Annotated in this window: 59 protein-coding genes, 4 tRNA genes and 2 pseudogenes (1 of these 65 running past the window's edge); 29 read left to right on the top strand and 36 right to left on the bottom strand. The window is 68.2% G+C overall.

Annotated features, from left to right (window positions below; all coding sequences use genetic code 11):
* On the top strand, window positions 1–250 hold the final stretch of the coding sequence (locus HMPREF0591_RS00325) for a DUF2334 domain-containing protein (protein ID WP_007166374.1). Its footprint begins 455 nt before the window's first position; only the last 250 of its 705 coding nucleotides appear in the window; its start codon lies off the left edge, out of view; it ends in the stop codon at window positions 248–250.
* A gap of 48 nt (window positions 251–298) precedes the next feature.
* Window positions 299–1,966, top strand: a complete 1,668-nt coding sequence (locus HMPREF0591_RS00320) for an FAD-binding dehydrogenase (RefSeq protein WP_007166373.1) — start codon at window positions 299–301, stop codon at window positions 1,964–1,966.
* A 138-nt stretch (window positions 1,967–2,104) separates the two neighbouring features.
* Here the strand turns inward: HMPREF0591_RS00320 and HMPREF0591_RS00315 are convergent, their stop codons facing one another.
* A complete protein-coding gene (locus HMPREF0591_RS00315) occupies window positions 2,105–2,743 on the bottom strand; it encodes an MBL fold metallo-hydrolase (RefSeq protein WP_007166372.1) in 639 nt (212 codons plus the stop codon).
* On the opposite strand from HMPREF0591_RS00315, the gene HMPREF0591_RS00310 reads away from it, so the two are divergent.
* From HMPREF0591_RS00310 to purQ, 3 genes are all read left to right on the top strand, one after another.
* Window positions 2,720–3,454 carry a hypothetical protein gene (locus HMPREF0591_RS00310; protein ID WP_007166371.1) on the top strand — a complete coding sequence of 245 codons (735 nt, stop codon included), beginning with the start codon at window positions 2,720–2,722 and terminating at the stop codon, window positions 3,452–3,454. The two genes, HMPREF0591_RS00315 and HMPREF0591_RS00310, sit on opposite strands and share 24 nt — an antisense overlap.
* Before the next feature lie 61 nt (window positions 3,455–3,515).
* The gene (gene purS / locus HMPREF0591_RS00305) at window positions 3,516–3,755 is read left to right on the top strand and encodes a phosphoribosylformylglycinamidine synthase subunit PurS (RefSeq protein WP_007166370.1); all 240 of its coding nucleotides are present in this window, start codon (window positions 3,516–3,518) and stop codon (window positions 3,753–3,755) included.
* A complete protein-coding gene (purQ, locus tag HMPREF0591_RS00300) occupies window positions 3,752–4,426 on the top strand; it encodes a phosphoribosylformylglycinamidine synthase subunit PurQ (protein ID WP_007166369.1) in 675 nt (224 codons plus the stop codon). Before purS ends, purQ begins: the two co-directional genes overlap by 4 nt.
* On the opposite strand, the gene HMPREF0591_RS00295 is transcribed toward purQ, so the two are convergent.
* From HMPREF0591_RS00295 to HMPREF0591_RS00280, 4 genes are all read right to left on the bottom strand, one after another.
* Complete coding sequence (locus HMPREF0591_RS00295) at window positions 4,423–5,802, bottom strand: WS/DGAT/MGAT family O-acyltransferase (RefSeq protein ID WP_208857730.1); 1,380 nt, start codon at window positions 5,800–5,802, stop codon at window positions 4,423–4,425. The two genes, purQ and HMPREF0591_RS00295, sit on opposite strands and share 4 nt — an antisense overlap.
* Window positions 5,803–5,853: 51 nt before the next feature.
* Window positions 5,854–6,669, bottom strand: a complete 816-nt coding sequence (locus HMPREF0591_RS00290) for a lysophospholipid acyltransferase family protein (protein WP_007166367.1) — start codon at window positions 6,667–6,669, stop codon at window positions 5,854–5,856.
* 247 nt (window positions 6,670–6,916) lie between these two features.
* On the bottom strand, window positions 6,917–7,384 hold the full coding sequence (locus HMPREF0591_RS00285; protein WP_040620799.1) for a YbjN domain-containing protein: 468 nt from the start codon (window positions 7,382–7,384) through the stop codon (window positions 6,917–6,919).
* 116 nt (window positions 7,385–7,500) lie between these two features.
* Window positions 7,501–8,319 (bottom strand): Rv0792c family HTH-type transcriptional regulator, encoded by an 819-nt coding sequence (locus HMPREF0591_RS00280; protein ID WP_007166365.1) that lies wholly within the window; start codon window positions 8,317–8,319, stop codon window positions 7,501–7,503.
* Window positions 8,320–8,463: 144 nt separating this feature from the next.
* Between HMPREF0591_RS00280 and HMPREF0591_RS00275 the strand changes: the two genes are divergently transcribed.
* On the top strand, window positions 8,464–8,715 hold the full coding sequence (locus HMPREF0591_RS00275; RefSeq protein ID WP_007166364.1) for a VOC family protein: 252 nt from the start codon (window positions 8,464–8,466) through the stop codon (window positions 8,713–8,715).
* Here HMPREF0591_RS00275 and HMPREF0591_RS00270 read toward each other — a convergent pair.
* The 7 genes from HMPREF0591_RS00270 to HMPREF0591_RS00240 all read right to left on the bottom strand — a co-directional run bounded on the left by HMPREF0591_RS00270 (window position 8,712) and on the right by HMPREF0591_RS00240 (window position 15,001).
* Window positions 8,712–9,167 (bottom strand): cupin domain-containing protein, encoded by a 456-nt coding sequence (locus tag HMPREF0591_RS00270; RefSeq protein WP_007166363.1) that lies wholly within the window; start codon window positions 9,165–9,167, stop codon window positions 8,712–8,714. The two genes, HMPREF0591_RS00275 and HMPREF0591_RS00270, sit on opposite strands and share 4 nt — an antisense overlap.
* Window positions 9,168–9,170: 3 nt before the next feature.
* Window positions 9,171–10,625, bottom strand: coding sequence for a dihydrolipoyl dehydrogenase family protein (locus HMPREF0591_RS00265; protein ID WP_007166362.1), 1,455 nt, complete (start codon window positions 10,623–10,625; stop codon window positions 9,171–9,173).
* Between the two features lie 27 nt (window positions 10,626–10,652).
* A complete protein-coding gene (locus HMPREF0591_RS00260; RefSeq protein ID WP_007166361.1) occupies window positions 10,653–11,333 on the bottom strand; it encodes a haloacid dehalogenase type II in 681 nt (226 codons plus the stop codon).
* 171 nt (window positions 11,334–11,504) lie between these two features.
* Complete coding sequence (locus tag HMPREF0591_RS00255; RefSeq protein WP_007166360.1) at window positions 11,505–12,551, bottom strand: zinc-binding alcohol dehydrogenase family protein; 1,047 nt, start codon at window positions 12,549–12,551, stop codon at window positions 11,505–11,507.
* A gap of 139 nt (window positions 12,552–12,690) precedes the next feature.
* Window positions 12,691–13,365, bottom strand: coding sequence for a TetR/AcrR family transcriptional regulator (locus HMPREF0591_RS00250; protein ID WP_007166359.1), 675 nt, complete (start codon window positions 13,363–13,365; stop codon window positions 12,691–12,693).
* Window positions 13,362–14,051 (bottom strand): TetR/AcrR family transcriptional regulator, encoded by a 690-nt coding sequence (locus HMPREF0591_RS00245; protein ID WP_007166358.1) that lies wholly within the window; start codon window positions 14,049–14,051, stop codon window positions 13,362–13,364. Before HMPREF0591_RS00245 ends, HMPREF0591_RS00250 begins: the two co-directional genes overlap by 4 nt.
* Before the next feature lie 77 nt (window positions 14,052–14,128).
* The gene (locus tag HMPREF0591_RS00240) at window positions 14,129–15,001 is read right to left on the bottom strand and encodes an alpha/beta fold hydrolase (RefSeq protein WP_007166357.1); all 873 of its coding nucleotides are present in this window, start codon (window positions 14,999–15,001) and stop codon (window positions 14,129–14,131) included.
* Between the two features lie 189 nt (window positions 15,002–15,190).
* On the opposite strand from HMPREF0591_RS00240, the gene HMPREF0591_RS00235 reads away from it, so the two are divergent.
* Complete coding sequence (locus HMPREF0591_RS00235; RefSeq protein WP_040621555.1) at window positions 15,191–16,888, top strand: MOSC and FAD-binding oxidoreductase domain-containing protein; 1,698 nt, start codon at window positions 15,191–15,193, stop codon at window positions 16,886–16,888.
* A gap of 14 nt (window positions 16,889–16,902) precedes the next feature.
* Here HMPREF0591_RS00235 and HMPREF0591_RS00230 read toward each other — a convergent pair whose 3' ends face one another.
* From HMPREF0591_RS00230 to HMPREF0591_RS00220, 3 genes are all read right to left on the bottom strand, one after another.
* Window positions 16,903–17,643 carry an SDR family NAD(P)-dependent oxidoreductase gene (locus HMPREF0591_RS00230; protein WP_007166355.1) on the bottom strand — a complete coding sequence of 247 codons (741 nt, stop codon included), beginning with the start codon at window positions 17,641–17,643 and terminating at the stop codon, window positions 16,903–16,905.
* Window positions 17,644–17,710: 67 nt separating this feature from the next.
* A complete protein-coding gene (locus tag HMPREF0591_RS00225) occupies window positions 17,711–18,508 on the bottom strand; it encodes a family 1 encapsulin nanocompartment shell protein (RefSeq protein ID WP_007166354.1) in 798 nt (265 codons plus the stop codon).
* Window positions 18,505–19,515, bottom strand: coding sequence for a Dyp-type peroxidase (locus tag HMPREF0591_RS00220; protein WP_007166353.1), 1,011 nt, complete (start codon window positions 19,513–19,515; stop codon window positions 18,505–18,507). Before HMPREF0591_RS00220 ends, HMPREF0591_RS00225 begins: the two co-directional genes overlap by 4 nt.
* 167 nt (window positions 19,516–19,682) lie before the next feature.
* Between HMPREF0591_RS00220 and HMPREF0591_RS00215 the strand changes: the two genes are divergently transcribed.
* A complete protein-coding gene (locus HMPREF0591_RS00215) occupies window positions 19,683–20,939 on the top strand; it encodes a M18 family aminopeptidase (protein WP_040621553.1) in 1,257 nt (418 codons plus the stop codon).
* A gap of 17 nt (window positions 20,940–20,956) precedes the next feature.
* Here HMPREF0591_RS00215 and HMPREF0591_RS33615 read toward each other — a convergent pair whose 3' ends face one another.
* From HMPREF0591_RS33615 to HMPREF0591_RS00205, 3 genes and pseudogenes are all read right to left on the bottom strand, one after another.
* The gene (locus HMPREF0591_RS33615; protein ID WP_007166351.1) at window positions 20,957–21,136 is read right to left on the bottom strand and encodes a hypothetical protein; all 180 of its coding nucleotides are present in this window, start codon (window positions 21,134–21,136) and stop codon (window positions 20,957–20,959) included.
* A gap of 20 nt (window positions 21,137–21,156) precedes the next feature.
* A pseudogene (locus HMPREF0591_RS33610) lies at window positions 21,157–21,324 on the bottom strand (DoxX family protein); the annotation flags it as partial.
* A 48-nt stretch (window positions 21,325–21,372) separates the two neighbouring features.
* Entirely contained in the window at window positions 21,373–21,822 is a 450-nt protein-coding gene (locus HMPREF0591_RS00205) for a nitroreductase family deazaflavin-dependent oxidoreductase (RefSeq protein WP_007166350.1), read from the bottom strand.
* Between the two features lie 361 nt (window positions 21,823–22,183).
* On the opposite strand from HMPREF0591_RS00205, the gene HMPREF0591_RS32050 reads away from it, so the two are divergent.
* The 5 genes from HMPREF0591_RS32050 to HMPREF0591_RS00180 are packed head-to-tail and all read left to right on the top strand — an operon-like array spanning window position 22,184 to window position 27,539.
* On the top strand, window positions 22,184–22,606 hold the full coding sequence (locus HMPREF0591_RS32050) for a hypothetical protein (protein WP_007166348.1): 423 nt from the start codon (window positions 22,184–22,186) through the stop codon (window positions 22,604–22,606).
* Complete coding sequence (locus HMPREF0591_RS00195) at window positions 22,603–24,132, top strand: multicopper oxidase family protein (RefSeq protein ID WP_007166347.1); 1,530 nt, start codon at window positions 22,603–22,605, stop codon at window positions 24,130–24,132. Before HMPREF0591_RS32050 ends, HMPREF0591_RS00195 begins: the two co-directional genes overlap by 4 nt.
* Before the next feature lie 45 nt (window positions 24,133–24,177).
* Entirely contained in the window at window positions 24,178–24,525 is a 348-nt protein-coding gene (locus HMPREF0591_RS00190; protein ID WP_007166346.1) for a VOC family protein, read from the top strand.
* Window positions 24,526–24,574: 49 nt separating this feature from the next.
* Window positions 24,575–26,884: a phosphoribosylformylglycinamidine synthase subunit PurL gene (gene purL, locus HMPREF0591_RS00185; protein WP_007166345.1), complete on the top strand. Its 2,310-nt coding sequence runs from the start codon at window positions 24,575–24,577 to the stop codon at window positions 26,882–26,884.
* Window positions 26,885–26,903: 19 nt separating this feature from the next.
* Entirely contained in the window at window positions 26,904–27,539 is a 636-nt protein-coding gene (locus HMPREF0591_RS00180) for an Rv0804 family intramembrane glutamic endopeptidase (protein WP_007166344.1), read from the top strand.
* Here the strand turns inward: HMPREF0591_RS00180 and HMPREF0591_RS00175 are convergent.
* A complete protein-coding gene (locus tag HMPREF0591_RS00175) occupies window positions 27,521–28,735 on the bottom strand; it encodes an MCE family protein (RefSeq protein ID WP_007166343.1) in 1,215 nt (404 codons plus the stop codon). The two genes, HMPREF0591_RS00180 and HMPREF0591_RS00175, sit on opposite strands and share 19 nt — an antisense overlap.
* Window positions 28,736–28,754: 19 nt before the next feature.
* Between HMPREF0591_RS00175 and HMPREF0591_RS00170 the strand changes: the two genes are divergently transcribed.
* From HMPREF0591_RS00170 to purM, 3 genes are all read left to right on the top strand, one after another.
* Window positions 28,755–29,144: a sterol carrier family protein gene (locus HMPREF0591_RS00170; protein WP_007166342.1), complete on the top strand. Its 390-nt coding sequence runs from the start codon at window positions 28,755–28,757 to the stop codon at window positions 29,142–29,144.
* 139 nt (window positions 29,145–29,283) lie between these two features.
* A complete protein-coding gene (purF, locus tag HMPREF0591_RS00165; RefSeq protein ID WP_007166341.1) occupies window positions 29,284–30,810 on the top strand; it encodes an amidophosphoribosyltransferase in 1,527 nt (508 codons plus the stop codon).
* A gap of 71 nt (window positions 30,811–30,881) precedes the next feature.
* Window positions 30,882–31,976, top strand: coding sequence for a phosphoribosylformylglycinamidine cyclo-ligase (gene purM / locus HMPREF0591_RS00160; protein ID WP_040620793.1), 1,095 nt, complete (start codon window positions 30,882–30,884; stop codon window positions 31,974–31,976).
* Between the two features lie 61 nt (window positions 31,977–32,037).
* Here the strand turns inward: purM and HMPREF0591_RS00155 are convergent, their stop codons facing one another.
* Window positions 32,038–32,223 (bottom strand): DUF3073 domain-containing protein, encoded by a 186-nt coding sequence (locus tag HMPREF0591_RS00155; protein ID WP_007166339.1) that lies wholly within the window; start codon window positions 32,221–32,223, stop codon window positions 32,038–32,040.
* A gap of 144 nt (window positions 32,224–32,367) precedes the next feature.
* A complete protein-coding gene (ygfZ, locus tag HMPREF0591_RS00150) occupies window positions 32,368–33,450 on the bottom strand; it encodes a CAF17-like 4Fe-4S cluster assembly/insertion protein YgfZ (protein ID WP_007166338.1) in 1,083 nt (360 codons plus the stop codon).
* A 95-nt stretch (window positions 33,451–33,545) separates the two neighbouring features.
* On the opposite strand from ygfZ, the gene HMPREF0591_RS00145 reads away from it, so the two are divergent.
* Complete coding sequence (locus tag HMPREF0591_RS00145) at window positions 33,546–34,418, top strand: aminodeoxychorismate lyase (RefSeq protein ID WP_085981502.1); 873 nt, start codon at window positions 33,546–33,548, stop codon at window positions 34,416–34,418.
* Window positions 34,419–34,837: 419 nt separating this feature from the next.
* Here the strand turns inward: HMPREF0591_RS00145 and HMPREF0591_RS00140 are convergent, their stop codons facing one another.
* The 6 genes from HMPREF0591_RS00140 to lmeA form a co-directional block, all read right to left on the bottom strand.
* Window positions 34,838–35,545, bottom strand: coding sequence for a heme-binding beta-barrel domain-containing protein (locus tag HMPREF0591_RS00140; protein WP_425270145.1), 708 nt, complete (start codon window positions 35,543–35,545; stop codon window positions 34,838–34,840).
* Between the two features lie 142 nt (window positions 35,546–35,687).
* Window positions 35,688–35,990 (bottom strand): DUF1416 domain-containing protein, encoded by a 303-nt coding sequence (locus HMPREF0591_RS00130; protein WP_040620782.1) that lies wholly within the window; start codon window positions 35,988–35,990, stop codon window positions 35,688–35,690.
* Window position 35,991: 1 nt separating this feature from the next.
* Entirely contained in the window at window positions 35,992–36,834 is an 843-nt protein-coding gene (locus tag HMPREF0591_RS00125) for a sulfurtransferase (protein ID WP_007166334.1), read from the bottom strand.
* A gap of 35 nt (window positions 36,835–36,869) precedes the next feature.
* Window positions 36,870–37,340 (bottom strand): DUF4395 domain-containing protein, encoded by a 471-nt coding sequence (locus HMPREF0591_RS00120; protein ID WP_007166333.1) that lies wholly within the window; start codon window positions 37,338–37,340, stop codon window positions 36,870–36,872.
* A gap of 106 nt (window positions 37,341–37,446) precedes the next feature.
* A complete protein-coding gene (locus HMPREF0591_RS34615; RefSeq protein ID WP_368072707.1) occupies window positions 37,447–37,536 on the bottom strand; it encodes an Ms5788A family Cys-rich leader peptide in 90 nt (29 codons plus the stop codon).
* 84 nt (window positions 37,537–37,620) lie between these two features.
* The gene (gene lmeA, locus HMPREF0591_RS00115; protein ID WP_007166331.1) at window positions 37,621–38,433 is read right to left on the bottom strand and encodes a mannan chain length control protein LmeA; all 813 of its coding nucleotides are present in this window, start codon (window positions 38,431–38,433) and stop codon (window positions 37,621–37,623) included.
* Window positions 38,434–38,609: 176 nt separating this feature from the next.
* On the opposite strand from lmeA, the gene HMPREF0591_RS00110 reads away from it, so the two are divergent.
* From HMPREF0591_RS00110 to pstB, 6 genes and pseudogenes are all read left to right on the top strand, one after another.
* Window positions 38,610–39,377, top strand: a complete 768-nt coding sequence (locus HMPREF0591_RS00110; protein ID WP_007166330.1) for a winged helix-turn-helix transcriptional regulator — start codon at window positions 38,610–38,612, stop codon at window positions 39,375–39,377.
* Window positions 39,374–40,285: a mycothiol synthase gene (gene mshD / locus HMPREF0591_RS00105; protein ID WP_007166329.1), complete on the top strand. Its 912-nt coding sequence runs from the start codon at window positions 39,374–39,376 to the stop codon at window positions 40,283–40,285. The genes HMPREF0591_RS00110 and mshD overlap by 4 nt, the downstream gene beginning before the upstream one ends.
* A gap of 165 nt (window positions 40,286–40,450) precedes the next feature.
* Window positions 40,451–41,578, top strand: a complete 1,128-nt coding sequence (gene pstS, locus HMPREF0591_RS00100; protein WP_040620780.1) for a phosphate ABC transporter substrate-binding protein PstS — start codon at window positions 40,451–40,453, stop codon at window positions 41,576–41,578.
* A 47-nt stretch (window positions 41,579–41,625) separates the two neighbouring features.
* Window positions 41,626–42,656: pseudogene (pstC, locus tag HMPREF0591_RS00095) on the top strand (phosphate ABC transporter permease subunit PstC).
* Window positions 42,653–43,567, top strand: a complete 915-nt coding sequence (pstA, locus tag HMPREF0591_RS00090; protein WP_007166325.1) for a phosphate ABC transporter permease PstA — start codon at window positions 42,653–42,655, stop codon at window positions 43,565–43,567. Before pstC ends, pstA begins: the two are co-directional and overlap by 4 nt.
* A gap of 13 nt (window positions 43,568–43,580) precedes the next feature.
* Complete coding sequence (pstB, locus tag HMPREF0591_RS00085) at window positions 43,581–44,357, top strand: phosphate ABC transporter ATP-binding protein PstB (protein ID WP_007166324.1); 777 nt, start codon at window positions 43,581–43,583, stop codon at window positions 44,355–44,357.
* A 16-nt stretch (window positions 44,358–44,373) separates the two neighbouring features.
* On the opposite strand, the gene phoU is transcribed toward pstB, so the two are convergent.
* From phoU to HMPREF0591_RS00060, 5 genes are all read right to left on the bottom strand, one after another.
* Window positions 44,374–45,042 carry a phosphate signaling complex protein PhoU gene (gene phoU / locus HMPREF0591_RS00080; RefSeq protein WP_007166323.1) on the bottom strand — a complete coding sequence of 223 codons (669 nt, stop codon included), beginning with the start codon at window positions 45,040–45,042 and terminating at the stop codon, window positions 44,374–44,376.
* A gap of 58 nt (window positions 45,043–45,100) precedes the next feature.
* Window positions 45,101–47,101: an LCP family protein gene (locus HMPREF0591_RS00075; protein WP_007166322.1), complete on the bottom strand. Its 2,001-nt coding sequence runs from the start codon at window positions 47,099–47,101 to the stop codon at window positions 45,101–45,103.
* A gap of 227 nt (window positions 47,102–47,328) precedes the next feature.
* The gene (gene dusB / locus HMPREF0591_RS00070; protein WP_007166321.1) at window positions 47,329–48,462 is read right to left on the bottom strand and encodes a tRNA dihydrouridine synthase DusB; all 1,134 of its coding nucleotides are present in this window, start codon (window positions 48,460–48,462) and stop codon (window positions 47,329–47,331) included.
* 5 nt (window positions 48,463–48,467) lie between these two features.
* Window positions 48,468–49,490, bottom strand: a complete 1,023-nt coding sequence (locus tag HMPREF0591_RS00065; protein ID WP_040620774.1) for an acyl-ACP desaturase — start codon at window positions 49,488–49,490, stop codon at window positions 48,468–48,470.
* Between the two features lie 176 nt (window positions 49,491–49,666).
* Window positions 49,667–50,272 carry a TetR/AcrR family transcriptional regulator gene (locus HMPREF0591_RS00060; RefSeq protein ID WP_050789958.1) on the bottom strand — a complete coding sequence of 202 codons (606 nt, stop codon included), beginning with the start codon at window positions 50,270–50,272 and terminating at the stop codon, window positions 49,667–49,669.
* A 67-nt stretch (window positions 50,273–50,339) separates the two neighbouring features.
* Between HMPREF0591_RS00060 and HMPREF0591_RS00055 the strand changes: the two genes are divergently transcribed.
* Entirely contained in the window at window positions 50,340–51,389 is a 1,050-nt protein-coding gene (locus tag HMPREF0591_RS00055) for an oxygenase MpaB family protein (RefSeq protein ID WP_007166318.1), read from the top strand.
* 6 nt (window positions 51,390–51,395) lie between these two features.
* Here the strand turns inward: HMPREF0591_RS00055 and HMPREF0591_RS00050 are convergent, their stop codons facing one another.
* From HMPREF0591_RS00050 to HMPREF0591_RS00040, 3 genes are read right to left on the bottom strand one after another with little or no spacing between them, the layout of a single operon-like run.
* Window positions 51,396–51,596, bottom strand: coding sequence for a hypothetical protein (locus tag HMPREF0591_RS00050; RefSeq protein WP_007166317.1), 201 nt, complete (start codon window positions 51,594–51,596; stop codon window positions 51,396–51,398).
* A gap of 13 nt (window positions 51,597–51,609) precedes the next feature.
* Complete coding sequence (locus HMPREF0591_RS00045; protein ID WP_040620771.1) at window positions 51,610–51,996, bottom strand: ArsR/SmtB family transcription factor; 387 nt, start codon at window positions 51,994–51,996, stop codon at window positions 51,610–51,612.
* Window positions 51,997–52,041: 45 nt separating this feature from the next.
* Entirely contained in the window at window positions 52,042–52,542 is a 501-nt protein-coding gene (locus tag HMPREF0591_RS00040) for a nucleoside deaminase (protein WP_007166315.1), read from the bottom strand.
* Window positions 52,543–52,634: 92 nt separating this feature from the next.
* On the opposite strand from HMPREF0591_RS00040, the gene HMPREF0591_RS00035 reads away from it, so the two are divergent.
* Complete coding sequence (locus HMPREF0591_RS00035) at window positions 52,635–53,534, top strand: class I SAM-dependent methyltransferase (RefSeq protein WP_040620769.1); 900 nt, start codon at window positions 52,635–52,637, stop codon at window positions 53,532–53,534.
* Window positions 53,535–53,563: 29 nt separating this feature from the next.
* Here HMPREF0591_RS00035 and HMPREF0591_RS00030 read toward each other — a convergent pair.
* Window positions 53,564–53,639: transfer RNA gene (locus HMPREF0591_RS00030), tRNA-Lys, on the bottom strand.
* A 124-nt stretch (window positions 53,640–53,763) separates the two neighbouring features.
* Between HMPREF0591_RS00030 and HMPREF0591_RS00025 the strand changes: the two genes are divergently transcribed.
* From HMPREF0591_RS00025 to HMPREF0591_RS30195, 4 genes are all read left to right on the top strand, one after another.
* Window positions 53,764–53,836: transfer RNA gene (locus HMPREF0591_RS00025), tRNA-Glu, on the top strand.
* A 29-nt stretch (window positions 53,837–53,865) separates the two neighbouring features.
* Window positions 53,866–53,939, top strand: a tRNA-Asp gene (locus HMPREF0591_RS00020).
* A 29-nt stretch (window positions 53,940–53,968) separates the two neighbouring features.
* Window positions 53,969–54,045, top strand: a tRNA-Phe gene (locus tag HMPREF0591_RS00015).
* A gap of 247 nt (window positions 54,046–54,292) precedes the next feature.
* A complete protein-coding gene (locus HMPREF0591_RS30195; RefSeq protein WP_224113137.1) occupies window positions 54,293–55,165 on the top strand; it encodes a HipA domain-containing protein in 873 nt (290 codons plus the stop codon).
* The last annotated feature ends 130 nt before the right edge of the window (window positions 55,166–55,295 follow it).

Raw genomic sequence — 55,295 nt, 5'->3', positions numbered from 1 at the left:
GCGTTCCCGCGTGCTGGGCATCGGGGAAGGCTTCCTCACCGAACCGTGGTGGTGCCGGATGGTGGTGTTGTCCGCCGAGCGGATCGCCCGGCGCGGCGGCGTGGTGCGGGTGGCCGTCGCCGCTCGTCACCTGCGCAAACCGGGTCCGTTGCAGGCGATGCTGGACGCCGTCGATCTGTCCCTGATGCACGGCTGCGCACCGACGGTGTACCGCTGGCGGCGCGACAAGGCGATTCTCGACGCGGCCTGACCAAGCGTCTCCTCGACCCTGCCTGCGCGGGCACTACCCTGGTCCGACATGAGCGAATCTTCGGCCGCGGGTTTCGGCGCGGACGCCATCGTCGTCGGGGCGGGACTCGCGGGTCTGGTGGCGGCCTGTGAATTGGTGGACCGGGACCTGCGTGTGCTGATCGTCGACCAGGAGAGCAGCGCGAACCTGGGCGGGCAGGCGTTCTGGTCCTTCGGCGGGCTGTTCTTCGTCGACAGCCCCGAGCAGCGCCGGCTCGGGATTCGCGACAGCCACGAACTCGCCCTGCAGGACTGGCTCGGCACCGCGGCGTTCGATCGGCCCGAGGACTACTGGCCCCGCCAATGGGCGCACGCTTACGTCGATTTCGCGGCGGGGGAGAAACGTCGTTGGCTGCGTGACCGGGGGCTGAAGATCTTCCCGTTGGTGGGTTGGGCGGAACGTGGCGGCTATGGCGCGCAGGGGCACGGCAATTCGGTCCCCCGCTTCCACATCACCTGGGGCACCGGTCCCGCCCTGGTCGAGATATTCGCCCGCCGGCTGCGGGACCGCTCGACGGTGCGTTTCGCGCACCGCCACCAGGTCGACGAACTGATCGTCGAGGGCGGCGCGGTGACCGGCGTTCGGGGCACGGTGCTGGAACCGTCTTCCGCACCGAGGGGCGTGGCGTCGTCACGAACATCCGTGGGACAGTTCGATTTTCGCGCGCCCGCCGTGATCGTTACCAGCGGCGGCATCGGCGGCAACCACGAGCTGGTGCGCAAGAATTGGCCGAAGCGGATGGGTCGCATACCCGAGCAGTTACTCAGCGGGGTGCCTGCGCACGTCGACGGCAGGATGATCGGCATCTCGCAGCGGGCCGGTGCGCGCGTGATCAACCCCGACCGCATGTGGCATTACACCGAGGGCATCACCGACTACGACCCGATCTGGCCGCTGCACGGGATCCGCATCATCCCGGGGCCGTCGTCGCTGTGGCTCGACGCGACCGGCAAGCGGTTGCCGGTGCCGCTTTACCCCGGGTTCGACACTCTCGGCACGCTGGAATACATCACCAAGTCCGGGTACGACTACACCTGGTTTGTGTTGAACGCCAAGATCATTGAGAAGGAATTCGCGCTGTCGGGCCAGGAGCAGAATCCCGACTTGACCGGGCAGAGCGTGCGCGAGCTGCTGCGTAATCGCGTGCGCTCCGGACCGCCGGGGCCGGTGCAGGCGTTCGTCGACCGCGGAGTGGACTTCGTCAGCGCACGATCGCTGCGGGAATTGGTGACCGCGATGAACGAGGTGCCCGGTGTGGCGCCGCTGGACTACGCCACGGTGGAGGCCGAGGTGACCGCCCGGGACCGCGAGGTCGCCAACAAGTTCAGCAAGGACGGCCAGATCACCGCGATCCGCGCCGCCCGCGGTTATCTCGGCGACCGGCTGGGCCGGGTGGTGGCACCGCACCGGCTGACCGACCCGAAGGCGGGGCCAATGATCGCGGTCAAGCTGCACATTCTGACCCGAAAGACGTTGGGTGGCATAGAAACTGACCTGGCGGGCCGGGTGCTGAAGGCCGACGGCACACCGCTCAACGGGTTATACGCGGCCGGTGAGGTGGCCGGATTCGGTGGGGGTGGTGTACACGGCTACCGTGCCCTGGAAGGGACGTTCCTGGGCGGCTGCATCTTCTCCGGGCGGGCGGCCGGTCGCGGCGTCGCCGACGACATCGCCTAACGCGGTCGCGCACCGCCGAGCGTCACGCGGTCGCGCACCGCCGAGCGTCACGCCAGCGTGACCCCGGCGGGCGCTAGTCGCGCTGGCGTGACGCTCGAGGGGTGGCGTGACGCTCGAGGGGTGGTCGGCGGGGAGTGGTCAGAAGCGGACCGCGTCCTCTTCGGGAAGCACTTGAAAGTCGGTGGTGGTCATCTCGGTCAGCCGCCCGTAGTAGATGCCCCGCGCGTCCGGGGCGATGATTCCTTGATGGATGGGCACCGCGCGCGCCGGTGCCACCGCACGCAGATAGTCGACCGCTTCGGAAATCTTCATCCACGGGGCGGCCGCCGGCGTCGCCAATACGTCCACCGGCTCGTCGGGCACGAACAGCGCATCGCCGGGATGCATCAGCCTCGCGCGGTGGTCGCCGTCGCCGACCAGGAACGAAATGTTCTCGATCACAGGGATTTCCGGGTGGATGACGGCGTGCTTGCCACCGACGGCGCGGACCGTCAGCTCACCGATGCGCAGCTCCTCGCCGACGTGCACCGCCTGGCACGGCGCACCCAGCTGGGCGGTGGTCTGCGGATCGGCATACAGCGGGGCGTCCGGGTTGGCCTCGAGGAGCGCCGGCAGGCGGCCGCCGTCGACGTGGTCGGGATGCTGATGGGTGATCAGGATGGCCGATAACCCCGTGATGCCCTCGAAACCGTGCGAGAAGGTTCCGGGATCGAAGAGCACGCGGGTGTGGTCGAATTCTGCGAGTAGACAGGAATGGCCGAAATGCGTCAGCTGCATGATTACGATTGTGCCCTGACGGGGGTGATGCCGATGCGGGTGATCCTGGCGACCATGATGGTGGTCGGCGGCCTCGCGGTGGCGTTGATCGTCGTGGTGCCCGGCCATGCAGAGCCACAAGCCTGCCCGCCCGTGTGCGACCAGATCCCCGACTCCGCGTGGATCCAGCGACGCGCCGTGCCGCTCGACTCGGTGTACAACTGGTCACCGCTGGCGGGTCTGGCGACGCAACTGACCGGGGCTGCCCCCGGCCCCCGGTTCCGCTTCGAGGAGCTCTGCGCCACACCCGCGGTGCCGCGGGACCCCCGCGACTCGGCGGTGGTGGCACGCGCCACAGTGCCCCACCCGGACGGGCAGTGGCAGCTGCAGGCGCAGATCCTGCACTGGCGCGGCGACACGGCAAGCGGCGGTGCCATCGCGGCGTCGGTGTACAGCAGCGCCGTCGCCGCGCTGCGCTCCTGCCAGCAACGCGCTCCCCAGCAATCACCCTCGATCACCAGCGACGAAACGAACCGGATGGCCGCGGTGATCAGCGGTCCGGTCGTCATGCACATTTATTTGGTCGCCCACCCGGCCAGCAGCACGATCAGCGAGCTCACGCTCTGGTCGGTGGGCCCGCCGCAGGTGCCGTGGCCGGCGATGGCGGACGACCCGGTGCTCAACGCCATGACCGCGCCCCTGTGCGACGCCTACATTGCCTCGTGCCCGTAACGGCCGAGCTGCGGCTTCGCCGGTACAGTTGGCGCGGAGACAGACCTGAGGAGGAGCGCCGGTGGGCCGGGTAGTCGTTCATGTGATGCCCAAAGCGGAGATTCTCGACCCGCAGGGTCAGGCGATCGTCGGCGCGTTGAGCCGACTCGGTCATCCGGGGATCTCAGATGTCCGTCAGGGCAAGAGGTTCGAACTCGAAGTGGACGACACCGTCGACGATTCGGTCTTGGCCGACATCGCGGAAACGCTGTTGGCGAACACCGTGATCGAGGACTGGACGATCAGCCGGGAGACCCAGTGACGGCCCGGATCGGCATCATCACCTTTCCGGGGACGCTGGACGACGTCGACGCCGCTCGCGCGGCGCGGTACGTCGGTGCCGAGGCCGTCAGCCTGTGGCACGCCGACGCCGACCTCAAGGGCGTCGACGCCGTGGTGGTGCCCGGCGGGTTCTCCTACGGCGACTACCTGCGGGCGGGGGCGATCGCGAGGTTCGCGCCGGTGATGGGCGAGGTGGTGGCCGCCGCGCACCGCGGCATGCCGGTGTTGGGCATTTGCAACGGGTTTCAGGTGCTGTGCGAGGCCGGGCTGCTGCCGGGGGCCCTGACCCGAAACACCGGCCTGCACTTCGTCTGCCGCGATGTGTGGCTGCGCGTGGCGTCGACGTCGACGGCGTGGACGTCGCGTTTCGAGCCCGGCGCCGACCTGCTGGTGCCGCTGAAATCCGGCGAAGGCCGCTACGTGGCGCCCGCCGATGTCGTCGAGGAACTCGAGGGCGAGGGCCGAGTGGTGTTCCGCTATCACGACAACCCCAACGGCTCGCTGCATGACATCGCCGGCGTCAGTTCCGCGAACGGTCGTGTCGTCGGCCTGATGCCGCACCCCGAGCACGCCATCGAAGCGCTGACGGGCCCGTCCGACGACGGGCTGGGCCTGTTCTATTCGGTGCTGGACGCGACGCTGTCCGTCTAGGCCGAAATCCCTGCGGCGGCGCGCAATTCGGCGAACGACGCGCTGATGGCGTCCGTCGCTTCGTGCGGGTCGTCGAACGTCCGGTCATCGGTGAGCACGGCGACGCCGAGCTGGTCGACGTAGCTCCACACGGTGATGTTGACCGGAGCGCCCGGCGACAACACCCCGGTCGAGTAGATCTCGCTGACCGCCGCGCCACCGAAATGGCCGCGTTCGCGCGGGCCGACCACGCTGGAAACCGCGACGTTCATCAGCCTGTTCGGCGCGTCGCGTCGCCCCAGCCACCGAAAGGCGGCCGGGGCGATGGCGGTCGGCAGGTAGGCCATCAGGCGGCCATACAACTCCGGGCCCATGATTTCGTGGTCCTCTTTGGCAATTCGGGTCGCCAGGGCGACCAGCCGTGCCCGCTCGGCGGCTTCGGCGACGTGTACCGGCAACGAAACCATCAGGCCACTGATCTCGTTGCCGGTGATGCGCCCCGACTTGTCGGTGGCCGTCGGTACGGAGGCAATGATCGGTCGATCGGCCGCACCGTCGTAGGCCAGCAACAGGGTGCGCAGGCCGCCGGCGGCCGTCGCCAGTATCAGGTCGTTGACGGTGATGCCCAGCGCCTTGGCGGTCGCCTTGGCGTCGGCCAGCGACAGCGTCGCGCTGGCGAACCGCCGCTGGGGCGATACGACGTGGTTCAAAAAGGTCGGCGGTGCGTCGAAGGCATCGGCCAGGTCGGGGTGGTGGCCCCGTTCCTTGGATCGGCGGCGGACCCTCGTCAGCCCGGCGGTGGCCTCGCGGATCAACCCGGGCAGTTCGGCGATCTGGCGGGCATGGTCGCGCGCGGCGGCACGCAGCAGATCGGCCGCCGACGCGGTGGCACCCGCTTCGTCATTGTCACGCTCGTCGGTCGGACCGTCCTGAAGATCCATGGCGCGGGCCAGCAGGTTGACGGATGCGACACCGTCGGCGAGGGCGTGATGGATCTTGCCGACCAAGGCGAACCGCCCCCCGGCCAGTCCCTCGGCGAAGTGAAACTCCCACAGCGGGCGGCTGCGGTCCAGCGGCGTGGAGGCGACCCGGCCGATCACCTGGTCGAGTTCGCGCCGCCCGCCGGGCGCGGGCACGTGGACCCGCCGCAGGTGGTAGTCGAGGTCGACCTCGCAGCCCTCCTGCCACATCGGGTGATGCAGCTGCCAGGGGATGTCGACGAGCTGATAGCGCAACGGCTCCAGCAGGTGCAGCCGGCGGCGCACATGACGGCGGAACGCGTCGAAACCGAAGTCGGGATCGGTGGGGTCGATCACCGCCACCTTCAACGTGTGGGTGTGCAGGTTGGGCGTCTCGCTGTAGAGCAGCATCGCGTCCATGCCGTTCAGCCTCTTCACGCGCCACCCTGCCATCGAATCAGCGTGGCCTGCAGTGGCTTTCGCACGATGTCAACCGAGGATGGGCAGTCGACGCTGACCGGCCAGCCGCTTGAGGGCTGACCCCATGACCTCGCGCACGTGGGCGTCGACCTCGTCGATGTCGGGATCGTCGCCGAACTGAGCGGTGACGTCGATCGGTTCGAGCACCTCGGTGACGATCTTGGCCGGTAACGGCAGGTTGGGCGGGAAGATCACGCTGAGCCCGAAGGGAAAGCCGAAGCTCACCGGCAAGATGTCCATGCGCGCCTTCGTCAACCCCAGCTTGCGCGCCAGCCAGTTGCCGCGGGCCAAGAAGAGCTGGGTCTCCTGGCCCCCGATCGACACGGTGGGCACGATCGGCACCCCGGCCTCGACGGCGGTCCGCACGTAGCCGGTGCGGCCGTTGAAGTCGATGGTGTTGGCGCTGAGGGTAGGCCGGTAGGAGTCGTAGTCGCCACCGGGGAAGACCAGCACCACCGCACCCGAATGCAGCGCGGCGGCGGCGTTTTCGCGGCTCGCCTCGATGACCCCGAGGCGGCGCAGCCAGCCGTCCAGCGGGCCCATGAACAGGCCGTAGTGGCCCAGCGTGTAGACGGGCCGGTCGTAGCCGAACTTCTCGTAGAACGCCGGGGAGAAGATCAACACGTCCGGCGTGAGCATGCCGCCCGAATGGTTGGACACCACCAGCGCGCCACCCGACGACGGGATGTTGCCGAGGTTGCGCACCTCGGCCCGATACCACCGCTTGATGACCGGTCCGAGGGCCTTGTTGACCTGCTCGGTGAATGCCGGATCCCATTTGGTGGTCTCGTGGTTGCCGACCACCTCAACGCCCCTACCCGCCATGACTCACCCCGCAGTTCCGTGTCCACGCCGTTGCTATTGATTGCCGGTGTGACGCAGATCTCAAACCCCGTGCCTGCTCAGGCATACCGCGCTCTTGAAAAAAGAGAATATCATATCCGTTTGCTGGGCCGTGACGGACGGCACCGAGACGCCCCGAATGACTTTGCCGCCGGATGTTCACCGGGTCCTGGCGCGGGGCGCAGCCGTCGCCGGCCCCGCCGCCGGGGAGACGGCGGAAGCCTTCGGATCAGCCCGCGTCGCGCAGCAACGCGTGCGCCGTCGGAAGCTCGACGGCGGGGCTCAAGTCGTCGAAAAGTTCGGTCGCATCCGCGATCGTGCGGTCGACGAAGGCCGCGAAGGCCTCGAAGGAAACGTTTTGCCGGATCCAGTGCGACCTGCGCGCCACCACACCGATCCGCTGGGGGTCCGACGAGCCGTGCACGATCGCGGTCACCTCCCGATCCTGGTGGTTCCACGTGTCCGCGAAGTGCACCAGCCAGGGGCGCTCGGTGGCGGGAAAGAAGCAGCCGGGAGTCACCCGGATGATCAGCACATCGCCGTGCGCGGGCGAGATCTCGAGATGGACGTGCAGGCGCCGCGGGTGGGCGCTGGTGACGAAGAAGTATTCGCCGTCGTGGTGTCCACGGAAATAGCGTCGCCCGCGGGTGCGCAGGTAACGTTCGACCAGCTTGGCGCACGTCGGCTCGTTCGTCATGAAAACATGCTGCGGCCAGTGACTTTGCGGATCCTGGGAGGCAAGCCAGGAGTCACCGAAGAATCTGTTGAGAATTCGCTGAGCGCCAGCCCGTCCGGGCCGCCCCCCGGTCACGGTCACCGCCGCTCGACGATGCCCGCGCCCGGCGCCGGCATGGTCCGTGGCAGCGTCACCGAGAACCGGTAGCGCTCGGGGCGGTAGTGGAACTCCACGACCTCGAGTGGCTTGTCGTCGCTGCCGTAGCTGATGCGTTCGAGCACGAGCACGGGGGAGCCCAACGGCAGGTTCAACGCGCCGGCCACCTCCACCGAGGCCCCGGCCGCGTGAATGTCGTACGTGGCGCGGATGACGGGGACGCCCAGTCGGCGCTCCCACATCGTGTACGTGCTTTCCATCGCCCGCGCGGATTCCGTGTCGGGCGCGCTCGACAGCAGCGGCTCGACCGCCTTGCCCAGCCCCGGCGGTAGATAGGCAATCATCAGCGCCAGGGGGACGTCCCCGTCGCGGAAGCGGCGGTGGACGCACAGCACTTTCGGCAAACCCAGCGTGTCGGCTACTCGTTGCGGGGGCTCCTCGACGCGATGCGACAGGACGTCGACGTGGGGGGTGATTCCGGAGCTCGCCAAGACCTCGGTGATCGTGCGCACGCCGGAGCCCAATTCTTGTCTCACCGGGTTGGTCACGAAGGTGCCCAGACCTTGCCGGCGCACCAGCCAGCCCTGCCGCTCGAGCAGTCCGACGGCCGCACGCACCGTGACCCGGCTCAGGCCGGAGCTGTCGATCAGTTCCCGCTCGCTGGGCAGGCGTCCGCCGCGCGGCAGGCGCTGCTTGATGATCGCGGACTTGAGCGCGTCGGCCAGCTGGGTGCTCGCGGGCACGCTGCCGCGCCGAACCCGCAGATCGGCGGCCTCGAGATCCAGCGACCGGTCGGTCATAAGACGTATTAAAACGTCCGGTGGGCGGGGCGTAAAGGCCGGCGCTCTCTGAGCCGTGTCGGCCGGCCCCCTCAACCATCGCTCGTCGAGGCCCGGATTACGCTGACAGCAAATGACTTTCGCCTCGCCGCAGGAGATGCGGACGTGGGCCTGACGGTGGAACGGATCGACCATGTCGTGTTGAACTGCAACGATGTCGAGGCGACCGCCGCGTGGCACGAGCGGGTGCTCGGGATGCGGCGCGAGACCTTCGGGCCGACCGGCCGGGTCGCGCTGCGTTTCGGGCAGCAGAAGCCCAACCTGCGGCCCGTCGGTGCCCTGGGCCCGATGACATCGCACTACTGCCGCGACGTCGACGGCAACCTGGTCGAAATCCCCGTGTACGAGAGACTTTAGAGCGGGTACAGCGCCGGGAGGTTCACCACGACCGCTTCCTGGGTGCTGCGCGCGATGACGACCTCCGCCGGTGTGTCCGGGTCCGGGTTCTCCTCTCGGTGCGGCAGATACGGCGGAATGAAGACGTAGTCGCCGGGAGACGTCGAGATGCGCACCTCTTCGGCGCCATCGTGAAAGACGAATTCCGGGTGGCCGTTGCGGACGTAGATGGCGGTTTCCGAGTCACCGTGATGGTGGTTGGCGGAGACGGTCGACGGCATGGCGTGGGTCTCACCCATCCACAGCTTCTCGGCACCGACCGACGTGCCGCTGAGCGCGGCGAAGCGACGAAGCCCCTCCGATTGCGCGGTCTCCGCGCTGATGTCCGATGCCCTGATGTGGTGCACCCGGTTGCCGGCGGCCTTCTGTGCCTGCTCGTCGAAATCGGGATGGAATCCGTCTGTGGTGGCCATGCGTCAATTATGGTCCGACGCATCCCGATACGCCTCGAGGAGACGCAGCCACAGCTCGCTGACCGTTGGGAAGCAGGGCACGGCGTGCCACAACCGGTCGACGGGCACCTCGCCGGCGACGGCGATGGTGGCGGCGTGGAGCATTTCGGTGACCCCGGGCCCCACCAGGGTGACCCCGAGGACGTGCTCGCGATCGCGATCGACCACCATCCGCGCGCGGCCGGCGTACCCGTCGGCGTAGAGCTTGGCCCCCATCACCGCGTTGCCGATCTCGACGTCGACAATGCGCACCCGGTGCCCGGCGTTCCGGGCCTGCTCGGCCGTCAGGCCGACCGCGGCGGCTTCGGGGTCGGTGAAGAAGGCCTGTGGCACGGCACGATGGTCGGCGGTGGTCGCGTGGCGGCCCCACGGTGCGGTGTCCACCGGGTTGCCCGCCGCCCGCGCGCCGATCGCCGCTCCGGCGATGCGGCCCTGATATTTGCCTTGATGGGTCAGCAGGGCTCGGTGATTGACATCGCCTGCCGCGTAGAGCCAGCCATCCCCGACGGCCCGCACCCGGCAGGTGTCGTCGACGTCCAGCCAGCTGCCGGGCGTCAGCCCGATGGTCTCGAGGCCGATGTCGTCGGTGAGCGGAGCGCGGCCGGTCGCGAAAAGCACTTCGTCGGCCCGCAATTCGGAACCGTCGTCCAATTCGAGGAACGCCTGCCCGCCGGCGGCGCGGCGCAGCGCCCGCACCGATACCCCGACCCGCACATCCACGCCCATCTCGGCGAGGCCGCGGCCGACGAGTTCGCCGACGAAGGGTTCCATCCGCGGTAACAGGCCCGATCCCCGCGCGAGCAGGGTCACCTGAGATCCCAATCCTCGCCAGGCCGTGGCCATTTCGACGCCCACGCCGCCGGCGCCCACGACGGCGAGCCGCCCGGGGACGTCGCTGCTGTCGGTGGCCCGGCGGTTGGTCCACGGTCGAGCTTCGTCGATTCCGGGTAAGTCGGGGAGGACGGGCCGGCTTCCGGTGCAGACCACGACCGCGTGGCGCGCGGTCAACTCGGAAGTCGCGCCGGTGTTAGCGGTGACGGTGACCCGCCGGGCGCCAGCCAGCCGCCCGTGGCCGCGCACCAGGGCGGCACCGATTCCGCTCACCCAGTCGGCCTGGCCGCTGTCGTCCCAGTCGCTGACATAGCGGTTGCGGCGACCGAACACGCCCGCGGCGTTGATGGGACCGCTGACCGCCTCGCGCGCGCCGTCGACGCGGCGAGCGTCCGAGACGGCGATCACCGGACGCAACAGGGCCTTGCTCGGCACGCAGGCCCAGTAGGTACATTCGCCCCCGACGAGTTCCCGCTCGACCAGTGCGACGGTCAGGCCCGCCGCCCGGGCGCGCTCCGCGACGTTCTGCCCGATTGGGCCGGCGCCGAGCACGATGACGTCATAGTCGGGTTCGTTGGCGGCTGCCATCGTCGACGATCCTCTCGGTGTTGTCACTCAGCCGGTGATGAGTCGCGCGGCCAGCTCGCGCATGTCAGCCGCGACGAGGTCGGGTTGGGACAGCCCATCGACCGGTAACGGCGGGTTGCCGGGCCGGGTGATCAGCGCAGCGCTGAACCCGACATTCTGGGCGCCGAGGGTGTCCCACACATGCGCGGCCACCATCATGCAGTCGGCCGGTGCCACCCCGAGCGCATCGCACACATACCGGTACACGGCGGGCGAGGGCTTGAAGGCGCGGCAGGCGTCGACGCTCAGTTGTCGTTCGAAGTATTCGGCCAGCCCGGAACTCTGCAACGCCGTCGGCCCGTCCGGGTTGGGCGGTGAATTGGTCAGCGTCACCAGGCGAAAGCCGTTGTCCCGCAGTCCGGCGAGGGCCTCGGCGGCATCCGGGTGCGCCGGCATGGTGACCAGACCGGTCTTCAGGCGGTGCAGGTCATCGTCGGAAACGTCGACGCGGTGGACATCCCCGACCATGCGCAGCACGCCTTGGGCGAGCGTGGAGAACTTCACGTAGCTGTCCGCCAGCGTCGCGGACATCGAGTACATGACCAGCTGGGCGAACCACTCGCGAAGCACCCGCTCGTCACCGAACAGATCGACGAAAAGCGGTGCCAGGGACTCGATATCGACCAGCGTCTCGTTGACGTCGAAAACCAGGACGGATGGTGTGGGCATGGCTAGGCCTCGGTCTTCTTCAGTGCGGGAACATCCGGCCGTAAGTACCCGGTCACGGACAAACAAATCAGAACCAGCGGCAACCAAGGGGCGGCGGCCACGCCGACGGCGAACGCCCCGGGGCGGGTTGTCCTGGCTAACACAACGTCTCCTCGGGCTGACGGCCTCTTCTCACTGCAGCACGACGACCATCTTGCCCCCGGCCTCTCCCGCTTCCATCACGCGGTGCGCCTCGTGGATCTCGTCGAACGAGAAGACGTGCGACGGCTTGGCCTCGAGCGCACCCTGCGCGACCTGCCGCGCGATGTCTTGCAGGGGGACATCCGACAGCGGAAAGCCGGGAGTCCCAAAGACGAAGCTGCCGAAGAAATTCCAATTGACGCCGCTCGCCATGCGCAGCAGCGGGTTGAAATCCCCGATCGGTTCGAGGCCGCCGAGCCATCCCGCCAGGCAGGCCGTCCCGCCGCGGCGCAGCAGGTCGAGCGAGTCCAGGATGGTGCTGTTGCCCACCAGGTCGAGGACGGCGTCGACCTGCTTGGCCTCGGGAAGGTGGTCGGCCAGGTCGCGCCGCTCCAATTTGACACGGGAAGCGCCCAGCTCCTCCAGCATGGAAAACCGGCCGCGGCTGCGCGCCGTGGCGATCACCCTCGCGCCGGCGGCGACCGCGAGCTTGAGCGCGGCCTGGCCCAACGATGAAGTCGCGCCGCGCAGCAACAGCGTCTGCCCCGCCGTCAGGCGGAGATTGCGGAAGAGACACGTCCAAGCGACCGCGTAACTTTCCGGCAGCGCAGCCAAGTCCGCCCAGGGCAGGTCAGATTCGATGAGGGCGACGTTGGCCGCGCGCACGCGGGTGTATTGCGCGTAGCTGCCGTTGATGGTCCGGCCCAGGCCTCCCATCAACGCCGCGACCTTGGCGCCCACGGGAAACTCGCCGCCGGGGCAGGAGTCGACGACGCCGACGCATTCGATGCCGCTGACTTCCGCGGCTTCGGCCCATTCCCCCCGGCGCATGTGCAGCTCGGCGTGATTGATGCCGAAGGCCTTGACCTCGATCACCACTTCGCCGCTCTTGGGCAGCGGCCTGGGAATGTCGGCATAGACGAGGCTGTCCAGGCCGCCGAAACCGTTGAGGATGATCGCGCGCATGGTTTCCCCGCCGGGCTGTTCGCGCACCACCGCCGGCGCGGTGGGTAGCTGCGTTGCATCGGTGGTGGACATGTTCCGCTCCTTCCAAATACCCTGTGGGCGTTGAATATCCGCGCGGGCAGCGAAATCCGGGACCTTGCGCGAGCGTTATTGGGCTGCCCAACCCAATTATTATGGGCCAGCTATCCCAATTTGTCCAGGGCGAGTGACGTTATCGCGGTGAGGATGCGCGGCGGCGCCGCGTCGGAGTGGCTCGGACCTTGCGCGCCGGCGTCGCGAACTCGCGGACGTAGTCGACGGCGGCGCTGACGGCCGCCCGCAGGGGTTCGGGATCCCCGGTGGCGTACGTCAACATCGCACCGCCCTGGTGCGCGACCACGAGCGACACCGCCAGGTGCCGCGGGTCGGCGTCGGGGCGCAGCTCGCCCCGGCGGCGCATCGCCGCAAGGCCCGTCTCGAACAGCTCGATCCACTGGTCATAACCCGCGGAGAGTTCGTCGTGCATTTCGTCATCGGCGTCGATGAGCTCACCCGCCAGGGAACCGTAGATGCAGCCGCCTACGCGGTACACGGCGTCGATGTCGGCGACGCAGGCGTCGGCCCAGGCCTGCAGGGCGTCGATCGTGTCCAGGTCGCCCAGCGGCGGCCGGGTGTGGAAGGCGCGCACGTCGTCGCGGCGGGCGGCGACGACCTGCGCGGTCAGATCGCGCTTGTCGCGGAAGTAATGTGCGACCTGCGAGCCGCCCACACCCGCCCGGCGCCGGACCTGTTCGATGCTGGTGTTGGCGACGCCGCGCTCGAACATGAGCCGCGCGGCTGCTTCGACGATGCGCGCGCGGGTTGCCAGTCCTTTGCGGGTGAATCGGCCTGGGCCGTCGGCGCTCACGTGGCGGTCCTGGGGCGGCGCCGGGGACGCCGGGCGGGTCTGGGATTCCGCTCGCCGGGATCAGTGGCGAAGCCGCGCAGGTAGTTGACCGCGAAGCGGACGGCGTCGGCGTGGGGCCATTCCGCCCGGTAGGTGAAGGCCAGGGTGCCGCCGCCCTGATGGGCGGCGACGATGACCATCGCCAACCGCCGCGGGTCGGCGTCCGCGACCAGGGCGCCGTCGTCTTTCATGCGCCGGATCGCCGCCTGAAGCAGCTCGACCCACTGCCAATAGCCGGCGGCCAACGTTTCGCGCGTCGCGTCGTCGGACTTGGCCAGCTGCGCCGCCAGCGCGTGGTAGGTGGGCGTGCCGACAAATCCGATGCGCCTGAGATAGCGCATGTTGAGGTCGATCCACCGCTCGAAGTCGTCGAAGGAAGTGAGGCCCCCTAGCTTCGGCTGCCGGTGAAAGTCGAGCACCACCCCGATCTGACGCCTCAGGACCGCGCGGATCAGAGCGCTCTTGTCGGCGAAATAATGGGCCAGTTGCGAACCGCTGACCGACGCGGCCCTGCGGACGTTCTCCATGTTCGCCGCGGACAGGCCCTCCGTGACGATCAGCTGGGCGGCCGCTTCCACGATGCGATCCCGGGTGGCACGCCCCTTGGCGGTCAACCGTTGTTGGTCCCGAACGTCGGGATGGGCCATGGCGTCAGGCTAACTCGCGGGCGCCCCGAACTATGGGATATCCAACCCAATGACGACGGCGGCGCCGTCCGGTCCGGTCAGGGGGCGGTGTCGACCGCGGCGAGGAACCCGCGGATCAGCCCGGCTACCTCGTCGAGCGCGGACTCCAGCAGGAAGTGCCCGCCGTCGAGCAACCGGATCTCGGCGCTGGGCAGGTCGCCGGCGAAAGCCTCGGCACCGGCCGGGCCGAAGATCTCGTCTCCGCGGCCCCAGACGGCCAGCAGCGGTACCTGGCCGGCGCGGAAGTATTCGTGCAGGCGCGGGTAGAGCGGCGCGTTGGTTGCGTAGTCCCGCAGCAGTTTCAGCTGGATCAGGTCGTTGCCCGGTCGCGAGATGAGCGCGTAGTCGTGGTGCCACGATTCCGGGTCGACGAGTGTCTCGTCGGGGACGCCCGTGACGTATTGCCAGCGGGTGGCATCCAGTGTGAGGAACTGTCGCACCGCGGCCTCGGTCTCGGGCGTTTGTTCGCTTTGGTAGGCCCGCACGATCTTCCAGAAACTGTCGACGAATCCCGCGTCGTAACCGTTGCCGTTCTGGCTGATGATCGCGGTGATCGCCGACGGGTCGCGCAACGCCAGTCGCCAGCCGATCGGTGCGCCGTAGTCCTGCACGTACATCGCGTACCTGCCGATGCCGAGCGTGCCCAGCAGCCCGGCGGTGAGGTCGGTCAGCGCGTCGAAGGTGTAGTCGAACTCGCGCACGGAGGGGGCGTCGGAAAGGCCGAAACCCAGGTGGTCCGGCGCGACGACATGGTAGCGGTCGGCGAGCGCGGGAAGTAGATGCCGGAACATGTAGGAGCTGGTCGGGAATCCGTGCAGCAGGACCAGCGCGGGAGCGTTCGGGTCGCCGGCTTCGCGGTAGAAGAGCCGGCGACCGTCGACCGTGGCGTATCGATGATGGACAGGCGGCATGGCATCACTCCTCGGTCGTCGCCCGTCCCACGCGACGTGTTGGCGGACGTTCCGTTCCCGGATTTTTGGGATGTGCAACCCAGTATGCACCAGAACCGTTCGATTCAACAGTGCCGCCTCCTGTTGCCCTCAGTGCCGGGGCGGCATATTCTGGGTCGGCCATCCCACTGGGGGCCGGGAGGTGACATGGTGGGCAAGCTGATTTCGGTCAACGTCGGCATGCCCAAGAACGTTCGGTGGCACGGCAAGACGGTGTACACGGGGGTGTGGAAGACGCCGGTCGAGGGGCCGGTCATGGCGCGCCGCCTGAACCTCGACGGCGATGGCCAGGGCGACCTCGCCGGTCACGGCGGCGAGCAGCGTGCCGTCATGGTGTACCAGCGCGAGTCCTACGACTTCTGGATGAACTACCTGGGTCGCGACGACCTTGTGCCCGGTCACTTCGGCGAGAATTTCACGATTTCCGGGCTGCCCGACGACGACGTGTGCATCGGCGACCGGTATCGGATCGGCGAAGCCGAGTTCGAGGTCACCCAGCCCCGCGTCACCTGTTTCCGCGTCGGTCTGCGGCTGAACGAACCCAGGATGCCCAACCTGCTTGTCTCCCAACGGCGTCCGGGATTCTATCTTCGGGTGATCACCGAGGGGCGGGTCCGCGCAGGCGACGACGTCGTGCGGATCCGCCGGGGCCGTCACGAGCTCAGCGTGGCTGACGTCGATGCGCTGCTGTACCTGCCGAACCGCGACCTCGATCGACTCCGCAAGGTCGTCGATGTTCCCGCGCTCAGCCCCGGCTGGCAGCAGTCGTTCCGGGACATGCTGAAAGCGCACCGGGAATCCGCGCCGCCGGCAGCGCGACCGCCGTGGGAGGGATTCCGTCCCTTACGTGTCAGCGCGGTGCGCTGGGAGAGCTCACGGGTGGTGTCCATTCGGCTGGAGGCCGACGATCACGCCGCGCTCCCGCCGCCGCTCCCCGGGCAATACCTCACGGTGCGAATTCCCGGCGCGGGCGCACCCGCTCCGCTGCGCAGTTATTCCCTCTCCGCCGACCCCGCCGCCGGGTACTACCGCATCAGCGTCAAACGGGAAGAGCACGGTCTGGTGAGCCGGTGGCTGCACGAGCACATCGCCGCGGGTTCGGTCATCGAGGCCGCCGCTCCGCGCGGCGAGTTCTACCTCACCGACGGCGTGGCGCCGGTCTTGCTGATGTCGGCCGGAATCGGCATCACACCGGTGTTGGCGATGCTGCACGCGCTCGCGTCGGCGCGCAGCGCTCGCGAGGTCTGGTGGCTCCACACCACCCGCGATCGTGAAACGCAGCCATTCGCAGCCGAAGTCGCCGGCTTGATCCGTTCGCTGCCGCGTGCGCACCAGTCGGTGTTCTACACACAAACGCAAGGCCGGCTGGACCGGCGGGCCATTGCGGCACTGGGCCTCCCGGCCGAGTCCGCCGCATACCTCTGCGGCCCAACGCCATTCATGGCCGACATGCGCGAGGCGCTCGCCGCGGAGGGCATCGCCCCCGAGCGGATCCATAGTGAACTCTTCGGCGCCCTGCCGTCGATCAACCCGGGAATCACCGACGGCGCCCCCCGCACGCCACCGCACCCACCGGCGGGGATTGCGGGAACGGGTCCCTCGATCACGTTCGCGCGCAGCGGGTTGACGGCCAATTGGTCACCCCGATTCGGAAGCATCCTGGAGCTGGCCGAAGCCTGTGACGTGCCCACCCGGTTTTCCTGCCGGAGCGGGGTCTGCCACGTGTGCGTCACCGGCGTCGTCGCCGGTCGGGCCACCTACCGCCAGCAGCCTCTCGAGCCACCCGGGCAGGGGACGGTGCTCATCTGCTGCGCGGTCCCAGAGACCGATCTGGTGCTCGATGCGTAGTGAAAGCCATTGCTTCAGGCGGTGATCGCGCGTTGACCGCCACTCACGGGCACCACAGCGCCGTTGACATAGCTGGCGTCGGGAGAGCTGAGGAAGATGACCGCGCTGGCGATTTCACTCGGCTCGGCGGGCCGGCCGATCGCGGTGCTGGCCGCCACCGCGTCCAACACGCCCGGTAGGGCGGCGACACCTGGGGTGTCGGTCGGCCCCGGGGCGATCGCGTTCACCCGCACCCCCGACCGGCCGAACTCGTCCGCCCAGACGCGTGTCAGCAGCTCCAGGCCGGCTTTGGTGGCGCCGTAGATGCCCGCGCCGCTCGCCGGTGTCGAGGCCGCGACGGTGCCCACGTTGACCACCGCGCCGCCGCCGCGCTCAATCATTACCGGCACCAACTGCTGGACCAAGATGTACGGGGCGCGCAGGTTGACGTTCACGTGCCTGTCGAACGTCGCGTCGTCGGTGTCTACGGTGGCGCCGAATTCATAGATGCCGGCATTGTTGACCAATATGTCGACCGGTCCCGCCTCGGCGGCCAACCGGCGCACGTCGTCGCCGTCGCTCAGGTCCGCCGCAATGAAACGCGCTTTGCCTCCGGCATTTTCGATCTCACACACCAGCTTCGCGCCGCGTTCGGCGCTGCGGCCGTGTACCACGACGTCGACCCCGCGTTCCGCGAGTTGTAGCGCGATTTCGCGGCCGATCCCGGATGTCGCCCCGGTCACCAACGCGGTGGAGCCGGCCATTGCTGTTGCCATCGATCCCTGCCTCCAGGAGAGATTTTCACTTGCCTCCCCGTCAGCAGCCGCGCGTCGGCATTTATTCCTAGGAGCTCAGCGGGACGGCCGCCTCCGCGGTGTAGCACAGGAACGTCAGCGTCTCCTGCAGATACAGCTGCACGCTGTCCGCATCATGGCTGGTGTAGCCGATCGACACGTCGGTACCGAGCTGCAGGTCGAAGTCGCCGCCGCGGGTGGTGAGCACGAACGCACCGTCGATGGCCGGTGCCCAGATGATGTCGCCGGGCACCAGCCGGTCGATGTGCTCGAGGATCGGATAACCATGTTCGGTGGTCTCGCTGACCTTCGTGTAGACGTCCGCGGAGAGCAGCACCGAGTAGGGGCCGTCGACGCCGGCCAGGCGCAATTCGGAGATCGCCTGTGTGATGACGTCCGGAATTTCGCGGGGATCGGCCGGCAAGGTCAACGGCTTGTTCGAGCTGGCGGAGCGGATGCCTTCGATCGATGCGGCGGCGTAGCCCTCGAAGATCGCCCGGTCTTCCACGAACGCCAGCTTTTTGGCGGCCGCCTTGACCGGGTCCCAGTCGGAGTCCTGCGCGCCACGCTCGACGTTGTCGATCTCGTACCGCGAGAGGGTGAAGGGGACCCGCAGCCGGACAAGGGGTTTGCTCGCCCGCAGGTGAGCTTCCACGCCGTCGGACGGTGATGCCACGTCGATCAAGCGGCCGGTGCTGACCGCCGCGGTGACCGGACCACCCGGCCCGCTGACGTCGATCACCCGGCGCCCGGCGACATGGCGTTTGAAGGTCCGGGTCGCCTCCGTTTCGATTTCGCTCCAAGCGGCGTCGGTCACCGGTGCCAGGTCGCGGTACAGGTTGTTCATGAAGTGGTTCCTTTCAGGCTGCCGATCGAAAGTGAGCCGTCTTGTGCAACAGACGTTTCCGCCACCGCGGCTGCGGGCAGTGGCGGTGGATCATCGAGAAAGTCCACAGTGGGGGAGAAGAACAGCCCACCGGTGATCGCGGTCGAGAATTCGAGGATGTGGTCGGTGTTTCCGGGCGGATCCCCGAGGAACATGTTGCGCAGCATCTGTTCGGTGACTCGCGGAGTCCGGGAGTAGCCGATGAAGTAGGTGCCGTACTCGCCCTTGCCGAGCTCGCCGAACGGCATGTTGTGCCGCACGATTTTCAGCTCGGTGCCGTCGTCGTCGGTGATGACGTTCAGGGCGATGTGGGAGTTGGCCGGCTTCTCGTCGTCGTCGAGTTCGAGGTTCTCCAGCTTGGTGCGGCCGATCACCAACTCCTGCTCGCTGACCGACAGCGAGTTCCACGACGACATCTCGTGCAGATATTTCTGCACGTGCACGTAGCACGAGCCTTCGAATTCGGGATCCTCGGCGCCGATCGAGGTGGAGCTGACGGCGATTGGGCCGTCAGGGTTTTCCGTGCCGTCGACGAAGCCCAGCAGGTCGCGGTTGTCGAAATAACGGAATCCATGCACCTCGTCGACGACGGTGACGGCGCCGCCCATCGATTTCAGGATGCGGTCGGCCAATTCGAAACACACGTCCAGGCTCTCGGCCCGGATGTGGAACAGCAGATCCCCGGGCGTGGCCGGGGCGGTGTGCCGCGGGCCCTTCAGCTCGACGAACGGGTGCAACTCGGCGGGACGCGGGCCGGAAAACAAGCGATCCCAGGCGTCCGATCCGATGGAGGTGATAGCCGACAACCGTTTCGGCGGCTCGCGGAAACCGATTGCGCGAACCAGTCCGGAAATGTCGGGCAGCGCGTCGTGCACCGTCGCTTCTCCGCCGTCATTGATCGTCAATACCAGGAACACCGCCGCGGGCGTCAACGGCGCGAGGATCGGCTGTGGCTGGACGGGAGGCACATGGGCGACCCTAGCGTGGCGACGGCGAGCGCCGGAAGGGCGCGAGTGAGGAGCCGCGCAGTTCGGCCCTAGCGTGGCGACGGCGAGCGCCGGAAGGGCGCGAGTGAGGAGCCGCGCAATCGACCCTAGCGTGGCGACGGCGAGCGCCGGAAGCCATGATGATGAGCATGTCGGCCAGCGCCGCAGGCCTCTGCGATTTCATTGACGCTTCTCCGTCGCCATTCCATGTCTGCGCCACGGTGGCCGCGCGGCTGACCGCTGCCGGGTACACCGAACTGAGCGAGGCTAAACGCTGGCCGGACCAACCGGGGCGCTACTTCACGGTGCGGGCCGGCTCGCTGGTCGCCTGGAATTCCGACGGCCCCGACGGCCCGTTCCGGATCGTCGGCGCACACACCGACAGCCCGAACTTGCGGGTCAAGCAGCATCCGGATCGGCTGGTCGCCGGTTGGCGCGTGGTGGCGCTGGAACCGTACGGCGGCGCCTGGCTCAATTCGTGGCTGGACCGCGACCTGGGCCTCAGCGGACGGTTGTCGGTGCGTGACGGCGCCCGGATCGAGCAGCGGCTGGTGCGGATAGACGACCCGATCCTGCGGGTACCGCAGCTGGCCATTCACCTCGCCGAGGACCGCAAATCCCTGACCCTGGACCCGCAGCGCCACGTCAACGCGGTCTGGGGCGTCGGCGCCGACGCCGCGGCGTTCGCCGACTTCGTCGCGGAACGCGCCGGGGTCACGCCGGCCGCCGTGTTGGCGGCCGACCTGATGACCCACGACCTCACCCCGTCGACGGTGATGGGTGCCGACGCCGACCTGCTCAGCGCCCCCCGGCTGGACAACCAGGCCAGTTGTTACGCGGGCATGGAGGCTTTGTTGGGGGCCGAGCCGCGGGGCCTTCTGCCCGTGCTGGTGCTCTTCGACCACGAGGAGGTCGGCTCGACCTCCGACCACGGCGCCCAGTCCGACCTGCTGAGCACCGTCTTGGAACGGATCGTGCTCGCGGCGGGCGGCAGCCGAGAAGACTTCCTGCGCCGGTTGCCCGAATCGCTGCTGGCCTCGGCGGACATGGCCCATGCCACCCACCCCAACTATCCGGATCGGCACGAGCCCGGCCACCTCATCGAGGTCAACGCCGGGCCGGTGCTCAAGGTGCACCCGAACCTGCGTTATGCCACCGACGGACGCACGGCCGCGGCTTTCGCGCTGGCCTGCCTGCAGGCCGGGGTCGGACTGCAGCGCTACGAGCACCGGGCCGACCTGCCGTGTGGGTCGACGATCGGGCCGCTTGCCTCGGCCCGCACCGGCATCGCCACCGTCGACGTGGGCGCCGCGCAGCTGGCGATGCATTCCGCGCGCGAGTTGATGGGTGCTCATGACGTGGCCGCGTACTCCGCGGCGATGGGCGCGTTCCTTTCGCCCGAGTAGGCGTCAGCTTCCGCGGACTAGACGAGCGCGGCGTGGGTGATCACGGCGAGCGCGAAGGTTGCGCCGTTAAGGGCGAGCAGGAATCCGGCGAAAGCGAACTGACCGGAAATGTCGTGGGCCAGTACGTGGGTGTACATCGCGCAGACAAAGAAGACGGTAAGCCCGGCCGCGCGGCGATACCGATCGCCGGAAGCCACAAGCCGGCGATAAGCCCGAGGGCGCCCAGCGTTTTCAGGGTGCCGATGGGAAACCTCAGCCAGGACAACGGCACTCCGGCCCGTTGCATGGGCGGAATGATCGGCGCGAAGTGCAGCAGCGCGCTCACTCCGGAAAAGCCGTCGAAGGCGATGGCGATCAGCGTCAGGACAAGGTATGCGGTGTGCATGGTGCCGGCTTCCGTGGGTGGTCGATCGGTAGGGGGGATCGTCTGGTATCAGTTCACCGGGATCGGATCCAATCGGAAGACGGCGATCCGCCCGGCCAGCGCCTCGACTTCTTCGGGGTCTCCTCGACGCACCAGTCCGGAGCGCTTCAGGAAGCCCACCCCGACCGGCACTTCGGTCGGGCATTCCCGCAACACCGGGCGCGCTTGCTCGGCTGTCAGCTCAATTACCCTGACCCGCTGGATCTTTCGGCCTTTGCGGAGCGTTCCCGCACCGGCGGCGCGCGCGTTGCGTGCCCAATCGGCACCTGGGAATCCCGCCACGGCGTACAGCTGCCCGTCCAGTGTGAACGGTGTCATCGGCGTGCTGCGCGGCTGGCCCGTCTTGCGGCCGGGCACCGTCAATACCATCGGCGGCCCCGTGGGTATGCCGAGCTTTTGCATCGCGATCATGAACTTGTTCATCGGCTTGAGCCAACGCGGCGGTTTCGGGTTGGACACCGCTCCTCCTTGATGTATTCCGTTGTGGCGGTGATGGGATCAGCCGGCCGAGGTTGCCCGCCAGCGGCCCGTAATCCAAGGACGGATCGGCGGCGCCGGAAGTTACACGCGCCCGCGTAACTTTTCGCCGCGCCGTCTCGTCCTCATTCCTGAGCACGAACACCCCAGGGCCATGACGAAGGAGAATCATGACGGGCGCCAAGCCGTACGCAGGATCGTCGTTTCACGACGCCAACCGCGGAAACGCGGCCGATACGCAATCCGCGCAAAACATCGGTCGAATCGCCCCGCCCACAACGTGCTTCGCTCGACTCCGCGGGCGCGATGTCGCGCCGATCCGTGACCGAGCCGGTTTACCACGGTGACAGCTCAGTACCGGCGCGGCCGGCGCTGGGCCCGGGTGATCGCGCGCGCCATCAGCGCGACGTTGGCGCTCGTGGCGGTGGCTCAAGCCGTGTTCGCCGGCAGTTTCCTGGGCGGGCGGTACGACGCACTGATGCTGCACTCGGCCGGCGCCAAAGTGACCACGGTGCTCTCCGTCGTGCAGGTGGTGGCGCTGGTGGCCGTGAGCAGGACCGGCGGGCCGCGGTGGCCGGTAGCGGCCGGGGCGCTGGTGACAGTCCTCTTCGTCGCCGAGTTCGCTTCGGGCGAGCTGAGGTTGACGGGCCTGCACGTTCCACTCGGGGTGCTGCTGGTCGCCGGAATCTTCCGGTTGACCGCGTCGGTGTGGCGGTTGCCGCTGACCGCGTCCGATCGCGCACAACAGCAGGGCGTGATGCGGTGAATCGGCGCAACGCGTTGCGGCTGGGGGCGGCGGCGGCCGGCATCGGTGTCGTCGGTGCCGGCTGGCCGCTGGCAGGCGCGCTGCTGGGTGGGACGGAATCGGGTCGGCTCCTGCGGAGTCAGGCCAGACTGCCCGCCCGCTATCACGTTCCGCTACCGATCCCGGCGCAGTTGGCGCCGGTGGCCACCGACGCTCACACGGACACCTTCGAGATCACCCAGCAGGTTACACGATTGCGTATCCTGCCCGAAATGGCCACGGCGGCATGGACTTACAACACGAGCTTTCCCGGCCCCACCATCGTGTCGCGATCCGGCCGACGGACCGTTGTGCGGCACCGCAACGCGCTGCCGGTGCCGGTGGTGGTGCACCTGCACGGCGGGCACACCCCCGCGGACCACGATGGGTACCCGACAGATTTCCTCCTGCCGGACGCCGGACAACCGTTCGCCGCCGACATGGCGCGCAACAGCGTCGTCGGGCAGCGCGAATACGTGTATCCGATGAATCAGCGGGCCGCAACCTTGTGGTACCACGATCACCGCATGGGCTATACCGGTTCCGCTGTGTGGCGCGGGCTGGCCGGATTTCACCTCGTCCGTGACGACGAGGAAGACGCGCTGCCGCTGCCCCGTGGCCGCCGGGACATCCCGTTGATGATCACCGATCGCGCATTCGCCGCCGACGGTTCGTTCCGGTATCCGGTTGCCGAAGGCGGCGGCGTAACGGGCGAATACATGAACGGCGTCCTCGGTGACGTCATCCTCGTCAACGGCGCGCCATGGCCGGTGCTGCACACCGATCCTGCGCGCTACCGCCTGCGACTGCTCAACGCATCCAACGCCCGTCGCTACCGGCTGCAGTTGGACCCGCAGCCGCCCGGCGGATCGGCGCTGGTGCAAATCGGCAGCGACGGCGGGTTGCTCGCGCGGCCGGTGGGCCACGACTTCATCGACATCGCTCCGGCCGAACGCTTCGAGGTTGTCGTCGATTTCGGCCGCTACCCGCGCGGGGCGCGCGTGCGCCTCGTCAACCTGTTGGGTGCCGAGAGCACCGCAGAGGTCATGCGATTCGATGTCGCCGGCACCGACCGTTCCGACGATTCCGCCATCCCCGAGCGGCTCAGCACCAGTGCCGCGGATCTCGACCGGCACCGAGCCGTGGCCACCAGAACCTTCCTCTTCCGCCAGGACCGAAGCGGCGTCTGGACGATCAACGACCTGCCGTATCAACCGGGCCGCGCGCTGGCGCACCCGACGATCGGCACCACCGAAATCTGGCGCTTCATCACGGAGTTTCACCACCCCGTCCACGTGCACCTGAACTCCTTCCAGGTGCTCTCCCGCAACAACCGCGCACCCGGCAGGTTCGACAACGGCTGGAAGGACACCGTCGACGTCCGCCCGGCCGAGGCCGTCGAAGTGCTCACCCGGTTCACCGACTACACCGGTTCCTACCTCCTGCACTGCCACAACCTCGAGCACGAAGACATGGCCATGATGGCCGACTTCCTGACCATCGATTGACCTTCCTTTCGCCGCGGGCCGCCCGGGGCCCTAAGGTCTGGCGGTATGGCGCTCACTGTGGAGATGATCACCTTCGACTGCAGCGATCCCGCCGGCCTGGCCGGGTGGTGGGCCGAGCAGTTCGGTGGGACGACGCAGGAGTTGCTCGTCGACGAGTTCACCGCGGTGTCCTTACCGGAAGGGCCCCGGCTCGGGTTCCAGAAGGTGCCCGACCCCACACCCGGGAAAAACCGGATCCACCTCGACTTCGGTGCCGCCAACGTCGACGCCGAAGTGTCGCGGCTGACGGCCGCCGGGGCCACCGAGGTCGACCGGCACAGGTTCGGGGACGGCTTTCGCTGGGTGGTGCTGGCCGACCCCGAGGGCAACGTCTTCTGCGTGGTCGGCCAGTAGCGCCGCGGCGGCCCGACGGAGGCGGCGGCTCCGCCCTACACTGTCTGGCGTGACTGCCTCCGGGACGAACGCCCGCATACAGGCGATCGACACCGTCGAGCACGCCGCCGCCAGCCCTGACGAGCCGCAGCCGTTCGCCGAGCTGGGCCTCAAAGACGACGAGTACCAGCGAATTCGCGAGATCCTGGGCCGCAGGCCCACAGCCACCGAGCTGGCGATGTACTCGGTGATGTGGAGCGAACACTGCTCGTACAAGTCGTCGAAAGTCCACCTGCGCTACTTCGGCGAGACCACCACCGACGCCATGCGCGCCGGCATGCTGGCCGGGATCGGCGAGAACGCCGGTGTCGTCGACATCGGGGACGGCTGGGCGGTCACCTTCAAGGTCGAATCGCACAATCACCCGTCCTACGTCGAGCCGTACCAGGGCGCGGCGACCGGCGTCGGCGGCATCGTCCGCGACATCATGGCCATGGGCGCCCGGCCGGTCGCGGTGATGGACCAGCTGCGGTTCGGCGCCGCCGACGCACCCGACACACGCCGGGTGGTCGACGGGGTGGTCCGCGGCATCGGCGGCTACGGCAACTCGCTGGGGCTGCCCAACATCGGGGGCGAAACCGTCTTCGATGCCTGCTACGCCGGTAATCCGTTGGTGAACGCGTTGTGCGTGGGCGTGCTGCGCCAGGAGGATCTGCACCTGGCTTTCGCCTCGGGCGCCGGCAACAAGATCATCCTGTTCGGGGCTCGCACCGGCCTCGACGGCATCGGCGGGGTGTCGGTGCTGGCGTCGGACACCTTTGACATCGAAGACGGCGGGGGACCGGCCCGTAAGAAGCTGCCTTCGGTGCAAGTGGGCGACCCGTTCATGGAAAAGGTGCTCATCGAATGCTGCCTCGAGCTGTACGCGGGCGGCCTGGTGATCGGCATCCAAGACCTTGGTGGTGCAGGATTAGCCTGCGCGACATCGGAATTGGCGTCGGCGGGGGACGGCGGGATGGCGGTCCAGCTCGACACCGTCCCGTTGCGGGCCAGGGACATGACGCCCGCGGAGGTGCTCTGCAGCGAGTCGCAGGAACGGATGTGCGCCGTGGTGGCGCCGGAGAACGTGGACGCCTTCATGGCGGTGTGCCGCAAATGGGAGGTGCTGGCCACGGTGATCGGCGAGGTCACCGACGGTGACCGGTTGCGGATCACCTGGCGCGGCGAGACCGTCGTCGACGTGCCGCCCCGGACCGTGGCCCACGAGGGGCCGGTGTACCAGCGGCCGGTCGCACGGCCCGAGTCGCAGGACGCCCTGAACGCGGACCGGTCAACGAGCCTGCCACGGCCGGCGACGGGGGAGGAGCTGCGCGCGACTTTGCTTGCGCTGCTGGGCAGCCCGCACCTGTGCAGCCGCGCCTTCATCACCGAACAGTACGACCGCTACGTGCGCGGCAACACCGTGCTGGCCGAGCACGCCGACGGCGGCGTGCTGCGCATCGACGAAACCACCGGCCGCGGCATCGCGCTGTCGACCGACGCGTCCGGGCGCTACACGCTGCTCGATCCCTATGCCGGTGCCCAGCTCGCGCTGGCCGAGGCCTACCGCAACGTCGCCGTCACCGGCGCCACCCCGGTCGCGGTGACCAACTGCCTCAACTTCGGCTCCCCGGAAGACCCCGGCGTGATGTGGCAGTTCTCGCAGGCGGTGCGCGGGCTCGCCGATGGGTGTGCGGCGCTTGGCATTCCGGTGACCGGCGGCAACGTCAGCTTCTACAACCAGACCGGCTCGGCGGCGATCCTGCCCACACCGGTGGTCGGGGTGCTCGGCGTCCTCGACGATGTCGGCCGGCGCATCCCGACCGGCCTGGGCCGCGAGCCGGGCGAGACCTTGATCCTGCTGGGCGACACCCGCGACGAATTCGACGGCTCCGTTTGGGCGCAGGTGACCGCAGGCCAGCTGGGCGGGCTGCCGCCGGCGGTCGACCTGGGACGCGAGAAGCTGCTGGCCGAGGTGCTGAGCGCGGCGTCCCGCGACGGGCTGGTTTCCGCGGCGCACGACCTGTCCGAGGGCGGGCTCGCCCAGGCCCTCGTGGAGGCGGCGCTGGCCGGCGAAACCGGTTGCCGCGTCGTGCTTCCCGAGGGCGCCGATCCGTTCGTCGCGTTGTTCTCCGAGTCCGCCGGCCGCGTGCTGGTGGCGGTGCCGCGCACCGAGGAGAGTCGATTCCGTGCGATGTGCGAGGCGCGGGGATTGCCCGCGGCGCGCGTCGGCGTGGTCGATCAGGCCTCGGACGCGGTGGAGGTCCAAGGCCTGTTCACGGTGTCGCTGGCCGAGCTGCGCGAAACGTCCGAGGCGGTTCTGCCCCGCCTCTTCGGGTGAGCCGTAGCGGCGAATCCCTATGAGCGGAGGCGGTTTCGTTCGGGCTCGTGCGCTCACGCTGGCCGCCGCGCTGGTTGGCTGGAGCTTCGTCGGCCCGCGACTTCCGGTGGCATGGCGGGTGACGCTGCAGGCCGGCGCCGCCGGCTTGCTGGCGCTTGTGACGCGTGCGCCGCTGGGCTTATCGCCGCCGCGGCTATGGGCGGGGCTGCGGTTGGGGTCGGCGGCCGGTGCGGCCGCGGCGACCGCGATCGCCGCGACGACGGCGGTGCCGTTGGTGCGGACGTCGATGGCCGATCGGGAGCCGCCCGGATCGGTGCCCGGCTGGCTGCTGCTGCGCATCCCGGTCGGGACCGTCTGGTCCGAGGAGGCCGCGTTCCGCGCGGCGCTGAGCGCCGCCGCTTCAGGTGGGTGGGGCACGTCTGGCGGAAGGTTGTTGCAAGCGGCCAGCTTTGGGTTGTCTCACATCGCGGACGCCCGCGCGGCGGGCGACCCTGTGCTGGGCACCGTGCTGGCGACGGGCGTCGCGGGCTGGCTATTCGGCTGGCTCGCGGACCGTTCCGGCAGCCTCGCCGCGCCGATGCTGGCTCACCTGGCCGTCAACGAGGCGGGTGCGATCGCCGCGTTGGGCGTGCGGCGTCACGGGTTGATGGTGTAGTCGCCCACCTGGCGGCCCCACACGTGTTCGAGGAAAAGCGGCGACCCGAGGTCGAAGTGGTTGTAGGGGGCCATGCTTGCGCCGGTGTCCATCACCAGAAACGGAGCCGGCCACAACTCCCGGGTGATGGTCTGCCAACAGCCCGGCCGGCCACCGGGACCGCCCCTGGCGTTGGTCCGCGGCAGATTCTCCGGCCAGATGTATGGGTTGGGGGCCCCGGCGATCGCGCCCGCCGCGTGGGCGCCCAGCGAATAGCCGTTGTCGCCGAGGGCGTTGTGGATCTTGGGCCCGACTTCGTTGAAATTTCTGATGGTGCAGAAGATTTCCGGACTGTACTCGTCGAGGAGTTGGCTGGAGCCGACCAGGTCGGTGGCGCCCCGCGCCAGGTACGGTCCGGCGCGCCCGAACACGTCGGCGCCCGCGGTACCCAGTCCGGCCGCCGCCAGCAGCGCCGCGTCCAGATCGGCTTGCCGGCGGTTGAGGGTGCGCGCCGCGGTGACCGCGTGCTCGAGCGCGTCCCAAAGGTCGGGTGAGGCGTGGGCGTATGTCTCACCGAGGGCGGCCAGGCGCGCGATGTCGGCCCGCAGCTCGGGCATCCGCGGGTTGACGTCGTCGAAGATCGCGTCGCCGTTGACCAGAGAGGCGCCGAATTTGTCGCCCAATCCCGTCAGCGCTTGTGCGGCCGCGCTGAGCGAGAGGTTCACCTTGACCGGATCGATTTTCTCGGCAATGGCGATCAGCGTCTCGAACACGGTGTTGAACTCTGTCGTCACCGCCGTCGCGTCGATGACGGTCGACGGCGTGATCGAATGCCCGGCGGGCGCGGGCGGCGAGCTCAACGCGACGTATTTGTTGCCGAACACCGTGGTCGCCTTGATGGCGGCCGCCACGTTGGCCGGGATCGTTTTGACGTACCGGGGGGTGATGGCGAGCACCACCTTGGCGGCGGGTTTGCCGTCGCGGGAGATCTCGGAAATGCTCGCCACCCGGCCGATCTGCACCCCGTTGTAGGTCACCTTGGATCCGGGGTCCATCATGAGGCCGGCGCGGGCGGCGACCATGGTCAGCTTCGTCGCCGGCGTGAGGTCGCCCCGGAACTGTAGGTACAGGAGCGACCCGACCAAACCCGTGATGACGAGCGTCACGAGGCCGACGGTCTTGTACGGTGGCCCGCGCCGCAAGCGACGACGCTCCATGAGTCTGAGACCCTAGGGTATGGCCGCCCGCCAAAAGGCCGATCCGGCAAAGACCCGGCAGGCCGTGTTGGCCGTCGCCGACTGGCTGCGAGACGAATCGTGGCCCGCCCCCGACCGCGAAAGCCTCGGCGCCGCCGTCCGGCTCACCGCGCGCACCCTGGCCGGGGTGGCGCCCGGCGCCAGCGTCGAGGTGCGGATTCCGCCGTTCGTCGCCGTGCAGTGCATTCCCGGGCCCAGGCACACCCGGGGCACGCCGCCCAACGTGGTGGAAACCGATCCGCGGACGTGGCTGCTGTTGGCTGCCGGATTGGTGCCCTTCGACGAGGCGAAGGACGCCGGTGCGCTGACGCTGTCCGGATCCCGGGCCGGTGACATCGAACACTATCTGCCGTTGTTCGATGTCAGCTGAATTGTAACCGTGAACTGCAGGTTCAGGCTTGGTGGAGGGAATTTTCGGCGCCCAACACGCGCTGGTAATTCGCAGTCGCGGGCGTCGGACCCGTAGACTCCGTTACGTCACCAACCGTTCCCCAGGGAGCCGCCCGATCGTGACCGTCGAGGAACCCGAGCAGGACCTGAACTCGCCCCGTGAAGAGTGCGGTGTCTTTGGGGTCTGGGCCCCTGGCGAGGATGTCGCCAAACTCACCTATTACGGCCTCTACGCCCTGCAGCATCGCGGGCAGGAAGCCGCGGGCATCGCCGTCGCCGACGGATCCCAGGTCCTGGTCTTCAAGGACTTGGGTTTGGTCAGCCAGGTGTTCGACGAGCAGACCCTCGCGGCGATGCCGGGCCACGTCGCCATCGGGCACTGCCGCTACTCCACCACGGGCGACACCACGTGGGAGAACGCGCAGCCGGTGTTCCGCAACACCGCCGCCGGCACCGGTGTTGCTCTGGGACACAACGGAAATCTGGTCAACACTGCCGAGCTCGCCGCCCGCGCCCGCGACGCGGGGCTGATCGCCCGGCGCTGCCCCGCCCCGGCGACGACGGACTCCGACATCTTGGGCGCGTTGCTCGCCCACGGCTCGGCGGACTCCACCCTCGAGCAGGCAGCCCTGGAACTGCTGCCGACCGTACGCGGCGCGTTCTGCCTGACGTTCATGGACGAGAACACCCTCTATGCCTGCCGCGATCCCCATGGGGTGCGGCCGCTTTCGCTCGGACGGCTGGATCGTGGCTGGGTGGTGGCCTCCGAAACGGCCGCGCTCGACATCGTCGGCGCCTCGTTCGTGCGCGACATCGAGCCGGGCGAGCTGCTGGCGATCGACGCCGACGGCGTGCGCTCGACGCGCTTCGCCAATCCCACCCCCAAGGGCTGCGTCTTCGAGTACGTCTACCTGGCCCGCCCGGACAGCACGATCGCCGGCCGATCCGTGCACGCCACCCGGGTGGAGATCGGTCGCCGGCTGGCCCGTGAATGCCCGGTGGACGCCGACCTGGTGATCGGGGTTCCCGAGTCGGGCACGCCCGCCGCGGTCGGGTACGCGCAGGAGTCCGGCATTCCGTACGGGCAGGGTCTGATGAAGAACGCCTACGTCGGGCGGACCTTCATCCAGCCGTCCCAGACAATCCGCCAGCTCGGTATCCGCTTGAAGCTCAACCCGCTTCGCGAGGTCATCCGCGGCAAGCGGCTGATCGTCGTCGACGACTCGATCGTCCGCGGCAACACCCAGCGGGCGCTGCTGCGCATGCTGCGCGAGGCCGGCGCCGTCGAAGTCCACGTGCGGATCGCGTCGCCGCCGGTGAAGTGGCCCTGCTTCTACGGTATCGACTTCCCGTCGCCGGCAGAGTTGATCGCCAACGCCGTGCAAGACAAAGAGGAGATGCTCGAAGCGGTGCGGCACGCCATCGGCGCCGACACCCTGGGCTACATCTCGCTGCGCGGCCTGGTGGCGGCGTCCGAGCAACCCGCGTCGCGGCTGTGCACCGCCTGCTTCGACGGCCAGTATCCGATCGAACTGCCCGAGGAGACGGCCCTGGGTAAGAACGTCATCGAGCACATGCTCACCAATGCAGCTCGCGGGGCCGGGCTCGACGATCTGGCGCCCGACGAAGTGCCGATCGTTCAATGACGGACGTCCGGCGCGCCCCTTCCCAGACGTTTGATAACGGCGGTGGGCGGCGCCCGGTAGCCTTTATCGCGATGACGGATCCCGGAAAAAGCCCCGGACGAAACCCGGGCAGCCACGGCATCACCTACGCGTCGGCCGGGGTGGACATTGAGGCCGGTGACCGTGCCGTCGAGATGTTCAAGCCCCTGGCGACCAGGGCCACCAGGCCCGAGGTGCGCGGCGGCCTGGGCGGGTTCGCCGGCCTGTTCGCCTTGCGCAACGACTACCGCGAACCGCTGCTTGCGGCGTCCACCGACGGTGTGGGAACCAAGCTGGCGGTCGCCCAGGCGATGGACAAGCACGACACCGTCGGCCTGGACCTGGTCGCGATGGTGGTCGACGACCTCGTGGTCTGCGGTGCCGAGCCGCTGTTCCTGCAGGACTACATCGCGGTGGGCCGGACGGTGCCGGAGCGGCTCAGCGCTATCGTGGCGGGCATCGCCGAGGGATGCGTGCGCGCCGGCTGCGCTTTGCTCGGCGGCGAGACCGCCGAGCACCCCGGGCTGATGGAACCGGACCACTACGACATCTCGGCGACCGGTGTCGGTGTCGTCGAGGCCGATGACGTGCTGGGTCCCGATCGCGTCAAGCCCGGCGACACGATCATCGCGATGGGCTCCTCCGGCCTGCATTCCAACGGGTACTCGCTGGCCCGCACGGTGCTACTCGAGATCGACCGGATGAACCTGGCCGGTTATGTCGAGGAATTCGGCCGCACGCTGGGTGAAGAGCTGTTGGAGCCCACGCGGATCTATGCCAAGGACTGCCTGGCGCTGACGGCCGAAACCCATGTCCGCACGTTCTGCCATGTCACCGGCGGCGGGCTGGCCGGCAACCTGCAACGCGTCATCCCGCACGGGCTGGTCGCGGAAATCGACCGTGGGACGTGGACCCCGGCACCGGTTTTCGCCATGATCGCCCAGCGTGGCCGGGTGACGCGGGACGAGATGGAGAAGACGTTCAACATGGGCGTGGGCATGGTCGCGGTCGTCGCGCCCGAGGACACGGACCGCGCCCTGGCCATTTTGACGGCCCGGCATTTGGACTGCTGGGTCCTGGGAACCGTGTGCAAAGGCGGTAAGGAGGGGCCGCGAGCGAAGCTCGTCGGGCAGCACCCCAGGTTTTAGAAGGCCGGAGCCGGATGAGGGCCGGGCCGAAGGGGATGGCACGGGCACTCCGGCGTGAGTCTCAGCGGCGCCAGTCGTCGCTGGCTTCCCAGGAGTCGCCGACGCCGTCGTCCTCCAGCTCGGTGGAGTCGCCGGCGCCCGTTCCTGCCAGCTCTTGCTGAAGCCGCTGGAAGTCGGTCTGCGGGGAACTGTATTTGAGTTCTCGAGCAACCTTGGTCTGCTTTGCCTTAGCCCGGCCGCGGCCCATGGGGGAACCCCCTCGCGCAATAACGGAGCGGCCCGAATCAGGCGGCTCCGATCTCCTGGTGTCGTTATTGTCCTGCCGACAGTTTACCGTGCCTCACGGTCGGGCGTCGGTGCCCCCTGCCGCTGTGGCGGACGTCATTCACAATTATCTCGCACCGCCCCGCAACCGTTCAACGGCCAGCCGTCCCGCGCCGATCTGTTCCGCGGCTGGCAGGGAATCGGCGTCGATCACCGCAGCCACCGAGCCTTGCGGGCCGGTCGCCAATTCCGTGTCCGCCGGCACCCCGCGCTTGACGAGCGCCAGGGCCACCGGCCCGAGGTCCACGTGATCCACCACGGTGCCCAGGCGGCCGACCGCGCGACCGTCGGCGAGCACCGGGTCACCCGTCGAGGGGCGGTCGACCGAACCGTCGAGGTGCAACAGCACCAGCATCCGGGGCGGCTTACCCAAGTTGTGCACCCGCGCGACGGTCTCTTGGCCCCGATAACAGCCCTTGTCCAAGTGGACGGCGCCGCCGATCCAGCCCACCTCGTGCGGGATCGTGCGCTCGTCGGTGTCGACGCCCAGCCGCGGGCGCAGCGCCGCCACCCGGTGCGCCTCGTAGGCCCATATCCCCGCCGGTCGCAGTCCCGCCCGCACCAGACGCTCCTGCCAACCGGCGGACTCGCCGCGCGGGACCACCAGATCCAATTCGATCTGGCCGGCCGGGAGGCCGGGCATCCGCCGCGCGAAGCCCCCACCCGCGAGCGGCATCGCCGTCAGCTCGGCGGGCAGGGCGTCCACGCCGAGCGCTTCGAGCACCGCCGGGTCGGACAGGCGCGGGCCCAACAGCGAAAGCACGGCCATGTCGGCGGCAGCCGGGGCGACGTCGGACCAGAAGACCATCTTGCGCAGGTACTCGAGCAGCGGTTCACCGCGCCACGGTTCGGTGTCGAGGTACGTGGTGTCGCCGAGTTCGGTTTGGACCCAGTGATCCTCGACGCGGCCCTGACCGTCGAGGCTGAGGTTCTGCGTGCTGGCGCCCTCGGGGAGGTCGCTGACGTGTTGGGTGGAGATGCTGTGCAGCCACTTCTGGCGATCGCTACCCGTGAGCGTGAGCACCGCGCGATGCGAGCGGTCCACGACGACCGCACCGGTTTCGGCCGCGCGCTGCTCGCCCAGGGGATCGCCGTAATGCCAGACGGCGCCCGCGTCGGGGCCGCTATCGGGTGCAGGCACTGCGTTCACACGTCAACTCTACGGATTCGGCCCCCGCTGCGGCGACTGCGCGGCCTGCCGCACGCTCGCGGCTAGGCTTTACGTCCATGGCAGGCCAGACGGGTGTGATCGTCACTCTGGACGGCGCGGTTCATCCGCCGGATGCGCCGCTGCTGCACGCCGACGACCTGGCGGCGGTTCGCGGCGACGGCATCTTCGAGACGCTGCTGGTCCGCGACGGCAGGCCCTGTCTGGTCGAGTCCCATCTGCAGCGGCTCACCCAGTCCGCCCGGCTGATGGATCTGCCCGAGCCGGACCTGCCGAGCTGGCGCAGCGCGATCGACGTGGCCACCCGGGAGTGGGTCGCGGGCACCGCCGACGAAGGCGCGATGCGCCTGATCTACAGCCGCGGCCGGGAGGGCGGGACGACGCCGACCACCTACGTGATGGTCAACGCCGTCCCCGAACGGGTGACGGCCGTTCGTCGCGAGGGGCTGGCCGCGGTGACCTTGGACCGCGGACTGCCCGCGGCCGGTGCCGACGCGATGCCGTGGCTGCTGGCCGGGGCCAAGACGCTGTCCTATGCCGTCAACATGGCCGCGTTGCGTCATGCCGCGCGCCGGGGCGCCGGCGACGTGATCTTCGTCAGCTCGGACGGCTACATCCTGGAGGGCCCGCGCTCGACTGTCGTGATCGCCACCGATCACGAAGACGCGGCGGGCGGGAACCCGTGCCTGCTGACACCGCCGCCCTGGTATCCGATTTTGCGCGGCACCACGCAGCAGGCCCTCTTCGAGGTGGCCCGGGCGAAGGGCTACGACTGCGACTACCGCGCATTGCGGCCGGCCGATCTGCATGCCGCGCAAGGGATTTGGTTGGTATCGAGCATGACGCTGGCGGCCCGCGTCCATACCCTCGACGGCCGCCCGCTGCCCCGCACTCCGCTGGCGGCCGAATTCTCCGCCTTGGTCGACTCGGCGATCGTCAGCGATCGCTGAGCGCTGAATTGTGTTGTCGGCTCGCGGGATCGCGGGTACGGTCGGCCGTACACAGGAAGGGAGGTGGTCCGGGAATTGATAGCTTCATGGACATGTGAGGTGGCTGCGCGCTAGCTGCAGTGGCTCGGAAGAGCTGGCGATTCACGCGCGCTAGCGAATTCCCCGCAGTCACCCGGCCCCCGAGCTTCCGGTTTGTCCAACCAGGAGCATTGCTCGGGGGCCGCGCCATGTCCGGACGCGGTTACCGGCTCACCTTTGCGGCTATCTGCCCGGCGAGTTTGCGTTCCACTTTTCGTAAACGCCGGCACGAATGCGGCCGCATTCTCTGCAACGAAATTTGCGCCACGGCTTGGGTACTGGCGCAATGGTTGCGGGTCGGTGCGAGCCCCCGATTGCCCAGGCGGGCAACGGGTCGGCGGTTACCCGGCGTACCGCGACAGCCGCGCCGAAAGGTGCGGGACCAGGCCGCCGTCGGCGTCCACCCGTTCCTCGACGTAGGCCAAGTCGCCGCCCTCGACGATGCCGTAGAGCCGTTTGGCGCCACCGACCAGCACGCCCGACCGGCTGCGGGCCAGCGCGTCGGTCACCAACTCCCACGACGACTGGGTGCGCGGCCGTCCGTAGAACAATTCGACGTAGCCGGCCGAGTGGGCCAGGAGCAACTCGATGGCCTGGGATTCGCTGGGGTCGTCGGGGTCGCTGACGAAGCGCCAGAACCCCGTCTCGCGCAAGCCGCGTTCCTGGTAATCGCCCGTTTCGCTGAGCCGCCACGAGCGCGATTCCCAATTCAGATAGTCGCCGCCGTCGTGCGATACCACGATCTGCTGGCCGAAGCGGTAGTCGCCGTCGTGCCCGCGGCCCTCGCCGTGTCCACGCCACACCCCGACCAGCGGCAGCAGCGCGAGCAAGGCGTCATTGAGGTTGGCGCCCTCACGCAGGTTGGCGGTGTCGGCGGGAAGCGGCAGGTCGTCGAAGGCGGGGATGTTGCGCCCGGCGGTCACCTTGGCGCGCTCGGCGGCCGCAGCCACCGCACGGTCACCGGAGCTCGCGGAACTCGATGGCTCGTCGCTGCGTCCCCCGTAAGCGGGAGGTCCCCCCACTGGATCGTCGCCGGCGCTGGTCACGATTCGTCGGTGATGAGCCGGTACAGCGTGTACAGCGCGAACCAGGAGATCACCACGACCGCCACGACCAGCATGATCTCGAAGAAGAGCACCACGGGGACAAGTCTATTCGCCCCGCCGGTTCCCGGTCAGGCCAGCCGGGGTCTCAGGCGATCTTGACGTCCACCTCGTGGATGCCCGCGCCCGAGGGGCTCACCACGGCATTCCCGTTCCCGACCGCCGACAGGGCCCGCAGCGTCCACGATCCGGGCGCCGCGAAGAACCGGAAGTCACCGGTTGCCGACGCGACGACCTCGGCCGTGAACTCGTCCGAGGAGTCGAGCAAGCGGACGAACGCGCCACCCACCGCCTGACCCTCGCCGTCGACGACGCGGCCGGTGATCACCGTTTCCTTCTCCAAGTCGACGCTGGCGGGCAGCGTCACTCCTTGCTTCGGGGCAGAGCACATATCAGCTTCCCAACTCAATCGGGGCACCCACCAGGGAGCCGTATTCCGTCCAACTTCCGTCGTAGTTCTTGACGTTTCGGTGGCCGAGTAATTCCCGCAGCACGAACCAGGTGTGCGACGAACGCTCCCCGATCCGGCAGTACGCGATCGTCTCCTTGGTGCCGTCCAGGCCGGCGTCGGCGTAGAGCTTGGCCAACTCCTCGTCGGACTTGAAGGTGCCGTCCTCGTTGGCGGCCTTGCTCCACGGCACGTTGATCGCCCCGGGAATGTGGCCGGGCCGCTGGCTCTGCTCCTGCGGCAGGTGCGCCGGGGCCAGGATCTTGCCGGAGAACTCGTCGGGCGAGCGCACGTCGACCAGGTTCTTGGTGTTGATGGCCGCGATGACCTCGTCGCGGAAGGCGCGGATGCTGTTGTCCGGTGCCGCGGCCGTGTACGAGGTGGCCGGCCTGCTGACCGCGTCCCTGGACAGGATCCGCCCGTCGAGTTCCCACTTCTTGCGGCCGCCGTCGAGCAGCTTGACCTTTTCGTGGCCGTACAGCTTGAAGTACCAGTAGGCGTAGGCGGCGAACCAGTTGTTGTTGCCGCCGTAGAGGATCACGGTGTCGTCGTTGGCGACGCCGCGTTCGCTGAGCAGCTTCGAAAATTGCTGCGCGTCGACGAAGTCGCGCTTGACCGGGTCCTGCAAATCGGAACGCCAGTCCAGCCTGATCGCGCCGGGGATGTGGCCGGTGTCGTATGCGCTGGTGTCCTCGTCGACTTCGACGAAGACGACACCGACGGCCTGAGGATTGCTGAGATTGCTCTCGGCCCAGTCCGCGGAGACCAGGACGTCGGAGCGTGCCATGCGGGGGATCCTTTCGATCGCTTGCTGGGAACGGGTCAAGCGGTGCGCGCGGCGCCTCGCAAGCGCGCGACCAGGGGATAGAGCTGGCAGCCAAGGCAGATGCCGAAGGCGGCGTTGAGGAACGCCGCGACGAGCGCCGCGGCGGTGGCGATGACGCCGGCCAAGAAGGCACCCGCGGCGAACGCGGCCACACCCGCTAGCGCGAAGATCAGGCCGACGAGCTGGGCGAACTTCAGCGGTGCGACGGGTTCGCGCTCCGCGACGGGGCCCAGCCGGGGCGCCACGACGCGGGCGAACACACGCCCATACGGGTGCTTGCGGGGACCGGCGACGGCGCCGACGGCGAAGACGACGGCCTGCACGGCCAGGACGGCCGCCGCCGCCGGCGCGCTGGCGACGGACACGGCGAGCGTGATGACGAGGACGGCGGTGGTGACCCAGGCGGCGAATCTCGGGCCGCGCACGTCGACGGTGTCGGGCTGGGTCGTGATGTTGCTGCTCGGCACGGTGCTACTCCTGGATACGCCTGTTGCTTTGGGAACGAACGACGGGAGACTGGCCTCGGTGACGTTCCGGGGCTGCTCCGAGTGCTACGCGAGGGCGCGCGGCAACTCAGCAGCTACAGCAACAGCAACAGCCCGCGATGCGGCACAGGTCGACTGCGCGGCGTTGCGTGAGCAGAGGCTCAAGGCGGGCTAGCACGTCGGCCAGCTTACCCAATGAGGGGGAGTGATCAAATCCGGCGGTGGTTGCCGCGCGGCCGGCGGGAACCGGGCGGCGGCCGGGTTACGACTGCTTGAAGCGATCCAGGTCGACGGTCACGCCGTAGCTGATGCCCTCGATGATGACATCGGAGCCGCGCGCCCCCTCGGTCTTGGGCGCAACCCCGAACGGGAGCCGCTGGTTGGGCACCCTGGTGGCGAAGGCGTGCAGCACCGCCTCCCGCCTGTCGTCCGGAACGGCCTGGTCCGCGGTGTCCGCGCCGGTCAGGACGCCGGTCGGGGTGATCACCAGTGTCGCCTGGTCGTCCGGGGCGATGGAGAGGTCCACCGAGACGCTGACCCGGTGCTCGAAGTTGGCCGAGTGCGGGGTGCCGCTGAAGACCAGCCCGTGGCTGTCGGAGATGCCCGACGCGGTGACGCCGCCGGTGGCGGTGTTGGTTTCCCGCGGCGGGGCCTCCACCATCAGGTCGCTGATCCCCAGGTAGCGGCCCAGGTGTGTCGAATCGATGATGATGCGGCTCTCCAGTTTGCCCACCGGCAGCTCGGCAGTTGGCCCGATCAGCCAGGAGGACCGGCTCAAATCGACGGAGTACATCGTGGCTTCGAGGGTGGCCTTGCCGACTGTCGCATGGTCGACGGCGTTGGCCTTGATCTCCACCTGGTTGTAGCGGCCGCGCATCGCCTGGGGGATGAACGGAAACGCCACGATGGCCACGAAGGGGTCGGACTTCAGGCCGGCCACTTTCCGCACGCTGCCGGACAGTCGGTATTCGGCGTAGATGCTGCTCCCATAGTCGACGGCCACCGCACCGAGCGCCAGGACGGCCACGGCGATCACCGCGGCCGCCACCGCGATCAGCATCTTGCGCACCCGCACATTGTGGCGTAACCGCCCGCCCGCGGGGCGGCCGGCCGCCCGGGTGGCGGGGCTCACAGTGCTTGGTCACCACGCAAAAATGGCAGGTGGCAAGTTATCGTTAGGTGGCCTGGCAACTAACGCGTCGTGGCGTTGCGAATTGTGAAGATGCCGTTCCCCCGAGCTGGAGGGGCTAGTTGGAGCTATTACTGCTGACCTCGGAGCTGCATCCCGACCCGGTCCTGCCGTCGTTGTCGCTGCTGCCCCACACCGTCCGGACGGCTCCGGCGGAACCGTCGTCGTTGCTCGAAGCCGGGACGGCGGACGCGGTGCTCGTGGACGCGCGTACCGACCTGTCGTCGGCGCGCGGTCTTTGCCGCCTCCTCAGCACGGCGGGGCGGTCGGTCCCGGTCCTGGCTGTCGTCAGCGAGGGCGGTCTGGTGGCGGTCAGCGCCGACTGGGGGCTGGACGAGATCCTGCTGCCGAGCACCGGGCCCGCCGAGATCGACGCGAGGCTGCGGCTGGTGATTGGTCGCCGGGGCGGCCTCGCGGACCAGGAGAGCGCCGGCAAGGTGAGTCTGGGTGAGCTGGTGATCGACGAGGGCACCTACACCGCGCGGCTGCGGGGCCGCCCGCTCGACCTGACCTACAAAGAGTTCGAATTGCTCAAGTACCTGGCGCAGCACGCCGGGCGCGTGTTCACCCGCGCGCAGCTGTTGCACGAGGTGTGGGGGTACGACTTCTTCGGCGGCACCCGCACGGTCGATGTGCACGTGCGCCGACTGCGCGCGAAACTCGGACCCGAATACGAGGCCTTGATCGGCACCGTCCGCAACGTCGGCTACAAGGCCGTCCGGCCGGCCCGCGGCCGGGCGCCGATCGCGGAGCCCGAGGACGGCGAGGCCGTCGAGTCCGACTCCGAAGATCTGCAAGAGCCGCTGGGCGATCCGTTGCGCAGTCAGTGACCGGGCCCGTCTGGCGCTCGACGCTGACCGCGGACGAGCGGCGGCAGGTGCGCGAATTGGTCACGGCGGCAGCGAAATTCGATGGGGTGGCGCCCGTCGGTGAACAGGTGCTGCGTGAACTGGCGCACGACCGCACCGGGCACCTGCTCATCGGCGAGGGCGACGATGTCGTCGGCTACCTCAACCTCTCGCGCGACGCGGATGCCGCAATGGCGGAGCTCGTGGTGCACCCGCGGGCGCGGCGGCGCGGTTTCGGGACGGCGTTGGCGCGTGCGGCGCTCACCGATACCGCCGGGCGCAACCGGTTCTGGGCGCACGGCACTCTCGGGCCGGCCCGGGCCACCGCGTCCGCGCTGGGCTTGGTCCCGGTGCGCGAACTGCTGCAGATGCGGCGCACGCTGCGTGACACCCATGACCTGGTCCGCCCCGTGCCCGGCGTACGGATCCGCACCTACGCGGGCACCGCCGACGACGCGGAGCTGCTGCGCGTCAACAACGCCGCCTTCGCCGACCATCCCGAACAGGGCGGCTGGACCGAAGTCCAGCTCGCCGAGCGTCGCGACGAACCGTGGTTCGACCCGGCCGGATTGTTCCTGGCGCTCGACGAGTCCGAAGCCGACGAGCCGGGCAGGCTGCTCGGCTTCCACTGGACCAAGGTGCATCCCGACGAACCCGGCCTGGGGGAGGTCTACGTCGTGGGCGTCGACCCGTCCGCGCAGGGCCGGGGCTTGGGCAAGATGCTGACGGCCGTCGGCATCGAGTCGTTGGCGCGCCGGCTGGCGGACACGGCCGAACCGACCGTGCTGCTCTACGTGGAGTCGGACAACCTCGCGGCGGTGCGCACCTATGAGCGCTTGGGCTTCAGCACCCACAGCGTCGACACCGCCTACGCCCTCGCTTCCGGCTGACAACGGGCGGGCGGCGGGTCCGGCCCCCGCCCGTTCACCCGCACTTGCCAGGGGAAACGCTGCCGCGGCCTGCGTCGGAGCATATTTTCGCCGCGACCTGGCAACCTTTTGGGAGATGGCCGGCGGTGCACACGCGGGTCCGGACGCGTTAAGGAAGCGAGATCGGTGAGGCTCCACAGGGGAGGAAGGGCGCTGGCCGCTTTGGTGTTGGCCCTGGCCGTCGGCAGCGGCACGGTGACCGGTTGTGGCAGCGATCAGAACCGCCGTGGCGCGTCGCCGGCGGCCGTGTCCGGGCCGACCGGCACGGCGGGCTGCGGCGGCAAGAACAAGCTGACGGCTGAAGGCTCGACGGCTCAGCAGAACGCAATGGCGCTGTTCAACCAGGTCTGGGGCCAGTATTGCCCGGGTAAGAGCGTGGCATACAACCCCACGGGTTCCGGGGCCGGCCGCGAGCAGTTCATCGCCGGCCATGTCGACTTCGCGGGCGCCGACTCCCCGCTGGCCGCCGACCAGATCGGTCCGGCCGCCGCGCGCTGCGACGGCAACCCGGCGTGGGACCTGCCGCTGGTCTTCGGGCCGATCGCGCTGGTCTACCACCTGGCCGATGTTCCGGCGCTGGTGGTCAGTAGTGACGCGCTGGCCAAGATCTTCAGCGGGAGGATCACGGCGTGGAATGACCCGATCCTGGCGGCCCTCAATCCCGGTGTCCCGCTGCCCGATACCAAGGTCACGCCGATCTACCGGACGGACTCGTCGGGCACGACCGACAACGTGCAGAAATACCTGACGGCTGCGGCACCGCAGAGCTGGACCAAGGGCGTGGGCACCGAGTTTCAGGGCGGGGTCGGCGAGGGGGCCGCGAAGTCGGCCGGGGTTGTCCAGGCCGTGCGGGCCACCCCGGGCGCCATCGGGTACGTCGAGAAGGGCTTTGCCGACCAGGGCGGCATGCCCTACGCCCGAATCGCCACGAACAAGGGCGTCGTCGTCCCGCTCACCAACGAGACGGCCGGACAGGCCGTGAAGGCCGCCGACTTCATGGCCGACGGCAACGACTTGGTGCTTGACCTCAACCCGATGTACACCTCCCAGGAGCCGGGTGCCTACCCGCTGGTGTTGGCCACGTACGAGATCGTGTGCTCGAAGGGCTCCGATTCCGACACTTCCAGCGCGATCAAGTCGTTCCTGACGGTGGCGGCCGGCAGCGGGCAGGCCGATCTGCCATCCGCCGGCTATGTGCCGCTGCCCGATAAGGTCAAAGAGCGGCTGGTTGCGGCGATCAACGCCCTGCAGTAACCCAGCCGCCCGGGCATGAGGAGCGACAAGACTGTGCCGGGACCACCGTGACCACGCCAAACCCGAACGACGCCGGCTCGGGCGCGACCGTTGCCGCGCCGTTTCCCGAGGCGCCGTTGATACCGATCAGCCCGTGGGGGGATGCCCGCCCCCACGTCGGGGATCGGGCCTTCCGCTGGCTCGCCAACGGATCGGGCTTGCTGATCGTGGCCGTGATCGCGGCGATCGCCGGATTCCTGCTGCTGCAGGCGGTGCCCGCGTTGAAGCGCAATCGCGAGAACTTCTTCACCTACGGCGGGAACTGGATCACCACCGACACGTCGGCCATGCACTTCGGCATCTCCGACCTGCTGAAGGTCACCGTGTTCGTGTCGGCGTTCGCGTTGATCCTGGCGATGCCGGTCGCGCTGGGCGTCGCGATCTTCATCACCCAGTATTCGTCGCGGCGCGCGGTCGGCCCGCTGGCCTATGCCGTCGATCTGCTGGCCGGGGTGCCCTCGATCATCTACGGCGCGTGGGGCCGTATGTGCTGGCGCCGCAGCTGCGGCCCGTCGCGACCTGGCTGAACCGCTCCCTGGGCTGGTGCTTCCTGTTCGCCAACGGCAACGCGTCGGTGGCCGGTGGCGGCACCATCTTCACCGGGGGCATCGTCCTGGCGGTGATGATCCTGCCGATCATCACCGCCGTCACCCGCGAGGTGTTCATCCAGACACCGCAGGACGAGGTCGAGGCCGCCCTGGCGCTCGGCGCCACCCGTTGGGAAGTGGTGCGGACGATCGTGCTCCCGTTCGGCCGGTCGGGATACATCAGCGCGGCGGTGCTGGGGCTCGGGCGCGCGATGGGGGAGACGGTCGCGCTGCTGATCATCCTGCGGGGGACACAGGCGGCGTTTGGCTGGTCGCTGTTCGACGGCGGCTCCACGGTCGCGACCAAGATCGCGGGGACCGCGGCGCAGTTCAACGACCAATACAAGGCGGGCGCGTACATCGCCGCGGGGCTGGCGCTTTTCGTGCTGACCTTCCTGGTCGACGCGCTGGCCCGCGGGGCCGCCGCCGGGACCCGCTGGGGCGCCCGATGACCTCGATGTTGGACCGCCCGCTGAAGCCGCGCGCCTTCTCGAGGCCCAGCCGGCGCCGCCGGGCCGCCGATCGCCTTGCGATGGGGCTGGTGTCGCTGTCGACGGTGATCGCGGTGACGCCCTTGCTCTTGGTGATGTACTCGGTGATCGCCAAGGGGTCCAAGGCGGTCACGTCGACCGTGTGGTGGACGCACTCGCAAGCGGGCATAACGGCTTTCGTGGCGGGCGGCGGCGCCTACCACGCCATTGTCGGCACGGTGCTGCAAGGATCGGTATGTGCGCTGATCTCCATCCCGATCGGCCTCCTGCTCGCCATCTATCTCGCCGAATACGGTGGCGGCACCCCGCTGGGCAGGCTGGTCACGTTCATGGTGGACATCCTGGCCGGCGTGCCCTCGATCGTGGCGGCCTTGTTCGTCTATGCGCTGTTCGTGACGACGTTGGGGCTTCCCCGGTCCGAGTTGGCGGTCTGCCTCGCGCTGGTCCTGTTGATGCTTCCGGTGATCGTGCGGGCCACCGAGGAGATGCTGCGGATCGTGCCGGTGGATCTCCGCGAGGCCAGCTACGCGCTGGGCATCCCGAAGTGGAAGACGATCGTCAGGGTCGTGCTCCCGACCGGGATGTCGGGCATCATGACGGGCATCATGCTGGCGGTGGCCAGGGTGATGGGGGAGACGGCGCCGCTGCTGATCCTCGTCGGCTACGCCCAATCTATGAGCTTCGACATCTTCAGTGGATTCATGGGGACGCTGCCCGGCATGATGTACAACCAGACCAGCGCCGGCGCCGGCGTGAACCCGGTCCCCACGGATCGGTTGTGGGGTGCCGCCCTAACCCTCATCCTGGTGATCGCGATTATCAATATCGGGGCCCGAGTGATAGCGAAATTTCTTGGCGCGAAAACGTCATAGGCAGGAGCAGTAAGTGGCCAAGCGGTTGGACCTGAAAGCCGTCAACATCTACTACGGTTCGTTCCACGCGGTAGGGGATGTGACGCTGTCGATCCTTCCCCGCAGCGTGACGGCCTTCATCGGCCCGTCGGGCTGCGGCAAGACGACGGTGCTGCGCACGCTCAACCGGATGCACGAGGTGGTCCCCGGCGGTCGGGTGGAGGGCAGCGTGCTGCTCGACGACGAGGACATCTACGGCGCCGGCGTCGACCCGGTGGGCGTGCGCCGCGCGATCGGGATGGTGTTCCAGCGACCGAACCCGTTCCCGGCCATGTCGATTCGTGACAACGTGGTGGCCGGTTTGAAGTTGCAGGGCGTGCGCAACCGCAAGCTGCTCGACGAGACCGCTGAATACTCGCTGCGGGGCGCGAACCTCTGGGATGAGGTCAAGGACCGGTTGGACAGGCCCGGCGGCGGGCTGTCCGGGGGGCAGCAGCAGCGCTTGTGCATCGCGCGCGCGATCGCCGTGCAGCCGGACGTGCTGCTCATGGACGAGCCCTGCTCGGCGCTGGACCCGATATCGACGATGGCCATCGAGGAGCTGATCAGCGAGCTGAAGCAGGACTACACCATCGTCATCGTCACCCACAACATGCAGCAGGCGGCACGGGTCAGCGACTACACCGCGTTCTTCAACCTCGAAGCCGTCGGAAAACCGGGGCGGTTGATCGAGGTCGACGACACCGAGAAGATCTTCTCCAACCCCAGCCAGAAGGCGACGGAGGACTACATCTCGGGCCGGTTCGGCTAGCCCGCATGCGGTTCGCTTACTGCGAGGCGGGTTTCGTTTCTTCTTCGGGGAGCTTGCCGGTCGCCTGGAAGATGACGCGCCTGGCCACTTCGACGGCGTGGTCGGCGAAGCGCTCGTAGAACCGGCCCAGCAGGGTGACGTCGACGGCGGCCGCCACACCGTACTTCCATTCGCGGTCCATCAACACCGAGAACAGGTGGCGATGCAAATCGTCCATCGCGTCGTCCTCTTCGCGGATCCGGGCGGCTTTCTCCGGGTCGCGCGACATCACCACCTCTTGCGCGCTGTTGCCCAATTCGACTGCGACCCGGCCCATTTCGGCGAAGTAGCCGTTGACCTCTTCGGGCAGCGCGTGCTGCGGATGCCGACGGCGGGCGATCTTCGCGACGTGCAGGGCGAGCGCGCCCATCCGGTCGATGTCGGCCACCATCTGAATGGCGCTCACGATGGACCTCAGATCACCGGCGACCGGTGCCTGCAAGGCCAGCAGCACGAAGGCGCTTTCCTCGGCTTGGGCGCTCAGTGTGGCGATCTTCTCGTGGTCGGAAATCACTTGTTCGGCCAGCACCAGATCCGCCTGCAGCAGGGCCTGCGTGGCGCGTTCCATGGCGATGCCCGCCAGCCCGCACATGTCGCCCAGCCGCTCGGACAGCTCCGAGAGCTGCTCATGATAGGCGGTCCGCATATCGCCAAGCCTACGTTCTCGTCGGCGAAAAAGGGCGGCGGAGCGCCGCCAAAAGCGCTTACTCGCAGGTGGTGTCGGCCGCGTTGGTCACCGTCAGGTCCTCGGGCAGCTTCGCCGGGGCGCTGCCGGAGCCGCGTTCGATCTGCAGGCTGATCGACGAGCCGCTCGGTTGGGGCGTGGCGACCGACTTGAAGTCGGGCCCGAGCACCACCTGAACGACTTGGCCATAGCCGGAAACCCGCTGCACCTTGGCGTTGGCGAACGAGGACGCCACGGTCGCCGCGGCCTGCTCGTTGCCGGGCGAGAACAAAACGGTCGTCGTGTTCACCGCACTCGGATAGTCGTCTGGCGTCATCACGTTGAAGCCGTCCCGTTTGAGTTGGCTGGTCGCGGTCGCCGCCAGGCCGCTCTGCGTCGTCGCGTTGGAGACGCGCACCGTGACGTCGCCGGGCGTCGTCGTGGTGACCTGCTCGTGGCGAGCCTCCGGGGCGGCTGTGGGGGCCGGCGTCTTCTTGGTGGCGGGCGCCTTCGTCTGCCCCGACTTCTCGTCGGAGGTCCCCAGATTCTTTGCGTTCTGGTCGTTTTCCTCGGGCAGCGGGTCGTCGTTGATGATGGCGTCGAACAGCGCGCGCATGTCGGCCATGCGCGGCGGTTCGTCGCCGTTCTGGTCGGTTATGCCGGTCGGCACGGTGACGAACGTGACGTGTCCGGCCGCCATCCCCTGCAGCGACTGGCCGAGATGGATCAAGTCCTTCGACTGCACGTTGTCGACGACGGTGTCGCTGATGAACATGTTGACGACGTTGTTGAGCTTGTTCAGGTCGAGCAACGTGTCCTCGGAGATCAACGAGCGCAGCAACGACGACAGGAACAACTGCTGGCGTTTGATCCGGCCGTAGTCCCCGTTGGTCTCGGTGGTGACCTGGCGGGCTCGCACATAGTTCAGGGCGGTCGGGCCGTCCAGCACCTGGCGGCCGCCATGTTCGAGCACCGTGCCCAGCTCGTAGTCGTGCAGCGCGGATTTCGAGCACACCTCGACACCGCCCAGGGCGTCGACCATCTTGGCGAACCCGGAGAAGTCGATGGCGATAAAGCGGTTGATGCTCAAGCCGGACAGTTTCTGGATCTCCTTCACCAGGCATTTGGGGCCGCCGAAGGCGAATGCCGAGTTCAGTTTGGTCTCGGTGTAGACCATCTTCGGGCCCCAGGTCTTGGTCTTCGCGTCGTAGAGGGGTCCGTACTTGCCGGTGTCCGGGTTCCACGCCTCGCACTGGATCGGAGTGATCGCCAGGTCGCGGGGGAACGACACCGCCACCACGCGTTTGCGGTTGGCCGGGATGTTGACCAGCATCACGGTGTCCGACCGGGCGCCGCCGGCGTCTTCGGTGTCACCGGCGCCCATGTTGGCGTTGTCGCCGGCGCGCGAGTCCATGCCGACGATCAGGAAGTCTTCGTCGCCGTATTGCCCGTTGCGATCGCGAATGTCATCCGATCCCTGGTCAAGCGCGTTGACGGTGTTGAGCCGGGCGTTCTTCGACGTGCTCCATTGCCACGCCCCACCGGTCATGGCCACGGCGAGAACGGCAAGCAGCGCGGCGACCGAGCGCGCGGCCAGCAGCATCGGGCGGTGGCCGTGCCCGCGTCTGCGCTCGTCGGCGCCGGCGGGTTCCACGGGAGGCGCCCCCAGGTCGGGGAGCTCCGACACTATGTCGAGGGAGTAGGCCAGGTCCTCGATCACCTGGGTTTGCTGCAGCTCCACCGGCACGCCGGAGCCGGCCTCGGCGGGGTGGACGTCCGGTTCGGCGCGGCGGTGAGTGGACCGGCCCATTGAGGGGGCGCCGAGCTTCGCGATCAGATCGGCGACGCTTACCCCGCCCCCCGTGTGGCAGCCCGATCCTTCGTCGTCGGCTACCCGAGGCCGCGCGGGCTCGACGGCGGTGTCGCCCTGCCAAAGGTGGAGGCTGTAGTCGGCCGGCGGCTCCGAGAACCGCTCCCAGGGGGCGGCTCCCAGCGCCGGGCGCCGAGCGTCGGGAGTGGCGTCGCCCTCGGCGTCACTCATGTCCTACCGGCCTCCGAAGCTCTGATGCGGATATCAAAGTGTCCGTGCGCGATGTCGCCTCAGCGCTTGGCGTTATCGGCGCCGCGGGCTGGTGCCACTCGTGGGTCGCACTCCTTTGTCGCGCTCGGACGGGGGCGCGTTACCGACCCGCCGCTGGGAACGCGCAAATGCGAGCAAGGCCCACATCGTACTGAGTTATCGGTCCGGACGCGATTTCGAGCGGTCGATCAGCCGCCGGAATGCATCACATCGGCGCCTGCCGGCACGGTGCAGTCGTCGGGGTCGGTCAGCCAGCCTTCGGGCAGCGCGACCCGGGCGGGTGAGCCCTGCCGTCCCCGGGGGCCGCTCGCGGCATCCGGGAAGGGGACGGTGCCGTCCAATTGGCTCAGCAGCGAGTCGAGTTCGTCGAGCGTCTTGACCATCGCCAGCGCCCGGCGCAGCTCCGAGCCGGCCGGGAACCCGTGCAGATACCAGCCGATGTGCTTGCGGATGTCGCGCATGCCCTTGTCCTCGCCGAAGTGCGCCGCCAGCAATTTCCCGTGCCGGCGGACGATGTCGGCCACCTCGCCCAACGTGGGTGGGGTGGGGGCCGGGCTGTCGGTGAACGCGGCGGAGAGCTCGGCGAAAAGCCAGGGTCGCCCCAGGCAGCCCCGCCCGATCACGACGCCGTCGCACCCAGTGGTGGCCATCATCGTCAGCGCGTCGCTGGCGTCGTAGATGTCGCCGTTGCCCAGCACCGGAATCGTCCGCACGTGCTGCTTGAGCAGGGCGATCTGCTCCCAATCGGCGGTTCCGGAGTAGCGCTGCGCCGCCGTGCGGGCGTGCAGCGCCACCGCGGCGGCTCCCTCCGATTCCGCGATGCGGCCGGCATCCAGGTGCGTGTGATGCTCGTCGTCGATGCCGACGCGGAACTTGACGGTCACCGGGATGCGGGCGCCCTCGGTGGCGCGCACCGCCGCCGCGACGATCTGCCCGAACAGCCGCCGCTTGTATGGCAGCGCCGCCCCGCCGCCGCGCTTGGTGACCTTGGGCACCGGACAGCCGAAATTCATGTCGATGTGGTCGGCCAGGCCCTCGTCGACGATCATCTTCGCGGCGGCGTACGTGGTCGCCGGATCGACCGTGTAGAGCTGCAGCGAGCGCGGAGATTCGTCCGGGGCGAACGTGGTCATGTGCATGGTGACCGGATGCCGTTCGACGAGTGCGCGCGCCGTGACCATCTCGCAGACGTAGAGACCGCTGACCGTGCCGACCTTCGACCGCTCCAGCTCACGACACAGCGTCCGGAACGCAACATTGGTCACGCCCGCCATCGGGGCCAGCACCACCGGGCTGGCGAGCGTGATGGGACCGATGCGCAAGGCCGCTACCGGCGGCTCATTGCCAGCTTGCCCGCGGTCTGGTGCAGCTCGAACGCGGTGGTCTTTTTGCCCGTCCGGGCTTCCCGGTCGAGCTGGCGCTGCTTGGACACCTCGAACTTGTCGCAGGCCTGCTCCAGCTCTTTGATCAGCAGGGCGAGGTCGTCACGCATCTCGGCCGCTTCGCCGGTGAAGTCCTCGCGCTCGAAGATGCGCCATTTCTTCAGCACCGGCATGACGACGTCGTCGAGGTGGATCCGGGGGTCGTACACGCCGCCGACGGCGATGAACACGGCCTTGCGCCGGAATTCGGGCACCTGGTAGCCCGGCATCTGGAAGTTGCGCAACACCTTGTGCAGCTCTTTCATCGCCTGATTGGGCGCAATCTCGAACCCGGCCTCGCTGACATCGCGGTAGAAGATCATGTGCAGGTTCTCGTCGGCCGAGATCTTGGCCAGTAGCTGGTCGGCGACCGTCTCGTTGCAGGCCCTGCCGGTGTTGCGGTGCGAGATCCGGGTGGCCAGCTCCTGGAACGTCACGTAGATGACCGAGTCGAACAGGCTCTCGGCGAACAGATCGGCCCGCACCTGTTGGTTCTGGCCCGGGCTGAAGCCCCGGTTGACCACCTCGATGCGTAGCTTCTCCAGTTCGACCGGGTCGACCGCGCGGGTCACCACCAGGTAGTCGCGCAGCGCGATCCCGTGCCGGTTCTCCTCGGCGGTCCACCGGTTGACCCACTGGCCCCAGGGTCCGTCCAGGCCGAAGTTCATCGCGATCTCGCGGTGGTACGAGGGCAGGTTGTCTTCCGTCATCAGGTTCTGCACCATCGCCACCTGGGCGAGGTCGGAGAGCTTGCTCTCCTCGGGGTGCCAGTCCTGCCCGCCCAACGCGTAGAAGTTCTTGCCGTCCGACCACGGGATGTAGTCGTGCGGGTTCCAGTTCTTGTGCATGCTCTCGTGCCGGTTGAGGCATTTCTCGACCACCGGCTCGAGCTCGTGCAGCAGCTGTAGGTTTGTCAGCTCGGCTGACATCAGGCCTCCAGTTATCTGTGTCGACGGGTAGCAGTCAATATATCTGTGTACTTCGGTAGCATCAAGCTGCGTGGCCGCGCGTCGCATAACGGTTCGATCCCACCGTCGGGGCGGCCCGGGCCCGGCGACCAACCTCTAGGTTTGCCGCCGCGCGGCGACCCCTAAACGCCGCTCGGCTAGCCCAGATCCGGGGTCGGCACGTACGGCGCCGCCGTAATGTAGAGCATGTTGACGCAGTAGTCGATGAATTGCTTGCGGCTCGCCCCTAGCTGCCCGTTCAGGTACGCGGTGAACAGGCTCGACAGGCCGCCGATCAGGCTGGTGGCGATCATCTTCTGCAGCACCGGGTCGCCGATGCGGGACAGCTTGCGCTGCAGCAGCGCGATGAAGTTGGGCATCCATTCCGCCCCCGACCGGGTCAAAATCGGCTCGACCGCCGGCGCCAACAGCAGCACGCGCCCGCGCACCGGGTCGTCGACCATCAGCTCGACGAACTTCTCGACGGCTTCCCGCGGAGTAGTCGCCGAAGTGAGCGTGTTCATCGCGCGCGTACAGACGTCGTCGTAGACGGCCCGCACGAACTCGTCACGGTCGGCGAAGCTTTCGTAGAAGTAGCGCTCGGTCAGTGCGGCCTTGCGGCAGACGGCGCGCACCGTCAACGCGGGTCGGCCGTCGCCGCCGAGCAATTGCACGCCGGCGGCGATGAGGTTGTCGCGGCGGAGGGCGAGGCGATCCCCCAAGGGGACGCCGGTCCAACGGCCCCGTCGTTGACCGGACTGCACATCGCTCCTAAGCTGAAAAATGACAACGCTTGTAGTCAGTTTTGCAGATACCTACAGGAATCCAATAGTGACTCAACATACGTCCGCACCCCGTCCGCTGACCAGCGATGAAGGGCGCGACGAGACGGCCGCCCCCGGCGCGGCAAACGATTCGGACGGGGTCGCCGGCGGCTGCCCGGTGTCGCCGCTCGGCTACGACGCGCCACCGACCCCGCTGGGCCCCGAGTCACTGACGTGGCGATACTTCGGGGATTGGCGCGGCATGCTGCAGGGCCCATTCGCGGGATCCATGCAGAACATGCACCCGCAGTTGGGCGCCGCGGTGGAGCAACACTCGACGTTCTTCCGGGAGCCCTTGCCGCGGGTGATGCGGTCGCTCTACCCGATCGGCGGGGTGGTCTTCGACGGAGACCGTGCTCCGAAGACGGGCGCCGAAGTCCGCGATTACCACACCGACATCAAGGGCGTGGATGACCAAGGGCGCCGCTACCACGCACTGAACCCCGACGTCTTCTATTGGGCACACTCCACGTTCTTCATGGGCACGATCTTGGTGGCCGAACGGTTCGGCGGCGGTTTGACCGAGGCCGACAAACGCCAACTCTTCGACGAACACATTCAGTGGTACCGGATGTACGGCATGAGCATGCGTCCGGTTCCCAAGACCTGGGAAGAGTTCCAGGTCTACTGGGATCACATGTGCCGCAACGTATTAGAGGACAATTACGCGACCCGGGCCGTGCTCGACCTGACCATCTATGACAAGTTGCCGATCGCTCCCTGGCTCCCGGATCGGCTGTGGGGCGGCCTGACCAGGCTGTCGCGGCCGTTCTTCGTCTGGCTCACGGTCGGGTTGTATCACCCCGCCGTTCGCGAGCGGTTGGGCTTTGAGTGGACCGACCGCGACGAGTGGCTGCACCGGCGCTTCGGCAATCTGGTCCGGCTGATCTTCGCGTTCGTGCCGCCCAGGTACCGCAAGCACCCGAGGGCTCGCGCCGGCCTGGACCGCGCATCCAGGCGTATCCCGGCCGACGCGCCGCTGCCGCAGACACCGGCGCGCAATCTGCCGCCGTTGGACCGGCGCGGCGACCCGAGCCACTACTGCCCCGAGGTTTAGTGCCCGCTAGTGGGCGTGACCGTGCACCTCCTCCAGGCCCGCCTGATGCACGTGCTGATGGCTGTGCTCGGTGCCGTCGGCGTGGCGGTGGGCGTGTTCGTGCTGGACGTGGTCGTGCTCGTGGGCGGTGTGGGCGTGCGCGTGGCTGACGTCGCCGTGTTCGTGGTCGTGCGCGTGGGGCGCGTCGTGGGTGTGTTGCGCGGTCATCGGTGTCGTCTCCTCAGGTAGATGCGCCGTGTCGATCGCCGACGGCCTTCAGGCCGCCCGCCTTGCGGTGGTGACCGGGCACGCCCGGACCGGCGTGCTCGGCGTTGAAGACGGCGTCCGTGACGAGCTGCCGCACGTGGTCGTTCTCGAGGCTGTAGAAGATGGTGGTTCCCTCCCTGCGGGTGCGAACGAGCCGCGCCATTCGCAGCTTCGCCAGGTGCTGGGAGACCGAGGGCGCCGGCTTGCCCACGTGCTCGGCGAGCTCATTGACCGACAGCTCGCGGTCGGTCAGCGACCACAGCACCTGCACGCGAGTGGCGTCGGCCAGCATGCGGAACACCTCGACCACCAGATTCGCCTGGTCGTCCGGCAACCGTGCTGGACCGTTATCTGCATGCATACGCAAATACTAGTCAAGGCCCGGGCCGAAGCCAACGGGCGCTTCCTAGGGTGACGGGACGACCGTGGAGCGGGGCTGACCGCCGTTGCGCTCGTTCCAGAACCGGTAGACGTCCACCGCGTCGTCCTGAGGCTGGTAGCGCATCGGCAGGCGCCGCTGGTCCCAGCTCTTGGCGAATTCGTCGTAGAAGGTGGACACCTCGAAATATTTGCGGTCGTCGAGGTAGTACTGCTCGTAGGCCTCGCGGGTGATCAGGAAGATCACTTCCTTCGGTGAGCAGTAGTACAGGGAGCCCAGGCACATCGGGCAGGGATGGGCCATCAGGTAGACCGTGCTGTCGACCAGGTGCTCGGTGCCCAGCTTCATGCACGCCTCGCGGATGGCCAGGATTTCCGCGTGGGCGGTCGGGTCGTTCGCCTGAGCCACCATGTTGGCGCTCTCGGCGAGGACCTCACCGTCGTTGACGATCACCGTCGCGAACGGGCGGCCGCCGTCGGCGACGTTTCGGCGGGCGAGTTCGATGGTCCGCCGGGCGAAGTCGGTCACAGGTCGGAGGGTAGTCCCGCGGAGGCGGGGATGGGCGCTGTGATAGTGACTAGATTGTCTATTTAATTTTCGGGATCGGGATGAGGAGCAACATGGCGCGCACCGATCGTGATCGCTGGGACCTGGCGACGAGCGTGGGGGCGACGGCGACGATGGTCGCCGCCCAGCGCGCCCTGTCCTCGGACGCGAAGTTGATCGACGACCCGTACGCGGCCCCGCTCGTGCGCGCCGTCGGGATCGACGTCTACGTACGGCTGGTGAACGGCGAAATCCCGGCGGGCGGCACCTCCGAGTTCGATCCGCACCGGATGGCGCGGGGGATGGCCTGTCGCACAAGGTTTTACGACGACTTCTTCCTGGAGGCGGCGCGGAGCGGCATTGGCCAGGCGGTGATCCTCGCGTCGGGGCTTGACGCGCGTGCCTACCGCCTGGCGTGGCCGGCAGGGACCGTTGTCTACGAGGTCGACATGCCGGAGGTGATCGAGTTCAAGACCCTGACCCTCGAGGACCTCGGCGCCGAGCCGACCGCCGAACGGCGCACCGTCTCGGTCGACCTGCGCGACGACTGGGCCACCGCGCTGCGCGACGCGGGATTCGATCCGCAGGCGCCGTCGGCGTGGAGCGCCGAGGGGCTGCTGGTTTACCTGCCGGAGACCGCCCAGGACGCTTTGTTCGACAACATCACCGCCTTGAGCGCGCCGGGCAGCCGCCTGGCGTTCGACTTCGTGCCCGACACGGCCGTTTTCGCCGACCCGCGCTGGCGCGCGCACCACGACCGGATGAGCGAGCTAGGGTTCGAGGTCGACTTCAACGACCTCGTCTATCACGGCGAGCGCAGCCACATCGTCGACCACCTGAGCCAGCGCGGCTGGCGGACCTCGTCGCAGACGGTGGCCGAACTGCACGCCGCCAACGGCTTCACCTATGCCGACGACGAGGTCGCGCAGGCCTTCGCCGATGTGACCTACAGCCGTGCGGTGCTCGGGGGATAGCGGCAGCCATCCCGCGAGCCGAAACGCTTTGGTGCCCCCACTAGGACTCGAACCTAGGACCTGCGGATTAAAAGTCCGTAGCTCTACCAACTGAGCTATAGGGGCCGCGGAGATTCAGGATACTTGGACCCTAAACACGGCTCGTTTGAGGATTGGGCCCGCGGTGACCTAAGCTGACGTGGCTCCCAACGAAACCACGTTGCGAGTACCCCGGAGTGATTCGGTTCTGGCCCCCATCGTCTAGTGGCCTAGGACGCCGCCCTTTCACGGCGGTAGCACGGGTTCGAATCCCGTTGGGGGTACGCGACGCGGTGACGCGGAGCAGCAGCAAGGCCCTGTGGCGCAGTTGGTTAGCGCGCCGCCCTGTCACGGCGGAGGTCGCGGGTTCGAGTCCCGTCAGGGTCGCCGATTCGGCGAGGCACTTCATGCCTTCCGGCCAGGTAGCTCAGTCGGTACGAGCGTCCGCCTGAAAAGCGGAAGGTCGGCGGTTCGATCCCGCCCCTGGCCACCAAGTATCTGTGCATTTCAGCGCCCCTTTTCGCTCTGTCTACGAACTCGTCATCACCGATTCGGACTCGGCGATGGGGCCAATATGGGGCCAAAAACGAGGTGCCGTCGCTGCCAACTCTGTATCGGATCCGTCCCCCTCGACTCTCCGCTGTCTTCGAGCGGAGCCCTACGCGACATGCGCGTGGCCAGTGGCGATTGCACTAGCACCTGCGAGGCACAATTGCGTCGTGCCCGTTCGCTGGTCAGTCGTGGCTGCCGACGACTGGGCTGTCGCTGGCCTCGAGAGCCAGGGCCAGCATCCGCACGACTGGCTCAAACATCCGTCGAGAGAGCGTACCTGGCTGTTCAAACCCGCACGGCCAGAGCGCGATCGTTCCCTCGGGGAAGACACTGTGGAGAAGCTCGGAAGCGAGATGGCTCGGCTGGTCGGAGTGCCGGCGGCCACGGTCGAACTAGCCACTCGGGGCGGGGTGCGTGGCGCATTGGTTGAAGACGTGCGATTGCCAGAGTGGGAATTGCAGGCAGGGCAGGCGCTAATGCCAGAGGTGGTTATCGATTACGACCCGACTGATCCTGAAGCGCGCGGATACAATGTCGGCTCTATCAGGCAGGCACTCACACGGTTTGGATCACCGCCAGGCTCATCGATGCCTACGTCGTTTCGGGCTTTCGATGCGTTCGCAGGATATCTCCTGTTTGACGCGTTGATCGCGCATGGAGATCGCCACGACCGCAACTGGGCCGTCCTTGTGCCGCCGCCGGACGTATCCGAGCCCTCTTTCGACCACGCAGCTAGCCTCGGCTTTACGTTGAGCGACGAACTGCGCGCCGAGCACTTACGCGACGGAACAGTGATGAAATGGGCAGAACGTGGGCACGCGAGCCGATTTGAGCATCGCAAGGGCACGCGTTGGCAGACACTCGTGGACCTGGCAGGCGACGCCATCAGACTCTGTGGACCGAGCACCCGCGAGTACTGGCGTGAACGGATACTGTCGCTTGAACGGCGGACCGTTGAGGACCTATTTGCTTCTGCCCCAGGGATGACGGAGACTGCGCACCGTTTCACGGTCGAACTCGTCAAGATTAATCGAGAGAGGTTGCTCGATGTCCTCGCCTGAATTGCTGTTATCGCGGACGTCAATGGCCACGCGACGCTTCGCTGTCGCATGGCGGAACCGGCGGCGACGCTTAAATTACGCCGGTGGCCGTACTAGACCACGGTGCCAAAGGCTATCGATTCCAGTACCT

The sequence above is a fragment of the Mycobacterium parascrofulaceum ATCC BAA-614 genome (assembly GCF_000164135.1).
In the GTDB taxonomy this organism is placed as follows: domain Bacteria; phylum Actinomycetota; class Actinomycetes; order Mycobacteriales; family Mycobacteriaceae; genus Mycobacterium; species Mycobacterium parascrofulaceum.
The sequence above is the reverse complement of the archived record's forward strand: the minus strand, read 5'-3'. Positions and strand labels throughout refer to the sequence as shown.

Bases quoted from the DNA above. Each gene is read 5' to 3' on its own strand.
- HMPREF0591_RS00320 (WP_007166373.1), top strand. From the start codon at position 299: ATGAGCGAATCTTCGGCCGCGGGTTTCGGCGCGGACGCCATCGTCGTC.
- HMPREF0591_RS00310 (WP_007166371.1), top strand. From the start codon at position 2,720: ATGGCCGAAATGCGTCAGCTGCATGATTACGATTGTGCCCTGACGGGG.
- HMPREF0591_RS00315 (WP_007166372.1), bottom strand. From the start codon at position 2,743: ATGCAGCTGACGCATTTCGGCCATTCCTGTCTACTCGCAGAATTCGAC.
- HMPREF0591_RS00290 (WP_007166367.1), bottom strand. From the start codon at position 6,669: ATGGCGGGTAGGGGCGTTGAGGTGGTCGGCAACCACGAGACCACCAAA.
- HMPREF0591_RS00285 (WP_040620799.1), bottom strand. From the start codon at position 7,384: ATGACGAACGAGCCGACGTGCGCCAAGCTGGTCGAACGTTACCTGCGC.
- HMPREF0591_RS00280 (WP_007166365.1), bottom strand. From the start codon at position 8,319: ATGACCGACCGGTCGCTGGATCTCGAGGCCGCCGATCTGCGGGTTCGG.
- HMPREF0591_RS00270 (WP_007166363.1), bottom strand. From the start codon at position 9,167: ATGGCCACCACAGACGGATTCCATCCCGATTTCGACGAGCAGGCACAG.
- HMPREF0591_RS00265 (WP_007166362.1), bottom strand. From the start codon at position 10,625: ATGGCAGCCGCCAACGAACCCGACTATGACGTCATCGTGCTCGGCGCC.
- HMPREF0591_RS00260 (WP_007166361.1), bottom strand. From the start codon at position 11,333: ATGCCCACACCATCCGTCCTGGTTTTCGACGTCAACGAGACGCTGGTC.
- HMPREF0591_RS00255 (WP_007166360.1), bottom strand. From the start codon at position 12,551: ATGTCCACCACCGATGCAACGCAGCTACCCACCGCGCCGGCGGTGGTG.
- HMPREF0591_RS00245 (WP_007166358.1), bottom strand. From the start codon at position 14,051: ATGGCCCATCCCGACGTTCGGGACCAACAACGGTTGACCGCCAAGGGG.
- HMPREF0591_RS00240 (WP_007166357.1), bottom strand. From the start codon at position 15,001: ATGCCGCCTGTCCATCATCGATACGCCACGGTCGACGGTCGCCGGCTC.
- HMPREF0591_RS00230 (WP_007166355.1), bottom strand. From the start codon at position 17,643: ATGGCAACAGCAATGGCCGGCTCCACCGCGTTGGTGACCGGGGCGACA.
- HMPREF0591_RS00225 (WP_007166354.1), bottom strand. From the start codon at position 18,508: ATGAACAACCTGTACCGCGACCTGGCACCGGTGACCGACGCCGCTTGG.
- HMPREF0591_RS00215 (WP_040621553.1), top strand. From the start codon at position 19,683: ATGTCGGCCAGCGCCGCAGGCCTCTGCGATTTCATTGACGCTTCTCCG.
- HMPREF0591_RS00190 (WP_007166346.1), top strand. From the start codon at position 24,178: ATGGCGCTCACTGTGGAGATGATCACCTTCGACTGCAGCGATCCCGCC.
- HMPREF0591_RS00180 (WP_007166344.1), top strand. From the start codon at position 26,904: ATGAGCGGAGGCGGTTTCGTTCGGGCTCGTGCGCTCACGCTGGCCGCC.
- HMPREF0591_RS00175 (WP_007166343.1), bottom strand. From the start codon at position 28,735: ATGGAGCGTCGTCGCTTGCGGCGCGGGCCACCGTACAAGACCGTCGGC.
- HMPREF0591_RS00170 (WP_007166342.1), top strand. From the start codon at position 28,755: ATGGCCGCCCGCCAAAAGGCCGATCCGGCAAAGACCCGGCAGGCCGTG.
- purM (WP_040620793.1), top strand. From the start codon at position 30,882: ATGACGGATCCCGGAAAAAGCCCCGGACGAAACCCGGGCAGCCACGGC.
- HMPREF0591_RS00155 (WP_007166339.1), bottom strand. From the start codon at position 32,223: ATGGGCCGCGGCCGGGCTAAGGCAAAGCAGACCAAGGTTGCTCGAGAA.
- HMPREF0591_RS00130 (WP_040620782.1), bottom strand. From the start codon at position 35,990: ATGTGCTCTGCCCCGAAGCAAGGAGTGACGCTGCCCGCCAGCGTCGAC.
- HMPREF0591_RS00125 (WP_007166334.1), bottom strand. From the start codon at position 36,834: ATGGCACGCTCCGACGTCCTGGTCTCCGCGGACTGGGCCGAGAGCAAT.
- pstA (WP_007166325.1), top strand. From the start codon at position 42,653: ATGACCTCGATGTTGGACCGCCCGCTGAAGCCGCGCGCCTTCTCGAGG.
- phoU (WP_007166323.1), bottom strand. From the start codon at position 45,042: ATGCGGACCGCCTATCATGAGCAGCTCTCGGAGCTGTCCGAGCGGCTG.
- HMPREF0591_RS00075 (WP_007166322.1), bottom strand. From the start codon at position 47,101: ATGAGTGACGCCGAGGGCGACGCCACTCCCGACGCTCGGCGCCCGGCG.
- HMPREF0591_RS00065 (WP_040620774.1), bottom strand. From the start codon at position 49,490: ATGTCAGCCGAGCTGACAAACCTACAGCTGCTGCACGAGCTCGAGCCG.
- HMPREF0591_RS00050 (WP_007166317.1), bottom strand. From the start codon at position 51,596: ATGACCGCGCAACACACCCACGACGCGCCCCACGCGCACGACCACGAA.
- HMPREF0591_RS00045 (WP_040620771.1), bottom strand. From the start codon at position 51,996: ATGCATGCAGATAACGGTCCAGCACGGTTGCCGGACGACCAGGCGAAT.
- HMPREF0591_RS00035 (WP_040620769.1), top strand. From the start codon at position 52,635: ATGGCGCGCACCGATCGTGATCGCTGGGACCTGGCGACGAGCGTGGGG.